The sequence below is a fragment of the Candidatus Zixiibacteriota bacterium genome, assembly GCA_036397555.1.
Lineage (GTDB): Bacteria > Zixibacteria > MSB-5A5 > WJJR01 > WJJR01 > DATKYL01.
In genome coordinates, this window is record DASWIS010000020.1 from 1 (window position 1) to 57,671 (window position 57,671).

The 57,671-nt window shown below is 60.9% G+C and carries 47 protein-coding genes and 1 tRNA gene (1 of these 48 running past the window's edge); 31 read left to right on the forward strand and 17 right to left on the reverse strand.

Annotated features, from left to right (window positions below; genetic code table 11):
• The first annotated feature begins 77 nt into the window (after nt 1-77).
• On the forward strand, nt 78-1,850 hold the full coding sequence (locus VGB22_06685) for a DUF885 domain-containing protein (GenBank protein ID HEX9750950.1): 1,773 nt from the start codon (nt 78-80) through the stop codon (nt 1,848-1,850).
• Nucleotides 1,850-2,845, forward strand: a complete 996-nt coding sequence (locus VGB22_06690) for a DMT family transporter (GenBank protein ID HEX9750951.1) — start codon at nt 1,850-1,852, stop codon at nt 2,843-2,845. Before VGB22_06685 ends, VGB22_06690 begins: the two co-directional genes overlap by 1 nt.
• A gap of 11 nt (nt 2,846-2,856) precedes the next feature.
• On the opposite strand, the gene VGB22_06695 is transcribed toward VGB22_06690, so the two are convergent.
• Complete coding sequence (locus VGB22_06695; protein ID HEX9750952.1) at nt 2,857-4,872, reverse strand: T9SS type A sorting domain-containing protein; 2,016 nt, start codon at nt 4,870-4,872, stop codon at nt 2,857-2,859.
• Nucleotides 4,873-4,911: 39 nt separating this feature from the next.
• A complete protein-coding gene (locus VGB22_06700; protein ID HEX9750953.1) occupies nt 4,912-6,654 on the reverse strand; it encodes a lysyl oxidase family protein in 1,743 nt (580 codons plus the stop codon).
• Between the two features lie 364 nt (nt 6,655-7,018).
• Here VGB22_06700 and VGB22_06705 point away from each other — a divergent pair, with 364 nt between their 5' ends.
• The 4 genes from VGB22_06705 (at nt 7,019) to VGB22_06720 (ending at nt 11,705) form a co-directional block, all read left to right on the forward strand.
• Nucleotides 7,019-9,400, forward strand: a complete 2,382-nt coding sequence (locus VGB22_06705; GenBank protein HEX9750954.1) for an MMPL family transporter — start codon at nt 7,019-7,021, stop codon at nt 9,398-9,400.
• Nucleotides 9,397-10,188 carry an outer membrane lipoprotein-sorting protein gene (locus VGB22_06710; GenBank protein HEX9750955.1) on the forward strand — a complete coding sequence of 264 codons (792 nt, stop codon included), beginning with the start codon at nt 9,397-9,399 and terminating at the stop codon, nt 10,186-10,188. The genes VGB22_06705 and VGB22_06710 overlap by 4 nt, the downstream gene beginning before the upstream one ends.
• 66 nt (nt 10,189-10,254) lie before the next feature.
• A complete protein-coding gene (locus VGB22_06715; GenBank protein HEX9750956.1) occupies nt 10,255-11,457 on the forward strand; it encodes a hypothetical protein in 1,203 nt (400 codons plus the stop codon).
• Nucleotides 11,458-11,492: 35 nt separating this feature from the next.
• Nucleotides 11,493-11,705, forward strand: coding sequence for a DUF2892 domain-containing protein (locus VGB22_06720; GenBank protein ID HEX9750957.1), 213 nt, complete (start codon nt 11,493-11,495; stop codon nt 11,703-11,705).
• A gap of 51 nt (nt 11,706-11,756) precedes the next feature.
• Here the strand turns inward: VGB22_06720 and VGB22_06725 are convergent, their stop codons facing one another.
• Entirely contained in the window at nt 11,757-15,587 is a 3,831-nt protein-coding gene (locus tag VGB22_06725; protein HEX9750958.1) for a PAS domain S-box protein, read from the reverse strand.
• Between the two features lie 625 nt (nt 15,588-16,212).
• Here VGB22_06725 and VGB22_06730 point away from each other — a divergent pair.
• The 5 genes from VGB22_06730 to VGB22_06750 all read left to right on the forward strand — a co-directional run bounded on the left by VGB22_06730 (nt 16,213) and on the right by VGB22_06750 (nt 20,505).
• Nucleotides 16,213-18,483 (forward strand): hypothetical protein, encoded by a 2,271-nt coding sequence (locus tag VGB22_06730; protein HEX9750959.1) that lies wholly within the window; start codon nt 16,213-16,215, stop codon nt 18,481-18,483.
• A gap of 122 nt (nt 18,484-18,605) precedes the next feature.
• Nucleotides 18,606-19,595 carry a formimidoylglutamase gene (locus VGB22_06735; protein ID HEX9750960.1) on the forward strand — a complete coding sequence of 330 codons (990 nt, stop codon included), beginning with the start codon at nt 18,606-18,608 and terminating at the stop codon, nt 19,593-19,595.
• Nucleotides 19,588-19,875, forward strand: coding sequence for a Smr/MutS family protein (locus VGB22_06740; protein ID HEX9750961.1), 288 nt, complete (start codon nt 19,588-19,590; stop codon nt 19,873-19,875). The genes VGB22_06735 and VGB22_06740 overlap by 8 nt, the downstream gene beginning before the upstream one ends.
• A 1-nt stretch (nt 19,876) precedes the next feature.
• Entirely contained in the window at nt 19,877-20,080 is a 204-nt protein-coding gene (locus VGB22_06745; GenBank protein ID HEX9750962.1) for a hypothetical protein, read from the forward strand.
• A 32-nt stretch (nt 20,081-20,112) separates the two neighbouring features.
• Nucleotides 20,113-20,505: an acyl-CoA thioesterase gene (locus VGB22_06750; protein HEX9750963.1), complete on the forward strand. Its 393-nt coding sequence runs from the start codon at nt 20,113-20,115 to the stop codon at nt 20,503-20,505.
• 76 nt (nt 20,506-20,581) lie between these two features.
• On the opposite strand, the gene VGB22_06755 is transcribed toward VGB22_06750, so the two are convergent.
• Nucleotides 20,582-21,700: a prolyl oligopeptidase family serine peptidase gene (locus VGB22_06755; GenBank protein HEX9750964.1), complete on the reverse strand. Its 1,119-nt coding sequence runs from the start codon at nt 21,698-21,700 to the stop codon at nt 20,582-20,584.
• 224 nt (nt 21,701-21,924) lie between these two features.
• Between VGB22_06755 and VGB22_06760 the strand changes: the two genes are divergently transcribed.
• From VGB22_06760 to VGB22_06770, 3 genes are all read left to right on the forward strand, one after another.
• A complete protein-coding gene (locus tag VGB22_06760) occupies nt 21,925-23,229 on the forward strand; it encodes a hypothetical protein (GenBank protein ID HEX9750965.1) in 1,305 nt (434 codons plus the stop codon).
• A gap of 1 nt (nt 23,230) precedes the next feature.
• The gene (locus VGB22_06765) at nt 23,231-24,355 is read left to right on the forward strand and encodes a cytochrome c3 family protein (protein HEX9750966.1); all 1,125 of its coding nucleotides are present in this window, start codon (nt 23,231-23,233) and stop codon (nt 24,353-24,355) included.
• A gap of 215 nt (nt 24,356-24,570) precedes the next feature.
• Entirely contained in the window at nt 24,571-25,608 is a 1,038-nt protein-coding gene (locus tag VGB22_06770; protein ID HEX9750967.1) for an ammonia-forming cytochrome c nitrite reductase subunit c552, read from the forward strand.
• A 96-nt stretch (nt 25,609-25,704) separates the two neighbouring features.
• On the opposite strand, the gene VGB22_06775 is transcribed toward VGB22_06770, so the two are convergent.
• Together VGB22_06775 and VGB22_06780 are read right to left on the reverse strand one after the other, a co-directional pair.
• A complete protein-coding gene (locus tag VGB22_06775; GenBank protein ID HEX9750968.1) occupies nt 25,705-25,929 on the reverse strand; it encodes a hypothetical protein in 225 nt (74 codons plus the stop codon).
• Between the two features lie 158 nt (nt 25,930-26,087).
• Nucleotides 26,088-26,423: a TSUP family transporter gene (locus VGB22_06780; GenBank protein ID HEX9750969.1), complete on the reverse strand. Its 336-nt coding sequence runs from the start codon at nt 26,421-26,423 to the stop codon at nt 26,088-26,090.
• Between the two features lie 141 nt (nt 26,424-26,564).
• Here VGB22_06780 and VGB22_06785 point away from each other — a divergent pair, with 141 nt between their 5' ends.
• Together VGB22_06785 and VGB22_06790 are read left to right on the forward strand one after the other, a co-directional pair.
• On the forward strand, nt 26,565-28,028 hold the full coding sequence (locus VGB22_06785; protein HEX9750970.1) for a NapC/NirT family cytochrome c: 1,464 nt from the start codon (nt 26,565-26,567) through the stop codon (nt 28,026-28,028).
• A gap of 9 nt (nt 28,029-28,037) precedes the next feature.
• Entirely contained in the window at nt 28,038-30,080 is a 2,043-nt protein-coding gene (locus VGB22_06790) for a cytochrome b/b6 domain-containing protein (protein ID HEX9750971.1), read from the forward strand.
• A 67-nt stretch (nt 30,081-30,147) separates the two neighbouring features.
• Here VGB22_06790 and VGB22_06795 read toward each other — a convergent pair whose 3' ends face one another.
• The 3 genes from VGB22_06795 to VGB22_06805 are packed head-to-tail and all read right to left on the reverse strand — an operon-like array spanning nt 30,148 to nt 33,459.
• The gene (locus tag VGB22_06795; GenBank protein ID HEX9750972.1) at nt 30,148-31,284 is read right to left on the reverse strand and encodes a cytochrome c3 family protein; all 1,137 of its coding nucleotides are present in this window, start codon (nt 31,282-31,284) and stop codon (nt 30,148-30,150) included.
• A complete protein-coding gene (gene hybB, locus VGB22_06800; protein ID HEX9750973.1) occupies nt 31,284-32,564 on the reverse strand; it encodes a Ni/Fe-hydrogenase cytochrome b subunit in 1,281 nt (426 codons plus the stop codon). Before hybB ends, VGB22_06795 begins: the two co-directional genes overlap by 1 nt.
• Nucleotides 32,548-33,459, reverse strand: coding sequence for a 4Fe-4S dicluster domain-containing protein (locus VGB22_06805; protein HEX9750974.1), 912 nt, complete (start codon nt 33,457-33,459; stop codon nt 32,548-32,550). The genes hybB and VGB22_06805 overlap by 17 nt, the downstream gene beginning before the upstream one ends.
• Before the next feature lie 314 nt (nt 33,460-33,773).
• Here VGB22_06805 and VGB22_06810 point away from each other — a divergent pair, with 314 nt between their 5' ends.
• The 4 genes from VGB22_06810 to VGB22_06825 all read left to right on the forward strand — a co-directional run bounded on the left by VGB22_06810 (nt 33,774) and on the right by VGB22_06825 (nt 37,411).
• Nucleotides 33,774-34,361, forward strand: coding sequence for a multiheme c-type cytochrome (locus tag VGB22_06810; GenBank protein ID HEX9750975.1), 588 nt, complete (start codon nt 33,774-33,776; stop codon nt 34,359-34,361).
• Between the two features lie 235 nt (nt 34,362-34,596).
• Entirely contained in the window at nt 34,597-35,058 is a 462-nt protein-coding gene (locus tag VGB22_06815) for a Rieske 2Fe-2S domain-containing protein (GenBank protein ID HEX9750976.1), read from the forward strand.
• The gene (locus VGB22_06820) at nt 35,055-36,131 is read left to right on the forward strand and encodes a cytochrome bc complex cytochrome b subunit (protein HEX9750977.1); all 1,077 of its coding nucleotides are present in this window, start codon (nt 35,055-35,057) and stop codon (nt 36,129-36,131) included. Before VGB22_06815 ends, VGB22_06820 begins: the two co-directional genes overlap by 4 nt.
• On the forward strand, nt 36,128-37,411 hold the full coding sequence (locus VGB22_06825) for a cytochrome c3 family protein (GenBank protein ID HEX9750978.1): 1,284 nt from the start codon (nt 36,128-36,130) through the stop codon (nt 37,409-37,411). Before VGB22_06820 ends, VGB22_06825 begins: the two co-directional genes overlap by 4 nt.
• 53 nt (nt 37,412-37,464) lie before the next feature.
• Here the strand turns inward: VGB22_06825 and VGB22_06830 are convergent, their stop codons facing one another.
• Together VGB22_06830 and VGB22_06835 are read right to left on the reverse strand one after the other, a co-directional pair.
• Entirely contained in the window at nt 37,465-37,941 is a 477-nt protein-coding gene (locus tag VGB22_06830; GenBank protein HEX9750979.1) for an SH3 domain-containing protein, read from the reverse strand.
• A 211-nt stretch (nt 37,942-38,152) separates the two neighbouring features.
• On the reverse strand, nt 38,153-38,290 hold the full coding sequence (locus tag VGB22_06835) for a hypothetical protein (protein HEX9750980.1): 138 nt from the start codon (nt 38,288-38,290) through the stop codon (nt 38,153-38,155).
• 248 nt (nt 38,291-38,538) lie between these two features.
• Between VGB22_06835 and VGB22_06840 the strand changes: the two genes are divergently transcribed.
• From VGB22_06840 to VGB22_06885, 10 genes are all read left to right on the forward strand, one after another.
• Nucleotides 38,539-38,715 (forward strand): hypothetical protein, encoded by a 177-nt coding sequence (locus tag VGB22_06840; GenBank protein ID HEX9750981.1) that lies wholly within the window; start codon nt 38,539-38,541, stop codon nt 38,713-38,715.
• A gap of 22 nt (nt 38,716-38,737) precedes the next feature.
• Nucleotides 38,738-38,986, forward strand: coding sequence for a 4Fe-4S dicluster domain-containing protein (locus VGB22_06845; protein HEX9750982.1), 249 nt, complete (start codon nt 38,738-38,740; stop codon nt 38,984-38,986).
• A gap of 20 nt (nt 38,987-39,006) precedes the next feature.
• Nucleotides 39,007-40,080: a 3-methyl-2-oxobutanoate dehydrogenase subunit VorB gene (locus tag VGB22_06850; GenBank protein HEX9750983.1), complete on the forward strand. Its 1,074-nt coding sequence runs from the start codon at nt 39,007-39,009 to the stop codon at nt 40,078-40,080.
• Nucleotides 40,077-41,501, forward strand: a complete 1,425-nt coding sequence (locus VGB22_06855; protein HEX9750984.1) for a 2-oxoacid:acceptor oxidoreductase family protein — start codon at nt 40,077-40,079, stop codon at nt 41,499-41,501. Before VGB22_06850 ends, VGB22_06855 begins: the two co-directional genes overlap by 4 nt.
• 8 nt (nt 41,502-41,509) lie before the next feature.
• Nucleotides 41,510-42,874, forward strand: a complete 1,365-nt coding sequence (locus VGB22_06860) for an acetyl-CoA hydrolase/transferase C-terminal domain-containing protein (protein ID HEX9750985.1) — start codon at nt 41,510-41,512, stop codon at nt 42,872-42,874.
• A gap of 58 nt (nt 42,875-42,932) precedes the next feature.
• Entirely contained in the window at nt 42,933-46,529 is a 3,597-nt protein-coding gene (gene nifJ, locus VGB22_06865) for a pyruvate:ferredoxin (flavodoxin) oxidoreductase (protein ID HEX9750986.1), read from the forward strand.
• 16 nt (nt 46,530-46,545) lie between these two features.
• Nucleotides 46,546-47,544 carry a dihydroorotate dehydrogenase-like protein gene (locus VGB22_06870; protein ID HEX9750987.1) on the forward strand — a complete coding sequence of 333 codons (999 nt, stop codon included), beginning with the start codon at nt 46,546-46,548 and terminating at the stop codon, nt 47,542-47,544.
• Between the two features lie 107 nt (nt 47,545-47,651).
• Nucleotides 47,652-49,022 carry an ATP-binding protein gene (locus tag VGB22_06875; protein HEX9750988.1) on the forward strand — a complete coding sequence of 457 codons (1,371 nt, stop codon included), beginning with the start codon at nt 47,652-47,654 and terminating at the stop codon, nt 49,020-49,022.
• On the forward strand, nt 49,000-50,439 hold the full coding sequence (locus VGB22_06880; protein ID HEX9750989.1) for a sigma-54 dependent transcriptional regulator: 1,440 nt from the start codon (nt 49,000-49,002) through the stop codon (nt 50,437-50,439). The genes VGB22_06875 and VGB22_06880 overlap by 23 nt, the downstream gene beginning before the upstream one ends.
• 36 nt (nt 50,440-50,475) lie before the next feature.
• The gene (locus tag VGB22_06885) at nt 50,476-52,425 is read left to right on the forward strand and encodes an aconitate hydratase (protein HEX9750990.1); all 1,950 of its coding nucleotides are present in this window, start codon (nt 50,476-50,478) and stop codon (nt 52,423-52,425) included.
• Nucleotides 52,426-52,438: 13 nt separating this feature from the next.
• On the opposite strand, the gene VGB22_06890 is transcribed toward VGB22_06885, so the two are convergent.
• The 6 genes from VGB22_06890 to VGB22_06915 form a co-directional block, all read right to left on the reverse strand.
• Nucleotides 52,439-53,020: a hypothetical protein gene (locus tag VGB22_06890; GenBank protein ID HEX9750991.1), complete on the reverse strand. Its 582-nt coding sequence runs from the start codon at nt 53,018-53,020 to the stop codon at nt 52,439-52,441.
• A 185-nt stretch (nt 53,021-53,205) separates the two neighbouring features.
• A tRNA-Glu gene (locus VGB22_06895) sits at nt 53,206-53,280 on the reverse strand.
• Nucleotides 53,281-53,401: 121 nt separating this feature from the next.
• A complete protein-coding gene (locus VGB22_06900; protein ID HEX9750992.1) occupies nt 53,402-53,860 on the reverse strand; it encodes a DinB family protein in 459 nt (152 codons plus the stop codon).
• 106 nt (nt 53,861-53,966) lie between these two features.
• Nucleotides 53,967-54,863 carry an ABC transporter permease gene (locus VGB22_06905; GenBank protein HEX9750993.1) on the reverse strand — a complete coding sequence of 299 codons (897 nt, stop codon included), beginning with the start codon at nt 54,861-54,863 and terminating at the stop codon, nt 53,967-53,969.
• A gap of 54 nt (nt 54,864-54,917) precedes the next feature.
• Nucleotides 54,918-55,736, reverse strand: coding sequence for an ABC transporter permease (locus VGB22_06910; protein ID HEX9750994.1), 819 nt, complete (start codon nt 55,734-55,736; stop codon nt 54,918-54,920).
• Nucleotides 55,733-56,779 (reverse strand): ABC transporter ATP-binding protein, encoded by a 1,047-nt coding sequence (locus VGB22_06915; protein HEX9750995.1) that lies wholly within the window; start codon nt 56,777-56,779, stop codon nt 55,733-55,735. Before VGB22_06915 ends, VGB22_06910 begins: the two co-directional genes overlap by 4 nt.
• Before the next feature lie 539 nt (nt 56,780-57,318).
• On the opposite strand from VGB22_06915, the gene VGB22_06920 reads away from it, so the two are divergent.
• Nucleotides 57,319-57,671 carry the 5' portion of a hypothetical protein gene (locus VGB22_06920; GenBank protein HEX9750996.1) on the forward strand. The gene runs 283 nt beyond the window's last position, so only the first 353 of its 636 coding nucleotides appear in the window; its start codon is at nt 57,319-57,321; the stop codon falls past the right edge of the window.

A 57,671-nucleotide genomic window follows, 5' to 3' on the forward strand; every position in this document is an offset into this window, starting at 1 on the left:
CCGGTGCGCCTGGCTCCATTCTCCGATCCCGACGGCAATGAACTGTACTTCTGCGAATACAAACCACAGGATGAATCATGACCACTCTGCGACGCATGAAATTGTGCGCGGCACTTCTGCTGGCGCCGCTTCTATCCGGCTGTGCAAAGACGGAGCCACCGATGGAGCAGCTTGACTTGCTCTACGCCGATTACTGGGAAGACCGCATGGCCCGTAATCCGACGTGGGCGACCTACGAAGGCGATCATCGTTTCGACAGTCTGCTCGAAGATGTGTCGCCTGCGGCAGTCGAGGACGAACGTCTGGCGCTGCAGGAATTCCGCAAACGCCTCGATGGCATTCGCACCAAGGGCGGGGTCGCCTCCGGCGACCTGAATGTCGAACTCTTCGAGCGCGAGATCGATCTCGCATTGGAGGACATGCGCTGGAAACGGCACCTGATGCCCGTGTCGCAGCAAAACGGTGTGCACATTTCCTTTCCGGAGCTGATCACCTTCCACCCATTCGAAACACCGGCCGACTGCGAAAACTTCATCCGTCGGCTGCGCGCGTTTCCGGCCCTCGTCGATCAGACGATCGCCAACATGCGGTCCGGCATGGCCGAAGGATTGGTGCCGGCGCGCGTGATCATGGAGAAAACCGTGCCGCAGATCGAAGCGCAGATCGTCGATGACCCCAACGACAGCCCGCTGGCCGGTGCACTCGCAGAGATCGATTCGTCGATTGTCGCCGATGACAGACAGGGTATCGCCGACGACATCCTGGCGGCCATCAACGATGACGTCGTCCCCGCGTATCGCAAGCTCGGCGCATTCGTGCGCGATGAGTACCTGCCTGCCTGCCGCGATTCGGTCGGCTGCCATGCATTGCCGGACGGTCGCGAACGGTATGCGTACTTCGCGCGCCGATACACAACGACGAATCTGACGCCCAATGAGATCTTCGAGATCGGACAGCGGGAAGTCGCCTCGATTCGTAGGCAGATGGAGGCGATCAAGGACTCGACCGGATTCCGTGGATCGCTTCCGGAGTTCATTGCCCATCTGAAATCCGACCCGACGATGTTTTTCGAGGACAAGGACTCGCTGGTCTCCGGATTCAAGTCGATCCTCGCAGAGATGGACGGCAAACTCCCCGAACTCTTCGGCCGACTGCCGAAAGCCCCCTACGACTTTCGCGAGATCGAAGAGTTCCGCGCGGCATCCGCGCCGGCCGCCTACTACTACAGCGCGCCGGAGGATCGTTCGCGCCCGGGGTACTTCTACATCAACACGTATCAGCCGCGCACACGCCCGAAGTACACGATGCAGGCGCTCGCCTTCCATGAGGCGGTGCCGGGCCACCATCTGCAAATCGCTATCCAACAGGAATTGGAAGACTTGCCGAAATTCCGCAAGCAGGGCGGATACACGGCGTTTGTCGAGGGATGGGGACTCTATTCGGAGCGATTGCCCAAGGAAGTCGGTTTCTATGGCGACTGGTACTCGGAGTTTGGACGTCTGACCTTCGAAGCATGGCGCGCGGTTCGTCTGGTGGTCGACGTCGGTATCCACGACAAGGGGTGGTCGCGCGAGCAGGCGATCGCGTTTTGTCGCGCCAATACCGCGCTGACGGATCATGACATCGAGTCGGAAATCGAACGCTACATCGCCTGGCCGGGACAGGCGCTGGCGTACAAGATCGGCCAGTTAAAGATTCTCGAGCTACGACAGAGGGCCAGGGACACGCTCGGTGCGCGATTCGACATTCGCACGTTCCACGATGAGTTGCTCAGCGATGGCGCATTGCCGTTGGATCTGCTGGAGGCAAAGATGAGTCGCTGGCTGCAGCGCCAGGTTGAAAGCACGTAGTGCCGCACCAGGCGTCCACGGAAGAGACGACCGGGGCGGCCGCGACGGCCGCCCTTTCTCATTCGCCCGCGCAGCCCGCCGGTGTCTCGACGCTGGTGGGCGTGATTTTTGTCCTGGCGGCGATCACATCCTGGGGCGCGAATTTCCCGTACACGAAAATCGTCCTGGCCAAGCTCTCATCGCCGGTCTTTCTGGTTTTGCGCTTTGGCATAGGGGCGATCACGCTGACGCTGTTATCGTTTGCGACACGACGCACCCAACGCCCTGCGCGCAAGGACTGGGGCATCATCCTCGGCGCGGCCCTTGTCGGAATCGTTCTGCATCAATGGACACAATTGACCGGGCTGCGCTTCACCTCGGCCACGAACACCGGTTGGATACTGACGCTCATTCCGCCCGTCACGGGTCTGATGGCATGGAGCTTTTTGCGCGAGCGCGTCACAAAGCGTCAACTGACCGGGCTGGCGATTGCGCTGATCGGCGTGACGCTCTTCATAGCGAGGGGACAATGGCAATCATTGTCGATGATCGGCAACCGGGGCGATCTGCTGGTGTTTCTCTCGGTGTTCACGTGGTCGGGATACACGGTCATGACGCGCGCGCGGCTGTCGCACTATGACCCGCTGCCGCTGACGGCGCTTCACATGACCCTGGGCTTTGTCGCGTTTTTGGCCGTGGGGGCCGGGAATCTGCCCGAACAAATCGGTCGGTTGACGATGCGCGAGTGGGTCATCGTCGCCGCCATTGGCCTCGTCCCCTCGGGGCTGGCGTATTACTGGTGGAATGCGGGATTGGCCCGATTGGGATCGTTGAACACGAGCATGTTCATCTTCATCGAAGCAGTGGTTGCCTCGGCGGCCGGATGGGTCCTCTTGGGCGAACAGTTCACGCGTTCGATGGCGATCTGGGCGATTGTGATTTTTGTCGGAGTGGCGATCGCGCAGACGCAACGGACAGGATTATCCCCGTCTGCCCGGAATGACCGTGCCGCGTGATGGGACGCGCGTCACTTCAGCAACAACACCTTTCGCACGACGTGATCGTCACCGACACTGATGCGAACGAAGTAAACACCCGACGGCGCCGGGGCGCCGTGAGAGTCCGCGCCCTGCCACGTCAGGTGCTGCGTGCCCGAACCCTGGTAGCCGTCGACCAGCGTTGCCACAAACCGTCCGAGCACATCATAGACTTCGGCCGAAACGGACCCCGGGGCGCTCAATTCGTATGGGACTGTCATCGCCGCGTTGAAGGGATTGGGTCTTCCCTCGCCAACGCGGATGCGGGCGCGCTTGTCTCTTGTTTCCTCATGGGGAGCGGCAATCGCAGGAACTGGGCCGCTGAAGAGAATTACGCAGTCGGAGCCCTCAACAGGCAGGCCCCCCTTGGTCGTTCCCGTCAACGGCAATGAGCGTTGCTCACCATCGTCAAAGTCGCCGATGGCCGCAAACAACGCGCTGCGTTCGAATCCTAAGATCAGGTCGGTGTCGCCGTCAGAGAGTGTGTCGCCACAGGGGCAGCGCCCGGCTTCAGCGGGGACCGGACCACCACGATCGTCGAGAACGACGGACTGCGCACCGACACCGGCCAGCAGCAGTGACGCAAAGTTCAGCTCTGTTACGTCGAAACCCGGCCTGCCCCACACCGCAGCGCGTACGAGGTCGGGCCCGTATGCAATCGACGTGGAACGCGGTGCTATGATCCCTGCATCGGGATGCTGATTGAGATGATTCGGACAGTCTCCAGGCAGCAGGTCCAAATCGGCCCGCGCAGGAACCGAGAACCCGAAGACATACAAAGCCCGTGCCAGACGCGCACTTTCCTTAAGGTCGGCGACGGATGCGATCCCGTCCGCCCCTTGGCCGACCAACACCGCATAGTCGATGCGCTGTTGATCTCCCGGCGCCATGTCGAATGGTCCGACCGTCACCATCATGCGCCGATCTGAGGGGTTGGTGTCGATCCAGCCGGTGCCCGCTACCGGATCGCCGCTGTAGATAAACGGCGTTTCCTCGCCGGCAAACGGATCGTACTGCGGCTCGCCGTTGCGGTTGTATCCCTGCATCAGGTCGACGGCGACAACATCGCTGTGCGGGTCCTGACCGTTGCGGTACGTGTTGAGAGCCGCCAACGGCGGACCATCGAGAATCTGGATGCCGACAGCAGGCGGCGACGCCCCATAGACAGCATCGTCGCCGTCGTTGTAAGTGTATCCCATCGCCAGTTCACTGTCGCAGCCGAACAAGTCATCGGCGCCGTTGCCGATATCGGCATCCGCCCAGAGTGTCGCATGCGTCCGGATCAACGTGCTGTCTCCCTTGTTGATCAGAATCAGTCGTCCAAAAATCATGCGCCCGATGCGTCCGGCGCGGCCAAACCCCCAGACCGTCGACTGTACCTCCAGGCCCAGCATTCGTGTCGGGCCGCTGCCGGTACCGCTGCTGCGGCGCGACGGATCGGTGTCATTGAACACCGACCAAAGAGTCTGATCGCCCAATATCAGCGGCGCTAGATGCCCGTCGCCGTCGAGCACCGGAAAACTGTCTGCGTCGACGAGCATCGGCGCGCCATCGTGAGACGGCCACTCGGCATAGTCGGGATTGTTCCCGTGCGTGTCGCCGCGATTGATCTTGTAGACGCGAAAGCTGTCGTTGTCCGTCAGAAACGTACCATTCTGCATCGGTCCCGGCGCGTAGTCGAATCCGTAATCGGCGGCCGAGACGACCACGCTTTTCCCGACCAACGCCTCGAGCCACAATCCGCCGGCAAACATGACCGGCATCGCGGTTCCACGCGGGAAGAACATCCCATACCCCCCGGCGCCGAACACGCCGGTCGGGTCGAATCCAAACGATCCGACATTCGAGACGGCCATCAGGAGTTCGTTCGCGTCGAAGGCGGTCGACAGATCGGCCGTCTTCGGATGCGGCGATCGTGTGTCCGAATCGGGCGCAGCGGCGCCGGCGATCACAGGCATTATGACCGCAGCCGCAAGGCCCAGACAGAACAATCGTGGAGGCGTCATGATTTCTCGCGTTCCCGCGCGAGGGAAATCGGACCGCAGTTATTCGCACCCGGTCGGGTACGGATTACAGTCGCAAGGATTGCAGAACGCCGCCGTGCCGTTACGGAAGGCGACATCGACGAGTTGCGTGACATCATGCACCGTGACCACGCCGTCACAGTTGACATCGGCACGCCCGCCCGGATCGTGCGGACACTCAGGATCGAGGATTGTCGTGCCGTTGCGGAAGGCGACATCGACCGCCAACGCCACATCAAAAACATCGGTCACACCGTTCGGGTAAGGATCGCCGTGACGCACGCAGCCGATCTGATCGGGATCGTAGAAGTAGGGACAGACGTCCTGAAAGTCGAACACCCCGTCCCCATCGGAATCGGTCGCCGCCGTAAACGTCACCGTACCGTCGGACCAATCGCCGACCGTGGTGCCGCCGTCGGTGCACGCGCCGTAGACATAATATGTCCCGGCAGGAAACTCCGCGGAATTGACGACATGGAACCCCTGTGCACCGGGAACGAAGATTCCGTTTTCCAGCATCACTTCATTGCCGTCGAGCGTGGCGGCGGCGTTGACATACACCGTCACCCAGGTCGAATCCGCTTCGCTGTCGATGACGGTCCAGGTCGCGGTATACGTTTCGAAGCCGTGAATCCGTTCGACGTCCCCGGTGGGCGGATCGATCATCGTGATTACCGGCGGCGTATTGGACGGCGGATCGACGGTCAGCGAATACAACGGGTTGGTGGCGCCGTTGAATCCGTAGGCACGGATGATGTACCACCCCTCGGCGCGGCCGTTCATCGAGATCGTCTCGCTGTTGGTCACCCCGGTGGATTGCGACAGGACCTGGCCGGCGGCATTCAGCAACTGCATGTCCAAATCACCCATCGCGTGCTGGAAGTTGATGCGCACGAAGTCGGATCCGGTCCCGGTGTGATTGGAATAGAACTGAAAGTAATCGTCGTTGCCCGGCTCGTGGATCGACAAGTCATAAACCGTGATCTGCGGATCGCACGGTCCGAGGTTGGGGCTGTTCGGCTGTCCCGGCGGCCGGGCCGCCAGCGATCCGACATTGTCATTGGGTTCATAGGAGTCGGGCAAGAGCCCATTCGTTCCAATGACCACTTTGATGCGCGCGATGTTGTTGGTCTCGTCGGACTCAACGACGCTGTTGTCGGGGTCGACCTCCGATTCGAGCCAATACACGCCTTCGGGGATGTCAGTGATGTCGATGTTTTGATTGGCGAGTGTTTTGGTGTAGACGTCAATCCAGCCGACGGAGATTCCCTGCACGAGATTGTCGCAGGTGAAGAACTCGCCGGCGGGATTGTAATTGGGCAGCGTGTTGTCGTAGACCGACAAATCCGCGAGGCAGAAGCTGGTCTTCTCGCTTTCGCCTAGCACGTCGCCGACACCATTGCCCGGAAGCACGACCCGCAGGCGATAGGCGCTCCATCCCTCGAAATGCGTGTGGCTGTGTCCCGGATGATAGACGAAGACTCCGGCCAGCGTGTCGTAGTAGCTGCCGTCGCTGCGGAAAATACGCTGATTGACCGTGATGCCCTCGACGGTCGGCGGCCAGACCCCGCGCAACATGAGCTTCCCCGCGCCGATGTTGGCGGTGCCGTTGTTGAGGCGCAGGTGCGTCCGACCAGGGATGATGTTGGTGGAGATGTCGTTGTTGTAGAGGTCCGATTCGCGCACGATGATATCGGGCAACAAATCGACGACCTGAGCTTCAGAATCGGAAGGGGTCAGCCCCACGGCCAAGGCCAGCGTCATGACCCGACGAACAATCCTTATGGCGTGCGACCGTCTGCGATGCATCTTAGGAACCCGACAATGCTGTCTCTGAATTGGAAAAGGAAACGTACGCCCCGATCTCTTCACACCATGCCAAGATAACAATTTTGCGTCCTTTGACAATGATCGGCATCGCGATGGGGCAGACGCGCCGAACCAATCCGATTCTTCCGATCCCAAAGCTGATGCCCCCAAACGGGTTACTCTGGAGGCGTCAACGGCCTACGGAGCGGATCGGGACTGTCAAAAGCTCACAGGCAACCACTGGCAGTGACCATCGCCATTGATCCGTTCGCGTATCTGTGATACTGTGCACGTGCCCGACCGCATCGGATCCAGACACATGGTGCACCCCAAACACCGACTTGTCCGGCTCGCCGTCAATCACCCTCGCATGGTGATCGGCGTTGCGGTCGTCATCACGATCCTGCTGGCCATCCCGATTCCCTTTGCCGTCATCGACACCGATCCGGAAAACATGCTGGCCGCCGATGAGCCGGTGCGCCTGGCACATCATCGGATCAAGGAGGAATTCGACCTCTCCGACTTTCTCGTGTTGGGCTTTGTCGACGACAAGGAGCTGCTGACACCGGTATTTAACGACAAACTGGCAGCTCTGGTGACGGTCATCGAGGAGATGGAGGGCGTCGTGGTCGGCGATGTCTGGGCGCCATCGACGCTGGACGACATTTACCGAACGCCCGACAGTATGCTGGTCGTCGGCCCTTTGATGCAGGATCGCCAGGGTTGGGGCTCCCACCAGCCGTCGCCGGCCGAGAAGATCCGGCAAAACCCGATCCTTCGGGGCAAAGTCGCCTCCGACGACGGTCTGGCGGCCGCGGTCTATATCCCGCTGGAGTCGAAATCGTACGCGCACGATGTCGCCGAACACATCCATGAATGGATCACGGCAGACAGCGGATTTCCCGCATTCCATCTCGCCGGTCTGCCGGTCGCCGAGGAAACGTTCGGCAAACAGATGTTTCGCCAAATGGGCATCGCCGCTCCGGCCGCCGGTCTGCTGATCTTCCTGCTGATGCTGGTTTTCTTCCGCCGCCTCTCGGTCGTGGCCGCCCCGATGATCGTCGCCATGATGACGGTCATCTGGACGATGGGGCTGTTGGTCGCCGCCGGATTCACCCTGCACATCATGAGTTCGATGATCCCGATTTTTCTGATGCCGATCGCGGTGCTCGATTCGATTCACCTCCTCTCGGAATTCCACGACCGCTACCAAAGATCCACGGGCGCCGGCGATGCCATTACCGGGACGATGAATGAATTGTATTCACCGATGTTGCTGACCTCTTTGACCACCTTTGTGGGATTTGTCTCGCTGGTCAGCGCGCCGATCCCGCCGGTGCGCGTCTTCGGCGTTTTCGTCGCGCTGGGTGTGGCGATTGCGTTCGTACTGACAGTCACATTCAACACGGCCTATGCAATTCTGCTGCCGTCGCGCACGCTGACCAACTTCGGCCGCCAGGACGAAGGCGGATCCCTCCTGGGACGAGTGCTCCCGCGCGTGGGGCGGCTGGCGATGCGCGCGCGCCATGCGGTGCTGATCGGTTCGGCCGCACTGATCGCGCTCGCCTTCATAGGCATCACCCGCATTGAAATTAACGACAACCCGACCAAGTGGTTTAAGCCGTCGCATCCGATCCGGATCGCCGACGATCAACTGGGCCGGCACCTGGCAGGACCGTATCTGGCGTACCTGGAATTCGACGCGACCGACACCCCCGCAGGGACCGTCAAGGATGCGGCCGTGCTGCGGCAGATGGAGGGACTGCAGCGGCGACTGGACCAGATGCCGCAGGTCGGCAGCACGACCGGGATCACCGATATCGTCAAGAAAGTCCGCTACGAATTGAAAAACGGCGATTCCGCTTATTACGCGATCCCCGACGGCTCCGATGAAATCGCGCAAGAGCTGTTTCTCTACGAAGCCGCCGGGGGCGATCCCGGCGATCTCTTCAAGTTCATCACCCCCGATGGCGCCAAGGCGGCGCTCTGGGTGCAGATGCGCGACGGCGACAATCGCTCGGTGCGGGCGGTGGTCGACGCGGCCGCTCAGTTCAACGCGCAATCCCCGCCTCCTGCCGGGCTCGATTTTGCCTGGGGCGGACTCAGCTATGTCAACGTGATCTGGCAGGAGAAGATGGTCTCCGGCATGCGCAACGCGCTGCTGGGCTCGTTCGCCGTTGTGCTGATCATGATGATCCTGTTGTTGCGCTCCGTATCGCTCGGTCTGATCTCGATGGTGCCGTTGTCGCTGACCATTACGGTTGTCTACGGTGCGATCGGCTGGATCGGCAAGCCGTACGACATGCCGATCGCGATCCTTTCGTCGCTGACATTGGGGCTCTCGATCGACTTTGCGATCCACTTTCTCAAACGCGGGCAGGATTTGTTTGCGCAAAACGGTTCTCTGCGCGCCACGCTCGAAGCCCTGTTCGAAGAACCGGCGCGCGCCATCGCGCGCAATATCTTCGTTATCGCTTTGGGATTTGTCCCGCTGCTGTTTTCCGACCTGGTGCCGTATGTCACTGTCGGTACGTTTTTTCTGCTGATCATGTTCCTGTCGGGTTTTGCCACGTTTCTGATTCTTCCGGCGTTGATGATGTTGCGCCGACGGCGCGGCTTCGCCTCCTGGGGACAATCCGTCGAATCGGCCGGCCGACCGGCAGCGGCCTCCGATCCGGTCATCGAGGAGGTCTCATCATGAGATACCGGATTCTCACTTTACTCGCGCTGCTTCTGCTGAATGCACCGGCATACGCTGTCGATGCCGACTCGCTGATGGCGCAGTCGCACCAGGCATATTATTACGCCGCCGATGGCGGTCAGGCGCGTGTCACCATGACGTTGACCGACAAGAAGGGGAACACGCGCATTCGCGAGTTTTGGATGCTGCGCCGCGATGTTGCCGATATGGGCGATCAGCGCTACTATACATACTTTCTCCAGCCCGCCGATGTCCGCCGCACCGCCTTTCTCGTGCACAAGAACGCCGCAGGCAATGACGACCGGTGGCTGTATGTCCCGGCGCTCGACCTGGTCAAACGCATCGCCGCCGATGACCGGCGCACGTCGTTTGTCGGATCGGAATTCACTTATGAGGACGTCTCCGGGCGATTGCCGACATTGGACGCTCACACGTTGATCGGCGCCGACACACTGATGGGACATCACGCGCGAAAGATCAAGGCCGTGCCGAAGGATCCCGGCACGGCGGACTACGCCTATCGAATTGTCTGGGTCGATGACTCGACGATGCTGCCATTGCAGGAGGAATACTTCGACGGCAGGGACGCGCTGACACGGCGCTTCACGGTCGGCAAGATCGAGACGATCGACGGCTTCCCCACTGCGACCGAACGCACGATGGAGGATCTCAAAAACGGACGCAAGACGATGATCTCGTTTGACAATATCAGCTATACGACGATCCTGAAAGCCGACGACTTCAGTGAGCGGCTGTTGAAGAACCCACCAGCCGAGTATACGCGATAGTAGATGCGACCGACCATCGGCATCATTGTATCCTCTGCTGTGATGTGCACAACAGCGCCGATTGTGATGGCGCAGCCTCAGTTGGGAGGATTCGTCGAGACGATTCAGGCGGTTCGAGTCGAATTCAATCGGGCACTGGACCCAAGCCGCGACTTTCTCGATTGGGATCATCCGCGCAGTGAAATTAGAAGCCAGCTTTCTATGCGCGATTCCCGCGAGCGCTCAGACATCTTCGTTCGCATTGACGTTATCGGCGACAATACCCAGAATTCTTCGTTTGTGACCAGCGTCGACTTGCGCGAAGCTTTCATTCTACTCCGTGCGGCTCGTTGGCTCGATATCAAAGCAGGGCAGCAGGTCGCGACTTGGGGTACCGGCGATCTCGTATTCGCCAACGACCTATTCCCCAAGGACTGGGTTGCGTTCTTCGTCGGCCTGGATGACTCCTACCTTAAGCGACCGCAGAGTCTGCTGAGAATAAGCATCTACAGCGGCCGCACGACCTTCGAGTGGGCCGTATCGCCACGCTTCACGCAGGACAGAATCGAAGACCCGGACCGAATCTCACTGTATGACCCTCTTGCGCAGACGACTGTGGAGAGTGGCGTCAGCCGCTTTGTCACAGGACATGCGGAAACAGCAGCCCGGTTCGCGGGCCGTATTGGTGATTCCGAATGGGCACTGTACGGTTACTGGGGCCACTGGCCGGTGCCGGTCGGGGTCCAGTTTGATCAGGACAGCGCCTGGCTATACCATCCCGAACTCGCTGCATGGGGTGCCAGTATTCGTCTTCCACTGGGTTCGTTTCTCAGCCATGCCGAGTTTGCGTATTACCACTCGCTCGATGATCCACACGGGAACCATCCCTGGATCGCCAATTCCGAGCTTCGTGCCTTTGCCGGTACTGAGAAGAGTTTAGGGCGCGAATGGACTGCGGGCACCCAGTACTTCGTCATCTGGACGACGCCGGATAACCTGGCCGAGACAGATTCTCCCGGTGACGCGCCACGATTCGACGAGTTGCGCTCGACCGCTACCGTGCGGATCACCAAGTGGGCGATGCACCAAACGTTGATGCTCTCCGTGTTCGCATTCTGGGGAATCACCGACCAGGATTATCATGCGCGCCCACTCGTGACCTATCTGTTCAGTGACGCGGTCAGCGTATCAGTCGGCGCATCGATTATCGGCGGTGACGAGATTTACACGACGTTCGGACAGTACCAGGGCAACTCGAATGCCTTTGCCCGATTGCGCTTCAGTTTTTAAGGCTTGCCCTATCGTGAGTCTGGGAGGAAACACAGATGTCATTGGAACGGGTCATCCGCGCCATCGCCGGCACGTTCGTGCTGGCCAGTCTCGCCCTCGGCTGGTTTGTCAGCCCCTACTTTTTCCTGTTCACGGCCTTCGTCGGCGCCAACCTGCTGCAATCGGCATTTACCAAATGGTGCCTGATGGAGGACATCCTCAGGAAGACCGTCTTTACCGAACGACAAGGCGGCAACATCCCGGCCTGATGGGCGATACGACCGGATGTGATCGGCGTGCGGCAGACTGAGCCGCCGGGTTTAGCCGCGTGACGTGGTGACGGATGCGGGCCGACCGCCGTTGTCGGAGTGCAGGGCCGCGTGGATGGCGTTGGCCAGAGCGGGCAGCCGGACCGGTTTGGGCAAAAACTGACGCACGCCGAGATTGATCGCATCTTCGACGCGATCCCCGGACGCGTAACCCGACAGAACAATCGCCTTTTGTTGCGGATGTGTCCGACAGATGCGTGCATAAGTCTCGGCCCCGTCGATCCCGTCCATGATCATGTCCAAAATCAACAGATCGAATGACTGCCGGGCGGCCAGATCGACGGCTTCTTCGCCGCAGGTCGCCAGGGTGACGGTATAGCCGAGGCGCTCCAGCGCCGTGTGTGCGAGCCGGCGCTGCAAAGGATCGTCATCGGCGACGAGAATGTGTTCATTATGTCCATGCGGGATTTCGTCGGGGTCGTCGGCCGCCACATCGAGCGTGCGCTCCACGGGAAGATAGAGACGGAAGGTCGTGCCGACATGCGGCGTAGATTCGACATCGATGTATCCATCGTGATCATGGACGACCGAATGGACGACTGCCAGTCCCAATCCGCTGCCCCGCCGCTTGTCGCTTGACTTGGTCGTAAAAAACGGATCGAAGATCTTGTTGGTGATCCCCGGATCGATTCCGCCGCCGGTGTCCCCGACCGACCAGAGGACATACTCACCGGCGGGAATCAACTCATACCGCTGGACATCAGTGTCGAGATAGACCAATTCGGTTTTGAGCGTGAGTGTGCCGTCGTTACCCATCGCTTCATGCGCGTTTTGAATCAGATTGGCGATGACACGGGCCAGTTGTGCACGCCCGCCGCGCGCCGGCAACAGATCGCTTCCGAGTCGACAGTCGACCGTGATCGATTCGGGTATCTCCAGTGTCCGCAACGTCCGCTCGGTCAGGGCGTTCATGTCAACCGCTTCGATGTTGTAATGTCCGCGCCGCGAGAGGGTCAACAACTGCTGGTTGATCTCCGCCATTTGCGTGGCGGCGTCTTCGATGTCGCCCAACATGCGCGCGACGGGGCTGTCCGGCTCGATCTGCATGCGGATCAATTCCGGATAGGCCAGGACCGGCCCTAACAAATTGTTGAAATCGTGCGCGATTTGCCCGGCCAGTTGGCCCGCCGCCTCCAGACGACGCGCCCGGGACAGTTGCATCTCGGCCTCTTTGCGTTCGGTGACATCTTCGGAAATACCGGCCAGACGGTAGACACGACCCGACTCATCGTGAATGGGAAATGCGCGATCGTGAATCCACCGCTCGGTGCCGTCGGGGAGCCGGAGTCGGTATTCGATGTCGTAGTTGCCCGATTCCGCATCACGGACAAACGCCCGATACGCGCGGTCACGGTCATCGGGGTGTATGCTGTCGGCCCAACTGCGCGAGTCATCGTAGAGACTTTGGCAGGTCCGCCCCCAGACACGCTCATACGCCGGGCTGACATAGACGACGCGATTGTTCGACCAATCCGTGAGCCAGAAAACCTCGTCGATCGTCTCCGACATCTGGCGAAAGCGCTCTTCGCTGTCGCGCAGCGCACGCTGCGCGCGCATCGTGTCGGTGACGTCGGTGGCGCTGACCGTCAGCGCCACGACCCGTTCGCCCTGCCGGATCGGTCCGACCCGGCATGCGAAGTAGCGGACTCCCTCGCCGCCCGGTGTGTATGAACATTCATAAAAGTCGGGCTGGCCCGAATTCAGCACGCGCTGGTAACAGGCACGGGCGATCTCCGCATTGCGGTCATCGAGAAAGTCGGTAATCCTGCTCCCGATGACCTCCGACACCAACAGATCGGACACGGTACGATTGATGAAGACGATGCGAAACTCCGGATCAATGATGATCACGTAGTCTGCGGAGTTCTCGGCAATGCTGCGCCACTTCTGTTCGGAGTCGCTGAGCGCCTCGCGCGCGTGCTGGTGACGAATGGCGATCCCGGCCAGATGGCGGGCTGTCTCCAGCAGGCGTCGCTGAAACGCCGTTGGCTTTGCCGTGTGCGTGAACGTGATTCCGAACGTGGCGACGACCGATTGCGACTCGGAGAGAATCGGAATCGACCAGCACGCACGGATACCCAGTGCCTCGGCCTCCGCGCGCAGATCGTGCCAACGATCGTCGGTGCGGATGTCCTCGACAAAGACAGCCGTGCCGGTGTAAGCGGCCGCGCCGCACGAGCCGGACGCGGGTCCGGGGGTCAATGAGGCGAGCGCTGCGGTCATGGGCGGCGGCAGACTCGGACCGGCGTAGAGCTTAAGGTTTCGATCCTCCGGGTCCAACAACATGACCGAGCACAACGCACCCGGCATGACCCGCTCCACGTGGCGACACAGCGCGTTCAGGACATCAGCAAGCGATCCACTCATGGCAATGCGTTCAAGGATGCGCTGCTGCAGCTCGGAGAGCTGCTCGCTCTGTTTGCGCTCGGTGGCATCGACGGCGATCCCGACGGTACCGGTGATGCGGCCCTGATCGTTGCGCAACGGCTCGACGTGGGACTGGAAGATTCGCTCGTGCCAACCGATTTCCGCCGAGACGGATTCGCCGGTGAGCGCACGTCGGTGTGTTTCCAGCGCCTGTGAGACGGCTTCCGGCGCGCTGAACATACCGGCCACGCTCTGTCCGACAATCGACGTTGGGTCCAGCTTCAGTGTCCGCAGGGCCGCCCCGGTCACCGTCATCAGGTTTAACTGCCGATCGGTCGTCCAGAGGACGGCAGGAATTTGTTCGGTCGAAAGCCGAAGGCGGACCTCCCGTTCGCGCAACTCATCCTCGCTGCGCTTGCGTTCGAGCGCGTTGGCGATGATTTCGCCGACGATCCGTAGTAAGGCAATGTCATCCTCACCCCAATGTTTCTCGGTGCGCACCGAGTCGAATCCGACGAAGCCCACCAGCGTGTGGCGGCAGACCATCGGCACGCAGATCAGCGATTGGATGCCCCCCGATTCGAAAATAGCGCGCTCCGAGGAAGCGGCGGCGGGCAGATCGCGGACGCGCGGCACGTGCATCACGTCAAACGCGCGCATCCGTTCCATGCCCCACGGCAGGCTGGTCGCCGGCAGCCGCTGCAGTTCGTGCATCTGCGGCGGAATGCCGGGCGCGCACCATTCGTGCGTGTTGGTCATCGTCGACGCATCGCCCGAGAAGGAAAATACATAGGCGCGATCGACACCCGCGATCTCGCCGACCGCGCGCAGCGCATTGTTGATCCCCTCGTCCATCTGGCCAATCGGCATGTTGATGAATCGCGCCGAAATCATGGCGATCAGATTCAGCAGGCCGCGGTGGTGCCGCGATGCGGCCTCGTGCAGTTGCCGCTCCAACTCAGCCGACGCACGTTCGGCGAACAGCGTCAGCAGGGATCGTGCGGCTTCGCCGTCGCGGATGGGACGATGATCCGCTGCCGCCAGCAGCCCGATCGTGCGTCCGTCGGTCCCGATCAGCGGCACTGCCAGTAAGCTGTCCGCCTCCAGTTCCTGCATGAGCCGGCCGGAAGCCTGGCGTGACTTCAGTGACTGTGGATAGAATGCGACGGTGCGCCGCAGGATCGGTTCCAGCAATGTCCCACGCAGTTCGAAATCGAAGTTGTCACGAGACTGACCGTCGTGATAGACCGCCAGTGTCTGGGCGTACGAGAGTGAATCGTCCCGCATCCGCGCGACGACGACCGATGACACGCCCAGTGCGGATGCCAGCGAACGGACCAGCAAGCTGAAAAACTCTTCGCTGCTGGCTGCATTCGACGTACCGGCGATGACCCCCAGAACCCGTTCGTTCTGGTGCAAGACATTCCCGCTGGTTGCCGAATTGCTATCAGGCAAATGCGAATGATCGCACGCGCCGGACGCAGCTCCCTCACCCGTCGTAGCGCGTCGATCGGTCTCCTGATTTTCGAACATTAACCGAGGCATGGACGCTGTTCCGCACGCAGAGACGAACACGCGACGGCGAATACCCCGCCGTCGTTGATGCTCCCTTCAAGGATCGAATGAGCCCCTTTGTCCGCCCACACACTGCGAGGCTCCTTCATAGTTTTCGGCACCAACTTGGTGTGGTATTAACGGTTGGCGTCCGGTTGGGCCGCGCCCGTAACGCGTGCGGACGAATGACCTCTCGCAACCTACTTCATCCCGCAGGAATCCCGATTCCGATGGTCCCCTGACGATTTGCGAGCGACCGCCGCCAAGGCCCAGGCACTTATCGCTCGATGTAACCCGTTGTGCGGCATTCAGGTCGACTGATTCTGCAAGCGCCCAAGTCGCGGACGGACAGATTGTGGGGAATAATCCCAAGCTTCGTATGTTATTGCATTGAAGGTCGACCCTCCCCGACCGGCGGCAAGCTACGTTCGATTCCAGCGTGCACAGAGTTGACGTGAGGTCCAAGAGGCATCCGACGAAATGCGGGTTAGCGCTCAGGCGACTGCCGGCGGCAGCGAGTGCTCTGTTGGCGCTGGTAGCCCTCTTCTTGTTCCAGACCTGCGGGGGTGATGGAGCAATCGGGCCGGGACAGGGGACTGAACCCGCAAGCAATCTCTATATCCTCGACATTGCGTCGGGGTTTTCCCTGGCGGACGTCAGCGACTCAACCTGCCTGATCACAAGAACTGCGGAAGCGTCGGTCTTGTCCGCCGGCGACATCATTGCCAGCGGATCGGGATTGGGATTTCTCCGACGGATCACCGCGATCTCCGATACCGGGGGCGCGTGGTTTTGCGCGACGGAGCCGGCGTCGCTGACCGATGCGATCCGCAACGGCTCGTATCACGCGGCGCTCGCACTTCCCGTGTTTTCGGGCACCGATGAACTGCCGACAGAAATCGTTTCCGCCCGGCTTCTTGATCTTCATCCGGACATTCTGATGACGTCAGCAGGGCTGGATTTGACCGGTCTGAGCCCGCTGGGCGACGACAAGAGCACGCAGAGTGACCTGCGTCTGGTCGCGGGCGGCATACGCTTCGACCCGTCGCTCGACATTGCGGCGACGATCGACGACGGAACACTCAATGAGCTTTTGGCGTTGGCCGGAGGCAAAATCACCTTCTGGGCCGATGTCGTATGGGCGGCTGCAGGAGCGCACGAGCAAAGCGGAGAAATCCCATTAGCGGCGTTCGAGCATGTGTTGTCGCACCGTGTCGGGCCATTGCCCGTGGTATCGGTCGCAACGACGCGTCTGTTCCTGGAATACTCGGTGGCCGCCGTAAAACCCGACTCCGTGCGTTTTGGCCTGAGCACCAGCGCGACGCCGCTGGTCGGTGCCCGCACACGAAACGACAACTGGATCGAGGTGTGGAACCCGGTCCGGACGGTCGACGCGCACCCATTTATCTGGTACGAACGCGGCGGCCTCTCATGCCGTCTGGCGGTGCGGGCGGAGATGCAGGTCGCCTACTATGACCAGCCGCCCAGTCTGATCATGGACCTGACACCAACGACGTCGTTCAGCGGCACGATCGATGAGGGCGTACGATGGCGCTGGCGCTACGAAGGCGGCGTGCACGGCGGTGTCAATCTGGACGCGACCGCGCTGTCGCCGTCGATACCGGCGTTTGCAGCGGACTTTCAAGATGCGGAGGCGCAGATCGCCGCAGATTCCGGGCGTGTGATCGATACATGGCAGCGCTCGTTCGGCGGATCGGGACAGGATTGGGCCGAACAAGTCGTGCCGACTCCCGACGGCGGATACGTGATCGTCGGATCGACCGACTCGAAGGGTAACGGCAAGACCGATATCTACCTGATGAAGCTGAGCGCCGACGGCCAGATGGAGTGGGATCGCACAATCGGGGGCGCCGACGACGATTACGGATACTCGGTGGCGTCGGCCTCCGACGGCGGCTACATGGTCACCGGCGAAACACAGTCGTACGGAGGCGCCACGCAACTGGTCTACGTCGAACGCGTCGATGCGTTCGGGCAGAGGGTGTGGTACGGCTGGTGGGGCTGGCATGGGTCAGGACGCCGCGTCATTGCCACGCAGGACGGCGGCTGGATGATCACCGGCCTGGGGCGTCTGAAACTTCCGCAGACGCTGGGCTTGTACCTGTTAAAGCTCGACGACACCGGCTATCGCCAATGGGACACGTCGTACACGGACGTAACGATGGGCCACTCGGTCGTGCAGCTGTCCAACGGCGATTATGCCGTCACCGGATACGTCGATGCGCCCTATACCTACTCCGACCTGATGTTGCAGCGATTCGACTCACGCGGCCATCGGCTCTGGAGCCGGCGCTTCGGGGGAAACCGTCTTGAGGTCGGGGAGGATATCGTGACCACAAACGACGGTGATCTCGTGTTCGCCGGACACAGTCAGGTGCTGTATCAAAACAATACGATCGATTTTCTCTATCGCACGACCGGCGATGGCATCCTGCGTTGGTCGGGGTTTTCCGGAAACAGCGGAACATACTCCCACAAAACGGCACAGGCGGTTGCCATCGTTCCCGGCGAAGAATTTGTCATGGCGGGCTGGCAGAAGCTGGAAAGCAGTCTGGATCGCGATATTCACCTGGTGAAAGTCGACTACTTCGGCAAGCGGCTATGGGATGTTGCCCTCGGGGGACCCAACGACGACGAAGCCGCATCCGTGGCCGCGACGCTTGACGGCGGGTTGATAGTCGCCGGCAAGACCAAAACATCGTTGGGCGATCAGGACATTTATATCATCAAAGCCGACGACCGCGGCCAGGTCGGCGGCCCGATCACCGGTCCATAATCTCCCTGCCATCTCAAGCTCGCTCATCAACCAACGATCCTCAGACGCACGCGGTTGTTGCCGGAGGGAATGCCGCTTGTGTGCTTGCGCCCGAAAACGCATCGTGGCCGTGCGGGATGCTGATGACCAAGGCGAAACTCGACCAACTGCTCGAATCGAGCGATTCGGTTTACGCCGCCGGTTATTCCTCGCGCGGTCCCGATGATGCGCGCCTGGGTGACGTGATCGTCCTCGATACGCCGGATGCGGCTGCGTTGCGCGCGGACGAAGTTGTCGTGATCGGCTTTCCGCAGGATGAAGGGGTACGTCGCAACTTCGGACGTCCCGGCGCCGCCGCCGGACCCGATGCGATCCGTTCGCACTTTGCGCGCTTGGTCGCACCCCACGAAATCGGCACGATACGGGACTGGGGGAATGTCCGTTGCAACGATGACCTCGAAGCAACGCAGGCGGCCCTTGGCGCGGTTGTATCAGCCGTGCTCCGGGCCGAGGCATTTCCGCTGATCATCGGCGGCGGGCACGAAACCGCCTTCGGGCATTTCTTAGGTTACGCGGAGCTCAAGCGGCGCTGCGGTGTCGTCAATCTCGATGCGCATCTCGATGTCCGTCCGTTGCGCAACGGCAAGGCACACAGCGGCTCACCATTTCGCCAGATGGCCGAGAGTAAAGATTTTGCCCTGACACCCGGCGGCTACTTGTGCATCGGGGTTCAAGAACAGTCCAACAATGCGGCGGCGTTCGAGTTTATCAGGACCAGGCAGTTTCAATGGTTGAGTACAGGCGATGCGATGACCCGTGACATCGGCAGCGCCATTGATGCCTTCGCAGGCGCTCTCAGGCGGGCCGGCGCTTCGTTGATGATGTCGGTCGATCTGGATTGTGTCCGTCAGTCCGATTCGCCCGGTGTCTCGGCGCCCTCTCCGGTTGGCTTCACATCAGAGCGAATCATCGAATTGGCGCATCGGGTCATGCAGCATCCGGTTGCCAGTGTCGATATCTCCGAATGCAACCCAGCACTCGACCGCGACGGACAGACTGCGCGCCTGGCCGCACTGATCGCATACGAAATCATCCGATCCCGAAGTGAGAGCGGCAGGAGCAGACGTGGGTAGGCCGAACGATGCTCCGGTCGACTATCCGCTCGACGGCACGCTCGATCTGCACCAGTTTGCACGCGCAGAAATCGACTCAGTCGTACGCGAGTATATCGACGCGTGCCGTGCAAATGGTGTGTATCAACTGCGGATTGTTCACGGAAAAGGCAAGGGTGCCATTCGGAGTGTCGTACACGCGATCCTGGAGAAGCACCCGGCGGTCAGCAGATACCGTCATGAACACGCCAGCGGCGGCTCATGGGGCGCAACCATAGTCGACCTGAGACGTATGGAATGATATGCTGACCTTCATCATCTGGCTCTTCCTGCTGTTTCTGTGCTGGCCGATCGCGATTCTGGCCATCGTGCTGTACCCGATCGTCTGGCTGCTCATGCTGCCCTTTCGATTGATCGGCATCACGGTCGATGCGGTCTTTCAGTTGCTTCACACGCTGATCACCCTGCCGGCGCGGGTGCTGAGCCGTATCGGACACGGCCGGTAACGAACCATCATCGCTTTTGGGGAGAATCGTCAATGCCGAAGGACAATTCGACATCCCTGGACAACTCCGAATTCACTCTGACCGAAGTCGTGTTCCCGTATCAGGTCAATCACCTCGGCAGTCTATTTGGCGGGCACGCGCTGCAGTGGATGGATCAGGCCGCGTGGATTTGCGCGACACGATTCTCGCGCAAGACGGTCGTGACCATCGCTTCCGACCGGGTCGAGTTCAAAAAGCCGGTCCGCGAAGGGACGATCGTGCAGTTGAAGTCGCGTGTTCTGAAGGTCGGCAACACCTCCGTGACGGTCGGTGTCGAGATGCACGCCGAACATCCCCTTTCCGGCGAACGCTTTCTGGCGACCAGGGGCCAGTTTATCATGGTCGCCGTCGACGCCGACGGCCGTCCCACTGCGATTCGATCGTAAGCGTCCGCTGTTCGTGAGGTGCGACGGGCCTTGAGGCCCATGCAGTATCCGAGATGCGCGCAACTGCGATCCACGCTCAGAATACGGCGACAGACGGAGTCGTGAGGAATTCCAGGAACGCGCGCGACTCCGGCAGACTCGAGAGCATCCCCAGCGGGCTGTGCCCCGCGCCCTGATGAATGTGGAACACAAACTCCGGTGAGTTGCGTCCCAGCTTGACCATTGCCTGAATCAGCCGCTCCGTCTCGTCAACCGGGACGACGTCGTCGGCTGTGCCGTGATGCAGCATCAATCGCGGCAAGTCGGCCGCAAAGTGCAATGGCGAGCGTCTCAGCAGCCCCAGCCGTACATCCGCGACCGACAAGACCCCATCCGCCAATGGCGCAATCAACTGTTCGTTGAGCGACTGCACCCCCGGCAAGTCGCGCGGCTGCCCTTCCAGCGCCTCGATCACCAGGTCCTCGACGAATGGTCCCAGAAAATCGGTCGGACCGTAGTAGGAAACCACGGCGTCGATCTGCGGATTGCGAATCGCCATCAGCATGCCGACTGTGGCGCCACGGCTGAAACCCAGGACCCCGACACGCATTGGATCGGCCGCGTCGAACAACTCGGTCGCAGCGTGCACGAGCGCGAGTGCGTCGTCGACATCGCGATCCCACGGGCTGGCCTCGCCCTCCGATTGGTAATCGACATCGTCATAGCGGAGTCGTTCGCCGCGAAACGACGGCACCACAAACACGAATTGCTCCTGCAGATCATCGAGTGTCAGCGGCAGGTACTGCAGCAGGAAATCCAGATCGATCCCATTGTCGCCCTCGTGGGCATAGACGAGCATCGGCAGCGAATGCGGCGCGGCGCCCTCCGGCACGATCACCGCACCGTAGTGGAGAACATCGTCGACGCGGTGCGATACGATGTGAATCTGGAGCGTCCCTTGCCCGGCTGCCAGCGTGTTCCCCGCCACGATGGCGGCATCGACAGCCGACACATCGCGTTTGGCCCACTCCGCTTTGACCGCCTTCTTCTCGGACACGGTCGGGGCCGCGAAGAGCTCATCCAGATCGACGCCGGCAATGATGCGACCCGGACCACTGGGGGCATCCGACCCGCCGCACCCCAGCAGCATGGACATAAGCCATGCCGCCGCCGTGATGCGGATTCCCGAAAATCGCCTGTCACCCAATCCAGCCATGCTGTCCTGATAGATAAGATACGCGGTTTGCCCCCTCCTGTCACAAAGGACTGATTGATGTCAATAGTTTGAGCATGCGGCTCCTGAGCGGGGTGCGACTCCATCCCGACCGCCTGTCAAAATCTCGCGGACGGCATGATGTTTCCGTTGCGTTTCAACCGACGAGAGGTCATGGTATCGACGCTGATCAGCCAGCCACCGATGATAACTGCCCGAGGTTTCGCATGAACCCCAGCGCCCATTCAGACCGCCGACGAACCACAGCGTTAGCCGTCGTGCTGGTCGGCGTGCTGTGCGCCGCCACCGCGCAGGCGACCATCTTCTCCGGTCGGGTCGGGATCTCCAGCTACCTGTGGGAACGCAGCGAGACGGACACGACCGACACACGCCACCTCCAAAACACCGGCACACTCAGTCTCCAGTTGGCCCGTATCGGCGGGCGCGATCTGATGGTGACCACGTCGGTGCGCGGCCGCTATGACGCGCGCAATCGCGGCGACAATGTCGATGATTACCGGCTGTACAATCTGAACTTCCGCTGGCGTGACATCGGGGACGCCGTCGATCTGTCCGGTGGCCGCCACCGCATCAACTGGCCGACCGGAACAGTTCTCTTAGATGGCGGTTCAGCCGCAATCCATCCGTTCCGGCAGTTGACGCTCGAGGGATTCGTGGGAACCCACGCCCCCGAAGACGGGGTCGTCGACCAGACGGCCTGGGACGAGGGCCGCACGTACGGCGGGCAACTTCGGTATACGACAGGGGCGCTCGGCATCATCGCGGTGGCGTTTTCCGAATTGCACCGCGCCCGAGTTTACGAAGACATCGAGGTCGACGATCTGGCGGCGCGGCGGGTCGGGATCGATTGGCGGCGCACGATCCAACGATTTGGATCGCTGTATGGAAATCTCGTCTACGACGAACCGACGCGTCGCATCGGACGCGGCCATCTGTCGCTGCGTTGGCGCACCTCGCCGACGGTGTCGGTCCACGGACAGTTCCGGTATCGCCGCCCCAACATCGCCTATAACTCGATTATGTGGGTATTCAGCGATGCGGACTACTACGAGGGACGCATCCGATTCAATGTCCGTCTCAATAGCCACTGGACAGCCAACGCCGGTGGGGCGCTGGTCGATCTGGGGGACGATGACGCCCGCCGGTTCGATCTGGGTTTATCCCATCGTTACGGTTCGGCGATGCTGCATATTAAGGCCGGCGCATCGGGAAACACCCTCGGTCTCAGCGGGGAAACTCTGATTCCGCTCTCACCGAAATGGCTGTTGCGGGCGGGGACGAATTACGCAAGCTACGAACTCTACGAGGACCAGAATGAATCCAACTGGGCGGTGGCAACATGGGCCGGGGTCCGCTGGAGTGTCGCGCCCACGGCCAATGTCGATCTGGAAGCCCAACTCCTGTCCGAAAATATTACGACGCAGTCGGACTTTGCCGGTGATGAGTCGGATTTCCGCGTGATCGCGCGAGTGAGTTGGTGGTTCTTCAATCGTCTGGGGAATGGATCATAAGATGCCTGCGACACGCCACGAAAGCCGTCTGCGCCGTCTCGTCGTGACCGTCTCGCTGATCGTGTTTGTCGGCGCGGTTGCCCATGTGCTGATCGGTTCGCGGCCCAGCGAGGCGGCGATCCCCTTCCCTCATCGCGTTCATGTGGTCGACGCGGAGATCGCCTGCGCCGATTGCCATGAAGCCGCCACTGGCTCGACAACCTCGGCGGACAACCTGCTGCCATCGCGTGAACTCTGTCTGGGCTGCCACGAGGAACCCGACATCGACCGCTATGGCTACACCGAACGGGCGATCGAGCGTGAACTGATCTTCTCCCATGCGCTCCACAGCTCAACTGTCGGCCTGGACTGCAGTCACTGTCACGAGGGCATCGACGAGGCGACGACATCGCCGTTCCGGCTGCCGGCGATGGACGGCTGTGTCGCGTGCCACGCGGAACGGCAGATGAACGATGACTGCAGTGTCTGCCACTCACAAGTCGAATGGCGTCGTCCCGAGGACCACGTCGCCGACTGGGTATTGGATCATGTCGATGTGGCGCGGTCCGACGCCCGGTCGTGCGAACAATGCCACACCCAGACCTATTGCCAGGAGTGCCATGACGGCGCCGCACTGGGTTTCGCAGTCGTCGGTGATGAAGATGCCCCCAGAGACCGCATCGGGCCATTGGCCGGTGCGGCGGGAGGTCTCGATCCCCTGATTCTCCAGCGCGCACACGGGTTGAATTACCGCTTTACTCACGGCAGCGATGTCCGCGCGAAGACCTCCGACTGTGCCATCTGCCATGAGACCGAATCGTTTTGTGTCGCCTGCCATGATCCCGCCCATGACGGCGGACGGTTCCGTCCGGTCTGGCACGAAGTCGCCGACTTCCGCTTTGCGGCGCATGCCGATATCGCCCGCAACGACATCGAGTTGTGTGCGGGATGCCATGACCAAAGCGGCGCCGAATCAACCTGCCTGACCTGCCATCGCAATGCTGTTTCCCCGCACCCTGACGGCTTCATGCAGGACGTCAAGGGTTCGTGGCATGACGATGACAACGCGGTCTGTTTTGTCTGCCACGACCCGTCCAGCCGTGAGACCGGAATCGGCTTTTGTACGCGCTGCCATGGCCCACGTTAGTTCAGCACAGTTGAAGTAGTCACAACTGTATTAAGACTGTTCCGGTCATATTAAGCTTGCCGGCGGCAACTCTCACATCCGCGGCATATGTGTCGTCTCATTGTGACAAAACGTGTTCTAATTCCCTTGACCATGTCGCATCGCCGTCGATACATAAGCGGCACACTTCGCGAAGAGAAAGCTTCGCCAAGTCGACCATATCGGAGGCGCTTGCTATGAAGAGACTGCTGAACTGGACACTGCCCTTGGCGTTTATGGCGACAATTGCTGTGCTCGTCGGATGCGAAGGCGATGAGGGACCGGCCGGTCCACCGGGAACCGCCTCGTGCATGAACTGTCACACCGATGACTACAACATGGCCAATTACATATTGGCGGTCCAAACCGAATACTCGGCATCGCAGCACAGAAACGCGGCATCCTTCGTCCGTCGCGGCTCCGAATCAAGCCCCACGTGCGGACATTGCCACACGACCGAGGGATATCAACATTTCGTCGCCACCGGCGAGGAGATCGATGTCGAGACATCCTCGCCCATCGGCTGTTTCGCCTGCCACGCGCCGCACACCAACGAAGACTTCAGTCTGCGTAAACAGGGCCCGACCGATATGTGGGTCGGTGGCCAGTACGACAAGCAGGAGAGCAACACCTGCGCGATGTGCCACCAGGCGCGGCCCGCCGTGCCGGCGATCACGGATGTGGCCACGGCGATCACATCGTCGCGCTGGGGACCACACCACGGTCCGCAATCGAACATCTTGGCCGGCATCGGGGCGTATGAATTCGACGGTCCGTATTCGAAAAACCACGGCCATAACAACATTGCCAATGGCTGTGTCAACTGCCACATGGCCGAGGTCGCCCAGGATGCGCTGGCCGGAGGACACACCTTCGCGATCAACTACGAAGCCAGCGGCGGTATTCGGGTCAATGGCAAAGGATGCGTGGCCTGCCACGGCGACCAGACCGATGCGTCGCTGACCGGGTTTGTCGATGACGCCCAGGAAGAGTTTGAAGAAGGACTGCACGCATTGCGCGATGCGCTGATCGCCCTGGGATGGGTTCAGGCCAATGGCGAACTGGTCAATCCCGGAAACATTCCGGCGACAGAGGAGGCGCGGGGCGCGGTCTGGAATTTCCTGCTGTTGGACCACGACTTGAGCGTGAGCGTCCACAATCCCGCCTTTGCCAATGCGGTATTGGAAGCCACGATGGATTGGGTGGATACCCAGCGACGGATCGCCGGGCTGTAGTTTCCGGCTTGAGTGAGTCGTCCAACGGGCCGTCCCGCGTCGTGCAGGACGGCCCGTTTCGCTGTGAGAACGTTGACAGAGCGCTTGAGATGGCGGCTAAGGAAACAGGGCGAGTTTGGTGCCAACAAGCAGCAGGAACACGGCCACGACATACCGAAATGCCCACGGAGATACGTGCTCGACGAACGCCTTGGCCAATCGCGCTCCGACCAGTGAGGTTGGAACCATCATGATGAGAGCCGCGACCAGATCTGAGGGCAGCGACGCGCCACCTTGCAGATATCCCGTCAATCGAATGGTATCGATGGCCAGCGCGATCACCGCGCGGTGGCCAGGTAGACGGCCCCAGGCAGTTCAAAGGCCAGCAGAAACGCGCCGCGAACCGCACCGCCGACGCCAAAGAGTCCGGCGGTGAAACCGGAGAGGGCCCCGCCAACGAGCGCCGCTGCGTTGCCCGCATGAATCCGCAGCGCCCCCCGTCACAGCAAGAAGGCCGCGTAGAGAGCCAGCGCGATGCCCAGGATACGAAGCACATTTCCCGAAGGAATGCTCAATGCGGCGCGAGCGCCTATATAGCTGGTGACGATCCCGGGGATGCCGAAGAGAACGATCAACCGCCATTGCAGACCGGCGCGAAAGAGAACGACCCGCCAGATGTCGCCGAACCAGTGGACGACCCCGACCATCAGCAGGGTCTCCGGCAACGGCAGGAAGAGCACCATTGCCGGAACCATGATGGTGGAAGTGCCGAAACCGGTCAGCGTGCCAACGACCGATGCGATCAGAGTCAGCACAGCGAGTGCGGCGATTTCCATGTTCTCTCCAAAATCAATGCGGCTTGCAACGCCGTCAAGATGTACGAATCGAAATGGTGAACGGGCATCCGGGCATCGACCCCCAAACCGGAGCATCACTCGAAGCAAGTGCCCTTGACCATAAGACAATCGGTCGGCTGATTGTCGGACAGCGCGAGCCACAGCAGCCGGAGGAGCATCATCAAGCCGAAATCCCTCATCAGCAATCCGATCAGCTTTGCCGGGGTGTTGGTTGCGGCATGCTGCCTTCTCATCATCGCATTCATCCTCGTCGCCGACTGGATGGGCTTCGAGTGGAATCCCTATGTCGGCGTGGTGGCTCTGCTGGTGCTCCCCGCCATCGCCACGTTCGGATTTCTGCTCATTCCGGCCGGCAAGGCGTGGGAACGGCGCCGCCGCGCGAAGTCCGGCGCCGCCGCATCGAATCTGATTCGGGTGGAAATCGATTTAGACTCGGTACGCACCCGACGCCGACTGCTGGTCTATGCCGCGACTGCGACTCTGGTAATCAGCTTCATGATGGCTACCGCCTACAAGAGTCTGGTGTTCATGGACACGACGACCTTCTGCGGTGAAGTCTGTCACACGGTAATGCAGCCGGAGTTGACGTCGTATCGCCACGGCCCCCACGCGCGCGTGGCCTGCGTCGAGTGCCACATCGGCGAGGGCGCCGACTGGTTCGTCAAATCCAAGCTCTCCGGCGTGCGCCAGGTCTTTGCCGTGGCGCTCAAGACCTACAGCACGCCGATCCCCGTGCCCGTCCACAACCTGCGTCCGGCGCGTGAAACCTGCGAACATTGCCACTGGCCGGAGAAGTTCCACGGTTCCAAACTGGTGGTCAAAACGCGCTATCAGGAGGATGAGGCCAACACGTCGGTGAAAAACGTTCTTCTGATGAAAATCGGCGGCGGCAACATCGCCACCGGCGAAGTCGAGGGAATCCACTGGCACACCAGCTTCCAGCATTCGATCGAGTATGTCGCGCTCGATGAGCAACGCGATACGATTCCCTATGTGCGGATGATCGGCCCGGATGGAACAGCCACCGAGTATGTCTCGGACGATTCCCGCCTGACCGCCGACGAATTGCGCGCCATGCCCCGTCGCGTTATGGACTGCATGGACTGCCACAACCGTCCGTCGCATGTGTTCGACGATCCGGCCTTCGCGGTCGATGAGGCGATGGTGTCTTTGGAGATCGACCCCGCCTTGCCATACATCAAGAGGCAGGCGGTTGAACTGCTGACAACGGAATACGCGACGCGCGACGAGGCCGCGCGGCAAATACCGTCGCGCCTGCAAACGTTTTACCGTGAACAGTACCCCGACATTGAGCAGGAAAAGAGCGAGGCCGTCAACCGCGCCGGAACGGCGATCGCCGACATTTACCTGCGCAATGTCTTCCCGGCCATGAAGGTCACGTGGGGCACTTATACGACCCACATCGGACACACCCGCTCGGACGGCTGTTTCCGTTGTCACGATGAAGCACACAGCGCCCCGGATGGACGGACTATTTCGGGCGATTGCTCAACATGTCACGATTTGCTCGCCTACGAAGAAGAGAATCCGATACCGACTCTGGAGGAACTGCCGCGCCGTTAGGAGTCTCGCATGCCGGATGATCTCGCCACCAGGTATCGGCTGACGAACGGAACCGGGCATCGCGGTTGCAGTGCCGCAGCGCGCATCCTCCTGTCGCTGTTTTGCCTCGTGGTTTTCGCGGCGCGACATGTCAGTGCCGACAACAGCAGTTGCTTGGAGTGCCATTCCGTACAAGACATGTTCGAAGATTTTGGGACCCGTGCCGAGTCGCTCGTTGTCACCGAAGAAACCCTCAGTCAATCGACCCATCGCGGATTCGATTGTGTGTCCTGCCACAGCGATCTTGAGGGGGTCGACGATTTCCCCCATGCCGACCAGCTAAAGCCGGTCGACTGCGGCCAGTGCCATTCGACGGAGTCCGAGCTGTACAAGTGGCACGGTCGGCTCGCGGTCGGCATCGGCGAGGATATTCCGATGTGCGCCGACTGCCACGGCACGCATGACATCCGTCATTCCTCGGAACGCGAGTCCGGAGTCAATCCCCTCAATCTTCCGGCGACCTGCGGGCGCTGTCACGAAGATATCGACCTGGTGCGCAAGCACGAGATCCTGCTGGCGCATCCGGTGGAATTGTTCGAAAACAGCGTCCACGGCCGCGCGTCGCTGGGCGGGGTCCATCTCGCCGCCACCTGCAACGACTGCCATTCGACCAACGGCACCGCGCACATCATCCTGTCGCCGGGAAATCCGCAATCGTCCGTCAACCACTTCAATATCCCGGGCACCTGCGGCCGTTGCCACAGCAACATCGCGCAGGACTACCTGGAAGGAATTCACGGGCAACTGGCGATGCGCGGGCAAACCGCCTCGCCGGTGTGCACCAACTGCCACGGCGAACACGGTATCCTGCGCGCCACCGACCCGCGCTCACCGGTCAGCCCGACCCGTGTCGCCGAAGCCACCTGTTCACCCTGCCACGAGTCGGCGCGGCTCAATGAAAAATACGGCATCCCGACCGGACGGCTGAAGACCTGGGTCGACAGCTATCACGGTCTCAAAAGCCGCGCGGGCGATCTGACGGTCGCCAACTGCGCCTCCTGCCATGGGGCGCACCGCATCCTGCCGTCGTCGGACTCGACCTCGTCGGTCCACGCCGCCAACCTGCAACATACGTGCGGCACGTGCCATCCCGGGATTACGACGGCGGTGGCGCAGCGGCCGATCCACGGCCCTCCCGGGGTCAGCGGCACGCCGGCCGCGCTCATCGTGCGGCAGATCTACATCTACGCCATCGTGATCATCATCGGCGCCATGGTGACACACTGGCTGATCGATCTGCGCAAACAGATCGTGCTCACGATGCGCCGCCGTCCGCGCGTCCGGCGCATGACTCTGGGCGAGGTCTGGCAGCACACCTTCCTCATGGTGACATTCATCGTGCTGGTGATCTCCGGTTTCGCCTTGCGGTTCTCCGAATCGTGGTGGGTCAAATTCCTGTTCGGCTGGGAAGGCGGTTTTCCGCTGCGCGGCATCATTCACCGCGTGTCGGCGGTGTTGTTCATTATCTCGGCCATCTGGCATATCTTCTACCTGGGAACACACCGCGGCCGCCGGTTCCTGGCCGACATCTTCCCGCGCCGCCACGATTTGAATCAGTTCGGCGGGATGATCGCTTACAACCTCGACTTGCGCCCCGAGCGCCCGCGCTTCGGCCGCTTCAGCTACGTCGAAAAGGCCGAGTACTGGGCGCTGGTGTGGGGGACTGTCGTGATGATCATCAGCGGCTTCTTTATGTGGGCCGAAAACCTGGCCGTCCGCTGGTTTCCCAAGGGATTTCTCGATGTCATGCTCGTGGTCCACTACTACGAAGCGTGGCTGGCGACGCTGGCGGTGTTCATCTGGCACTTGTACTCCACCGTCTTCAGCCCCGGCGTCTATCCGATGAACCCCTCCTGGCTGACCGGTCACATCCCGCTGGAGATGTACCGGCACGAACATCCCGATGACCCGGCGCTGCACACCGTGACCGGGACACCCATTACGGACTCGGATTCGGGGGACCCGGCACACCCTGATCAGCCAAAAGAAGGCGGACCGCCGGGCACGGCTTGAACGGCGGCACGGCCAGACAACTCCGCCGCACTCCTGTCGATTCACGGGAATCTGTTGATTGGTCGGTTCACTGAAGTCCGGGGATCCGTTCCCCCGGCGGGACATCGTACGCGTTGCGCTCGTCGTCGTGGCAACTGCTGCAGGTCGGCACTACATCGAATCGTCGTTCCGAGTGGCAGCCCTCGCAGTCGAATTCGCCGTGGAGCTCATCGAGCCGCAGGCCGGTGACTGCGTGCGCAAACGACTCCTGCGTCCAGTCACCGTGACAGCCGGTACACGCGCGATCCAACTGTGTGATGCGCTGCCCGGATGCGTGACAAGAGCTGCACTCCAGTGATGCATGGAAACGGTTCAGCGGCCAGCCGGTGGACGCGTGCGTAAACGGCGGGCGCTGCGCGTTGTCATGGCACTTGGCGCAGGCATCCTGACGGTGGCAATCGTTGCAGACCGCGTGAACCTGTTCGGGCGTCTTTGCGACCACCTGAGCCGGTTTGAGAACATCGTGACAATTGCTGCAGCTTTCTTTCTGATGGCAGTCGACGCAGCGCAGCCCGAACAAGTCGATGTGTTCCTGATGGAAAAACGTAACGACCGGTGCGGGCTGGTACGGAGTCTCGTAAACTTTGATGTCGGGTGCTGCGATACGCGGATGCGCGGATCCCAGCATCCCGGATAGACCGTTGTCTGTCGGCGCGATCGCACCCGAGCGCGGTGCATGGCAGGCCGTGCACTTGGTATCGTGCGTCCACTCACGGTGGCAGGCGATGCACTGGCGGTGGTACGCGCCCTTCAATGACGGCATCCGCAAATTGTCTTCGGTACGCGACGCCTCGTGGCATTCGCTGCACGGCGGAATCCGTCCCGGGGGGCTGTAGTGATGGCAGGTGGCGCAATCGCCGCCCATCCCCGACATGTTCGCATGGGCTAGGTGGTTGAATTGCACCGGTTCGTACAGATCGACCAACTTATCGAGCAGAATCGATGCCGGCCCTTCGGCGGCATCGTGCGGGGCGGTGCTCTGCACCGCCTCTATGCGCGGGCAAGAGATCAGACACGGCGAATCGGACGTCGGGTAGTCGCACGTGTGACACTGGCGGCAATCCAATTTGGAGAGCGGCTGACGGTGCGCGACGCTGGTCTGTGCCGCAGACCATGCCGCCATCAATAACACGGCAAACACAACAATCGGAACAAATCGCCTCATCACCCATCCTGCGAAATGGCCGCTTCAGAGACGGTCTCAACCGGCTGCTTCGCCTCCACTGGTTCCGCCACGCCGGCAGGATACGCGGCGATCACCGGGAACGTCATCACGAACCAGCGATACACCAGGATCAGGCCGCTGGCCAGCCCAATCGTGACACCGATCTCCATCCAGGATGGGAAGTACGTGCGCGTCGGATACAACGGCTCGTACGCCACCAGAAACACATTGATGCGGTTGATGACCACGCCCCCCACGACCATGAGCGCCGCGGAAAACAACGCCGGCAGTGATTGTCGCCAACGCTCCTGCACAAGGATGGCCATCGGGAAGAGCACGCCCACGGTCATTTCGATGAGGAAGGCGACGCTGTGAGTGGAGAGATCGGTCACGTATCCCCAGACGCCACGGATGGTCAGGTCGACAATTCGCACCACAAGATAAACACCCAGCAGCACCGGGACATATCCCGCAATCGACGACAGGATTCTGCGCTCGGGTTTCAGGCGGAATGATCGAGCCGCCGCGATCGATTCGACGATGACCATCGGAAACCCGACCGCGATCGCCGACAGCAGAAAAAGCAGTGGCGAGATCGGCGTGTGCCAGATCGGGTGCATCTTGGTCTCGGCGATGACCATTAAGGTGCCCAGTGACGACTGATGCAGGCACGACAGGACGACGCCAGCAATGATGAAAACCGAGATGAAGCGCCGCAGATTGGCCCCGGCCACCTCCATCACCGCTTCGAAGAATCGGTTTAGAAACTGCAATGGACGGGGCAGACGGACACGGCCGCTGAAGCGCTCCACCACGGTGGGCAAAAACTCGATGTAGAGCACGGCGAGATAAATCATCACACAAATGCCGACTTCAAAGAGCACGGAATTGCCCTGCCACATGCCCGGGAGCATCGGATGCCAGACGTTATAGTAACGCCCCAAGTCGGCCAGCAGGCCGACGACGACGAATGTGTAGCCGAGCATCGCCGTCAGCAGCGCGGGGCGAACGATGTCGTGATACTCCTCTTTGTGAAAAATGTCGGCCAATGCGGCGGTCGTAAAGCCGCCAGCGGCCAGTGCCACTCCGGAGGCGACATCGACGGCAATCCAGATTCCCCAAGGGTACTGATTGTCGAGATTTGTTGCCGCTCCTAATCCAAAGAGAAGGCGGTAGAGGTACAGCAATGCGCCGACCCCTGTCAGGATGCCGAGAATCGTCGTGCCCCATGTCCAGAATCGGACGGTGACGCGGCGCGCATGATTATTCGGGGCCAACATCGTCCTCTGCGGTGGGCTCAGACTTTCCGTTGCGACGCGTCGAGTACATGACCAGCCCCAGCAACGCGTACAGCGCCAACGGCGGTACAAACGACCGGAAGATTCCGTGCTGGATCGATTCGGTCAGCGGCGGAATCGGTTTGCTTCCCAGTTCGGGAAGCCCGGTCGAGGCGACGTCCGACGCGAGCAGGTAGAGCCAAGCGGTACCGCCGACCTCGTGCTCACCATAGATGTGATCGATGTACTTTCCGGGATTGTGACGAATCCGTGCCCTTGCAACTTCGATCAAATCCTCGCGACGACCGAAGGTCAGCGCTTCATTGGGGCAGATGGCCACGCACGCCGGCTGTTCGCCGCGCGCCAGGCGTTCGTGACAGAAGGTGCACTTGCGCACCTCCGGCGTCAGCGCGTTGTGGTATTCGTAGGCCGGAATCTGAAACGGGCACGCCACCATGCAGTAGCGGCAACCGATGCACTTCCAGGCGTCGTACACGACCGGCCCCTGCGGGTCTTTGGTCAGCGCGCCGACGATGCACGAGGAGACACAGGCCGGCTGGTTGCAGTGCATACACTGCATCTTGATCGTGTGCGGGCGCTGATCGGAGCCACGGTATTCATTGACGACCGTGTAGCGTTTGTCGTCGGGGCGTCGATCCTCAGCGAATACGCTCTTGTCGTCGTAGTTGGCGAGGAGGTCATTGAGCAGCTTGTGTTCCTGTTCGCAGGCCCACTCGCACTTGCGGCACCCGATGCAGACCACGGTATCGACCAGCACGCCCCAAGCGACGTCGCAATCGGCAGCGGCATGTCGTTCGGCATTGGCGTCGCGACCGACCGCAACAGCCGCGGCCGTGGCACCCAGCGTGGTCAGAAATCGGCGTCTGTCAAGTCCCATGGCAACTCTCCGTCGGCATCTGTACCCCGGTTGCCTGCGTCTGATCTCAATGTCGGCAACCCGGCATCCATACTACGACGGCGGCGATTGGGCGGATGTCAAAACAGACGCTTTTTGTCCGAGACCTTATGAGCATGCGCGGCGTTTGATAGCGGAATCGCTGCAATGAAGTGGGGTTGCGCAGTGATCCCCAATCCCTTATAGGACCAAAACAGGGGCAATTTAGCAATCCTGGCTTTCTCGCGGAGTTCTCTACGTGTATTATTGGTAGACAACGCTCGCCGCGGGCGATCGTTGCACTCTGGGAGGAGTTAATGAAACGTACAACGGAAGGGCTGCGCTCGGGACGGGGAATGGTCGTGCTGTCGGTGGTGGCGTTTTTGGCGGCGGCGGCATTCACAGCCGATTGGGGCAGCGGTCTCAATGCGCAGGAAGGCGAAAAGAAACCCGCCGCTGAAATGAAGGTTCCGGGAAAGTCCGACACACTGTTGTGGGCCGAGAAAAATTTCCATTACGTCGGCGACAAAAGTTGCAAGCTGTGCCACAAGGCGGAGTACGATTCCTGGGGGCTGACAGTTCACGCCAAGGCGTGGGACGTCCTCAAACCGGAAGAACAGAAGAATGCTGAATGTGTCGAATGCCACTCGATCGGCAAATCGAAATCCGATTCGCTCCTCGTGGGAGTAGGATGTGAATCGTGCCACGGCCCGGGATCGGAATATAAAGCAATGAAAGTCATGAAGGACCCAAAACTCGCGGCCGCCGCCGGACTCTTGCCGATCACGGAGGCCACCTGCGTGCGCTGTCACAATCAGCGCAGCCCCTTCTACAAGAAATTCGTCTTTGCGGAAGCGTTGAAGACCGGCGTGCACGAGCATCCCAAGAAGCCCGAAACGAAGTAGGGTTCCGACTTGTATGGAAACGGAATCCGGGTCGGTATCGAAAGACGCCGACCTCGTTTCGTTAAGCACATCGCAGACGGATCCGATGATTGTGCGCTGCAGCTGCCTGATGCGCAGCCGTGCCGCGTATTCTGCTTGACGCCGGGTGCATCGTGATTGAATGCTCCATGGTCAGGCGCGCCGAAGCCGGCTTCCGGATTCACGCGGCGCGATCGGGTCGCAAGGCGGGCCGGGGATGAGCATCGGGGACCAGTTGCACGAGACCAGACAATCGTTTTCCCGTCGCGGGTTTCTCAACACGCTCCTGGGATCGAGCATCGCGGGATTGCTGGGCGCCGTCGTGTATCCGCTGGCACGGTTCATCGTACCGCCGCAGCAGCCGGAGGCCGCCACATCCCAGGTCGTGGCCGCCCGTGTCGGTGATTTGCTGCCCAACAGCGGCAAGATCTTCCTCTTCGGCAAGGACCCGGCGCTCCTGGTCTTGACGAACGCCGGAGAGTACCGCGCGTTTTCGGCAACCTGTACCCATCTGGACTGCACGGTGCAGTATCGTGACGACCTCAAGCATATCTGGTGTGCGTGTCACAACGGGCACTATGACCTGAACGGAAACAACATTGCCGGCCCGCCGCCGCGACCGTTGGCCCTCTACGATGTCGCCGTCCGCGACGATCACATCATCGTGACCCGGACATGAACGCGAACGTTTCCAAACAGGGAGTTTGGAATTGGCTGGACGAGCGGCTGGGGTTGCACGTCGTTTCTGATCTTCTCGCACATAAGCGTGTCCCGGTTCACAGACACACCGTCTGGTATTACCTCGGCGGGATGACGCTGTTTTGCTTTTTAATTCAGGTCGGCACCGGAATCCTCCTGTTGCTCTACTACCGACCGACTGCAGAGGCCGCCTTCGAGTCGGTGGAATTCATTATGACCGAGGTCCCCTTCGGGTGGCTGGTGCGTTCGATCCATTCCTGGGCCGCCAACCTGATGATCTTCTTCGCATTTGTGCATCTGTTCTCGGTCTTTTTGTTGCGCGCCTATCGCCGTCCACGCGAACTGACATGGATCAGCGGAGCCCTGCTGTTGTTCCTTTCCCTGGCCTTCGGATTCTCCGGATATCTGCTCCCCTGGAATCAACTCGCGTACTTTGCCACCAAGGTCGGCACGGACATTCTCGGCGAGATCCCGTTAGTGGGAGACTGGTTGCTCCAGATTGCCCGTGGCGGAGACGATGTCACCGGGGCGACGTTGACGCGGTTCTTTGGGGTCCATGTCGCAGTGTTGCCCATGCTGGCCACGTTTTTTCTGATCGTGCATCTCGTACTGGTGCAGAAGCACGGCATGAGTGTTCCGATCTCCCAGAAACGAAAAGACTGCCCACAAATGCCGTTTGTGCCCAGCTTTGCCTTACGCGATCTGGTCGGTTGGACGCTGGCGTTGGGATTACTGGTGACGCTGGCATCGGTGTTCCCTTGGGAACTGGGAGTCAAGGCTGACCCGCTCGCTCCGGCACCGGCGGGAATCCGCCCCGAGTGGTTCTTCATGTTCATGTTTCAAACGCTCAAGTACATTCCGGGAAAGGTGTTCTTCATCGACGGAGAGCTGCTGGGCATCCTGATCTTTGCGGTGGGCGGCGCGGCGATGGTTTTGGTGCCGTTCCTCGACCGCAAGGCGCGCCACGAGCAACGCAACCTATTGTTCACCGTGATCGGCTGGGGTGTCATCGTGTATATCGTTGCTTTCACGATTCTTGGGTATCTTTCATGAACATTATGCAGGGGTTTGGCAGCCGGGTTTATTTCATCGCGCTGATCGGCGTGATGGTGGTCCTGTGGGGTCGGACAGTGACGGCGCAAACGGGAAACTCCTGCGTTGATTGCCATGCGGGCCTGACGATCGAACGGCTGCGCACGCCGGCTGCATCGTTTACAGAGGACATCCATTACCAGAAGGAGTTCTCGTGCCAGGATTGTCACGGCGGCGACCCGTCCACCGGACACGATGCCGAACGCGCCCACGATCGTGCGAAGGGATTTCGCGGCGCGCCACGGCCAAGCGAGATTCCGGCTTTGTGCGCGGGCTGTCATTCCGACGTCGAGCTGATGAAACGATTCAACCCAAAGCTGCGCGTCGATCAAATGCTGGAATATCGCTCGAGCCACCATGGAAAGGCGCTGGCCGAGGGGGACGACCACGTGGCGACCTGCACGTCGTGCCACGGCATCCATGGCATCCGGCCCATCGGCGATTCCCGCTCACCGGTCTACAGAACAAACGTGTCCACAACGTGCGGTGAATGCCACGGAAACGATGCCCACATGCGTCCGTATGGAATCCCGACCGATCAGGCGCAGCAGTATCGCTCCTCCGTTCACGGTGTGAAGCTTCTGGACGAGGGCGACCTGGCGGCGCCGACCTGCAACAACTGTCATGGGAATCATGGCGCAACGCCCCCGGGATTGTCTTCGATCTCTCAGGTCTGCGGCGAGTGCCATGCCAACAACCGTGACTTCTTCAACGCGAGTCCGCATAAGGCGGCATTCGCCGAATTGGGACTCGCCGACTGCATCATCTGTCATGGACATCATGACATTCAGTTTTCCACCGATGCAATGCTGGGGGTCGGCGAGGATGCCCTGTGCATCACCTGCCATGCCGAGGGTGATAACGGGTATATAGCGGCGGCCACGATGGCTTCGGCACTGGACACGCTGAAACTCACTCTGGCCGAAGCGCACACCAAAATTCAGCGGGCCCAACGAGGCGGCGTGAAAGTCGCAGGCGGAAGGTTCGACCTCCACGATGCCGATGCCGCCCTCATCAAGGCGCGCACCGCTGTGCATCACTTCAACGTCGAAAAGTTTCGCGCCATCATCGACGAGGGGCTTGCTTCGGCCCGGATCGTCATCGACCAGGGCGATCGTGCATTAAACGACCTGCGCATGCGGCGCGTCGGTCTCGCATTCACGATCCCTCTGATCTTGCTGGTCGCGGTACTCCTCACGCTGAAGATCCGTCAAATCGAGCGCTCCCGGATTCACCGGTAACATCCGCACGGATCAAGTACAGCAAACCCCACTTCGCAGTCCGGTCCCCGATGTCACAGATGGTGATGCAACAGATGTTGATCGCCACGCCCGGCCGTCAGCGCGATGGTCAGAATCAGTACCAGCACCAAAACCGTCACGATGACCGGGAGAACCCAGTCACGCGATGATGTGCTGACCACGGTACCCGGTGTCTCGGGTTGGGCGTTGTCCTCCTCCACGACGGGATTGGGAGCAACGACCGGCGGCGTACGGATCGTCACCAGGGGCAGATAGATCCACCCGTCCCCGTACGTCGGGTGGTGAATCTTGACCCAATTCCGGGTCTTGGCGATGACCGGAAACTCCTGACCCTGGACGGCCTGGCCCAACAAATCCGAGTCGGTCCTCGGTCCCAGACGGACGTTGACCGTCGGCCGTTCGACGACTGCGGTTTCCCGGGCCACGGTGACCTGCGCGATGGCGGATGTCCCGCCGATGATTGCGCCGGATATGACGATCAGGGCAACGATGAGCGCGTAACGCTTCATAGCTCATCACCTCCTTATGGATGCTGATGTCTGACGAAGCAACGCGAGTGCCCCGCGTGTCTCGGCGCTGTCAAAACAACTCGGTGCCGCACAAGCACATCAAACCGCTCAAAGACGCATGGCGGCAAAATCACGAGCTCCGGCGTGTCCGTTGGCCAGATTTAGACAGCCGGCTGTGTGATTTTAGACATCAGCGGCCAATCACATCTGATTACTGAACGAATGGAGAAAACACCGCCTGCGTATCGCGTTCCCCGGCAATGTCATAATTGACCCATTCCGAAATCGTTTCGATCGGCAACGTCTTTGCTCTGAACCCGCGCGTGCGAGCAAACACGGAGGCTGCCATGATCGAATGTCCCACTTGCCGATATCGACTGACTGATACCGAACGGCTGCTGTGCTCCATTCCCGGCGGCCACTACTGTCCGCGCTGCTGGACCAAAATCTCAGACGCAGTCCACGGCGAACATCACGTGACCGCGGGCAAAGATCCGCCGCAAACGACGGAAGATAGACCCGATGAGGATTCAAATCCGATGAGGGGATTCCCGTGGATATAGATCGAGAACCGAAAACTGACGCAAGGAGATATCAATGAAACGCAAAGATCGCATTCGCATCGTCCGCGACCTCTGGCAAACCAGGCGCGACATGAGACTTGAAGAAATCGCCCGCGTCTGCCAGGTCTCATTGCGGACGACGTACCGCGATGTCCATACGCTGATCGAACAAGGCGGCCAACATCATCACACAACCGCCATCGCTCAGTGACGTCGCGTCCGGGGAGACGACCGTGAACCAAAACACCAACAGTATCCCGCGCGTCGAGATCGAATCGGAACTGTGCAAGGGGTGCGATTTCTGCGTCACTTCATGCCCCGAAGAATGCCTGTTCATGTCGGAGTTGATTAATGCGCGCGGGTACCGTTTCGCCGGGTACACCGGACGCGACTGCACGGGCTGCGGGATCTGTTTTTACAATTGCCCGGAACCGGGGGCCATCACGGTCTACAAGAAACACGCGTCTGCGGCGGCATCATAAACCGTGGCTCGGAGGTCCGTGTGGGGAGAGTACTCGTTAAAGGAAACGAAGCGGTGATGAAGGGCGCCATCCTGGCCGGTTGCCGTTCGTTCTTCGGATATCCGATCACGCCCGCCTCCGAGATCGCCGAGACCGCGGCGCTCTTCATGCCGCAGGTCGGCGGCACATTCCTTCAGGCCGAAAGCGAGATCGCGGCGATCAACATGTGCTACGGGGCATCCGGCGCGGGCGAACGCACGATGACGGCTTCCTCTTCGCCGGGGATCAGTCTCAAGCAGGAGGGGATCAGCTACGCGGCCGGCGCCGAGCTGCCGATCGTGATCATCGACGTCATGCGCGGCGGGCCGGGGCTGGGCAACATCGCCCCCGAGCAGGGCGATTACAATCAGATGGTCAAAGGTGGCGGCCACGGCAATTATCGCCTGATCGTGCTCGCCCCCAATTGCGCTCAGGAGATGTGTGATCTGACCATGCTCGCCTTCGAGCTGGCCGACCGTTATCGCGATCCCGCGTGCATCCTCGTCGACGGATTCGTCGGTCAAATGATGGAGCCCGTCGAGTTTCCACCTCCGGTGACGGAGATTCCGGAGCGCGCATGGGCGGTCGACGGCACGGCAGCGACGCAGAACAACCTGATCAATTCGATCTATCTCAGCCCCGACGAACTGGAAGCGCATGTGCGCAAACTCGAGGGGAAGTACGAACGCCTCCGTCGCGACGAAGTCCGATACGAGGAATACCGTGTCGCCGACGCCGAGTATGTCGCGGTCGCCTATGGAATCGTATCACGCCTGCTGGAATCCGCCGTCGACCTCGCCCGTGCGGAAGGGATCAAAGTCGGCCTGCTGCGCCCAATCACGCTGTATCCGTTTCCGACCGATCGCCTCAATGCCCTGGCCGATCAGGTCGAGGGCATGCTGGTCGCGGAATTGTCGACGGGGCAGATGATCGACGACGTCCGGCTGGCGGTCAACGGCAAAGTCCCGGTCGCCTTCCATGGCCGTTGTGGCGGCAATGTTCCCGCCGCCGAGGAACTGCTGGCAGCGATCAGGAAGATGGCGCGCGCGCGCTGCACCGTAGAGGTGGAAAGATGAAAGATGTCCTCGCCAAGCCGGCATCATTCTATGAGCGCTTCGAGCGCAAGCCCGGTGTCGAGTCGGAGGCGACACACTACTGCCCCGGCTGCGGACATGGCAATTTGCACAAGTTTATCGCCGAGGCGCTCGACGACCTCGGCGTGCGTGAGCGCACGATCTTCATCTCGCCGGTCGGCTGCGCCGTGTTCGGCTATTACTATTTCCGCTGCGGCAACATCCAGGCGGCGCACGGGCGGGCCCCGGCGGTCGCCACCGCGGTCAAACGCGCGCATCCCGATTCCATCGTCATCTGCTATCAGGGGGACGGCGATCTGGCTTCGATCGGCGGCAACAATATCCTGCAGGCAGCCAATCGCGGCGAGAACTTCACCGTGATCTTCGTCAACAACGCCATCTACGGCATGACCGGCGGCCAGATGGCGCCGACCACGCTCATCGGCCAGAAGACGACGACCAGCCCGACCGGGCGCGATTCCGCCACAACCGGCTATCCGCTGCGCATGGCCGAACTGCTCGCGATGCTGGATGCACCGGTTTACATCGAGCGCTGCCATTTGGACGAGAGCAAGCATGTGCTGAAAACGCGCGCCGCCATCCGCCGCGCCCTGCAGACGCAGATCGACAACAAGGGATTCTCGATGGTCGAGGCGGTCTCGCCCTGCCCGACCGGCTGGGGCATGGATCCGGTAGAATCGCGTCAGTGGATCACCGACGCCATGGCCAAGGTGTTTCCCGCGCAGGTCTTCTGTGACCGGCGTAAGGAGACGCCTTCACGTACCCACCAACGCATCACCGTTCCGCTGCATGATTATCGTTCCATTCTTGGCGTCGACGGCGACGGCATCGCATCGAACGGTGACGGCATCCGCGCCGAGACGCATCGTATGATCCTCGCCGGGTTTGGCGGACAAGGCGTGCTGTCGTTGGGCATGATCCTGGCCAAGACCGGCATGCTGCGCGGACATCGGGTGTCGTGGCTGCCATCGTACGGTCCGGAGATGCGCGGCGGCACGGCCAATTGCCATGTCGTGTTGTCCAACGAACGCATCGGTTCGCCATTGGTATCGACGCCGACCATGGTCGTGGCGTTCAACGAGCCGTCGCTGCAGAAGTTCGGTCCGATGGTGGCGCCCGGAGGAACGGTCGTATACGACGATTCGTTCGTCACCAAACGCTGGGAGCACAAGGGAATCGAGATTCATCGCATTCCCTTCGCCCGCATGGCCAACAATCTGGGATCGTCCAAATCGATGAACATGGTCGCCTTCGGCGCGATCAACGCGATATTGCGGCTGTTTCCCGAGGAGTTGGTGGCCTCACAGATCGAGCGGTTGGGCAGGGCGGAATGGCGCGAGATCAATCGCAAGGCCTATGGTGCCGGTGCGGCGGCGGTGTCGACCCTGCCGCATTGCGGATAGAGTTGCCGATGGAGACAACGGTGATCAGCGAGCAACCAGCACGATCCGCGCACGAGCCCGGAAATGCACCGGCGCATCAGCCGGCATGGCGCGCCGTCTACAACCGCAAGTGTGTGTCGGCCGATCACGCCCTGACGTTGCTGGAGTCGGGGATGCGCGTCTACATCCATCCCGGCTGCGCTGAACCCGAACCATTGGTCGAAGCAATGATGCGCCGCGGCGCGCACGTGCGCGACATTGAAGTCGTCCATCTGCTGACGCTCGGCACCGCACCCTACATGGAGCCGGAATGGGCCGCCCATTTCCGCCATCGCTCGCTGTTTACCGGCAAGAATGCCCGCGCGGCCGTCAATGAAGGCCGCGCCGATTATGTCCCGGTATTCCTTTCGGAGATTCCCGCGCTGATTCGCAGCGGCGATCTGCCGATCGATATCGCGCTCATCCAGGTCTCACCGCCCGACGAGCACGGATACTGCAGTCTGGGAGTGGGTGTGGAATGCACGCTGTCCGCCGCGCAGAGCGCCCGGTATGTGATCGCGCAGATCAACGACTGCATGCCGCGCGTGCACGGCGACAATTTCATCCATGTCAGCCGCCTGACGTATTGCGTCGAGGAATCACGGCCGTTGATCGAGCTGCCGCGCGTCCGAATGAGCGATCTGCACGATCGCATCGGCGGCCACGTGGCCGCGCTAATCCGGGACGGCGATACGTTGCAATTGGGCATCGGCGGCATTCCCGACGCGGTGCTCCAACATCTGGGCGACCGTCGTGATCTGGGTGTCCACACGGAAATGTTTTCCGACGGCATCGTCGAATTGGTCGAGGCAGGCGTGATCACCGGCACCCGCAAGTCGCTGCATCCCGGAAAGATGGTCGCCAGCTTCGTGCTCGGGTCGCAACAGCTCTTCGAATTCATCGACGACAACCCCGTCGTCGAGTTCCATCCCTCCGATTACGTCAACGACCCGTTTATCATCGCGCAACACGAAAACATGGTGTCGATTAACTCGGCCATTCAGGTCGATTTGACCGGGCAGGTCTGCTCCGACAGCATGGGATACAATATCTACTCCGGCATCGGCGGGCAGGTCGACTTCATTCGCGGCGCCGCGCGCTCGCAAGGGGGGCGTCCGGTGCTGGCCCTGCCGTCGACGGCGCGCAGGGACACGATCTCGCGCATCGTGCCGGTGTTGGATGAAGGAGCGGGAGTCGTCACTTCGCGCGGCGACGTACATTGGGTCGTCACCGAATTCGGCGCGGCGCAGTTGCACGGTCAGTCGATCCGTGAACGGGCGCAGGCGCTCATCGGGATTGCGCATCCGAAGTTCCGTGACCAACTCAGCCGGCAGGCGCGCCAACGCCATCTATAAAGTCGCCCGGCGCCGTGACGACGTCCTCTCCGTCACGCGGGCGCAGACTCGGGACGCCATGATGCGACATTTCAAAACGATCGATGGAAACGAGGCCGCCGCGCACGTCGCCTACCGCCTCAACGAAGTCGTCTGCATCTACCCGATCACCCCCTCGTCACCCATGGGTGAATTGTCGGATGCCTGGTCGGCCGCCGATACGCCCAACCTCTGGGGACTGCCGCCCACGATCATGGAGATGCAAAGCGAGGCAGGCGCGGCCGGGGCGGTCCACGGCGCGCTGCAAACCGGGGCGCTGACGACGACGTTCACCTCGTCGCAGGGTCTGCTGCTGATGATTCCCAACATGTTCAAAATCGCCGGCGAACTGACGGCGGCGGTCTTTCATGTTGCGGCGCGCTCGGTGGCGACGCACGCCCTGTCGATCTTCGGCGATCACTCTGATGTGATGGCCGCGCGCACCACCGGGTTTGCCTTTATGCCCTCGGCGTCGGTGCAGGAGGCGCACGACTTCGCGCTCATCGCGCAGGCCGCAACATTGGCCACACGCGTCCCGTTTGTGCACTTCTTCGACGGTTTCCGCACCTCGCACGAAATCCAGAAGATCGAGGTTCTGGACGATGAGACGCTGCGTACAATGATCGACGAAGAGCTCGTGCTGGCCCATCGTGCCCGCGGGCTCTCCCCCGATCATCCGGTCGTGCGGGGCACGGCACAGAACCCCGATGTCTTCTTCCAGGCCCGCGAGTCGGTCAATCGCTTCTACGACGCCTGTCCACAGATCGTGCAACGCACGATGGATCGGTTTGCGACGCTGACCGGGCGCTGCTACAAGTTGTTCGACTACTTTGGCGATCCCGACGCCGAACGGGTGATCGTGATCATGGGATCGGGGGCGGAAACCGTGCGTGAGACCGTCGCCTGGCTGACGGCCAATGGCGAATCGGTCGGACTGCTCGTGCCGCGACTGTATCGTCCCTTTGACGCCAAAGCGTTTATTGAAGCGCTGCCAACGACCGTGCAGGCGATCGCGGTCCTGGACCGCACCAAGGAACCCGGCGCGCTCGGCGAACCACTCTACCTCGATGCCGTCACCGCGTTGCGCGAACAGGAAACCCGCAACGGCTCGCGCTTCATCGAACCGCCTGTCGTCATCGGTGGACGCTACGGTCTCTCGTCGAAAGAATTCACACCGGCGATGGTCAAGGGCGTTTACGACGAACTGGCCAAAGACGAGCCGAAGAACCATTTCACTGTCGGGATCACCGATGATGTCACGCATCTGAGTCTGGAATACGATCCGGCATTCGCGACCGAACCCGCTGACCGGTTCCGGAGTGTCTTTTTCGGGCTGGGTTCCGACGGCACCGTCGGCGCGAACAAGAACTCGATCAAGATCATCGGCGAGGGAACTGACTATTACGCCCAGGGATATTTTGTCTACGATTCCAAGAAAGCCGGCTCGGTCACGGTTTCGCACTTGCGCTTCGGCACCGAACCGATTCGTTCGGCCTATCTCGTCGAGCAGGCGCAATTCGTCGGCTGCCATCAGTTCGGCCTGCTAAACAAGTTCGATGTTGTGCGCTATGCCGCACCCAATGGTACGCTTCTGCTGAATAGCCCGTATGGGCCCGATGAAATCTGGCACTGTCTGTCACGGCCGACGCAGGAGGCGATTATAGACAGGACGTTGCGACTGTTCACGATCGATGCCTACGCGGTTGCGCGTGATGCCGGGATGGGCGGGCGCATCAATGCGGTCATGCAGACTTGTTTCTTCGCGATTTCCGGCATCTTCCCGCGCGATGAGGCGATTGCCCGCATCAAGGATGCCATCGCCGACACCTACGGAGGCAAGGGCGATGAAATCGTCCGGATGAACTACGCTGCCGTCGACGCAACACTGGATCGTCTGCACGAAGTGAAGGTTCCCAGCGAGGCCACCAGTACCGGGGAGCCCGCGGCGGTTGTCCCCGACCACGCGCCCGATTTCATCCGTAACATCACGGCGCCGATGATCGCCGGACGCGGTGATTCGCTGCCGGTCAGCGCGCTCCCATGCGACGGGACCTTTCCCATGGGCACGACGCAATGGGAAAAGCGCAATATCGCGCAGGAGATTCCGGTTTGGGAGCCCGACATCTGCATCGCCTGTGGCAAATGCGCCATGGTTTGCCCCCACGCGGTGATCCGCATCAAAGTTTATGAGCCATCGCACCTCGATCTTGCGCCGCCGACGTTCAAGTCGTTCGACGCCAAGGATCGAGAATGGCAGGGGTTCAAGTACACGATCCAGGTTGCGCCCGAAGATTGCACCGGCTGCGCGCTCTGCGTCGATGTTTGTCCCGCCAAGGACAAAACCCAGACACGCCGTAGGGCGCTCAACATGGAGCCGGTGGCGCTGCTGCGCGATGCCGAAAAAGCCAATTGGGATTTCTTCCTGACACTGCCGGAGTTGGACCGCTCACGGGTCAAGCACGGAAACATACGGCAGTCGCAGGTGTTAGAGCCGCTCTTTGAGTTCTCTGGCGCGTGTGCCGGGTGCGGCGAGACTCCGTACATCAAGCTGGTCACGCAGTTGTTCGGCGACCGCGCCCTGATCGCCAACGCCACGGGATGCTCGTCGATCTACGGCGGCAATCTGCCCACGACACCGTACACGACCAACACCGACGGTCGCGGCCCGGCATGGTCGAACTCGCTGTTTGAAGACAATGCCGAATTCGGGCTGGGGTTCCGTCTGACGATCGACCGCCAACGCCAATGGGCGCGTCTGCTGCTGAAGCAACTCGCCGCCGATGTCGGTACGCAGCTTGCCGACGAAATCCTCAACGCCGTGCAGACCGACGAAGCGGGGATCTTCGAGCAGCGCGCGCGTGTCGAAACGCTCAAGAACATATTGGCCCAACGCGATACCGATTCTGCGCGCCGCCTGACGAGCGTCGCCGACATGCTCGTGAAGAAATCGGTCTGGATTATCGGCGGCGACGGCTGGGCATACGACATCGGATTCGGCGGGCTCGATCATGTGCTCGCCGGCGGCCGCGACGTCAATATCCTCGTGCTGGATACCGAGGTGTACTCCAACACCGGCGGCCAGATGTCGAAGGCGACACCGCGTGCTGCGGTCGCCAAATTCGCGGCCGCGGGCAAACCGGCCCGCAAGAAAGACCTCGCGCTGATGGCCGCCGGCTACGGCAGTGTCTATGTCGCGCGCGTGGCGATGGGCGCCAAAGACGAGCACACGCTGCGCGCCTTCCTCGAAGCCGAATCGTACCCGGGCCCGTCGCTGATCATCGCCTACAGCCATTGCATCGCGCACGGCATCAATATGACCAGGGGATTGCACAGCCAGAAGGCGGCGGTCGATTGCGGGCTCTGGCCGCTGTTCCGTTACGATCCCCGACGCGCGGAATCCGGAGAAAATCCATTCCAACTGGATTCACGTGCGCCGAGCATTCGCGTCAAAGATTACATGCTGATGGAAAACCGCTTCAAAATGCTGACCAAGAGCCATCCCGCATTGTCGGCCGAGCTGTGGAAAGCCGCGCAGCACGACGCCGACACGCTGCGACAGACATACGAGCGCCTGGCGGCCAATGGAGCGGGGGATACGGTGACCAAAAAAACCGATCCGGCCGTCGCAACAACGTAACCCCGGGGAGCGCCCGATGGACCTGTCGACCACCTACATGGGATTGAAGCTGTCCAGTCCACTGGTTGTCTCTGCTTCGCCGCTGTCGGAATCGGTCGACAACATCCGCCACATGGAAGATGCGGGCGCGGCGGCCGTCGTGTTGTTTTCGCTGTTCGAAGAGCAGCTCTCGCATGAGCGGCTCGAACTGTTCCATCATCTGACATTCGGGTCGGAGAGCTACGCCGAGGCGACAAGCTATTTTCCGGAAGTGCCCGAGTACACGCTCGGCCCGGAGGAATACTTAAAGCACATCACCCGCGCCAAGCGGGCGGTCGACATTCCGATCATCGCCAGTCTGAATGGTTTCTCGTTGGGCGGCTGGACCGACTTCGCGCGCCGCATGCAGGAGGCGGGCGCCGATGCGGTCGAGCTGAACATCTATCACATCCCGACCGATCCCACGGTGGCCGCCGAACTGGTCGAAAGCGGCGTGATCGAGATCCTCGAAGCGGTCAAATCGCAGGTCGCCATTCCGGTGGCAGTCAAGCTCAGCCCCTACTATACCGCAATGGCGCATCTGGCGGCACGACTCGATCGCGCCGGAGCCAACGGCTTGGTGCTGTTTAATCGCTTCTACCAGCCGGACATCGATCTGGACCGGCTCGAAGTGACCCCCAATGTCCTGTTGTCTCAGCCCCAGGCGCTGCGTCTGCCGTTGCGCTGGATCGCCATACTCTACGGTCGCATATCGGCGTCGCTGGCGGCAACCAGCGGCATCCATGATGCACCCGATGTCTTGAAAATGCTCATGGCGGGCGCCGATGTGACAATGATGTGCGCGACCTTGATCCGCAATGGCATCGGGCACCTCACGACGGTCAGAAACGACCTCCTTCGCTGGATGGAAGACAACGAGTACGCCTCCGTCGAACAGATGAAGGGCAGCATGAGTCAGCAGCACGTGCACGATCCGGCCACCTTCGAACGAGCCCAGTACATGCGCGCCCTGCAGACCATCCCGGTGTGGCAATAGGATTCTCCACATGTGAGTCTGTCGCCATCGTCCGACACTCCTATATTATCCCGGTTCAGCGCGATCCCGAATCCAGGAAAAATGACGGGATCGATCGCTTCCCTGCGATGAATGTCCTGCGCCTACTGTGGAGTCGTTTCGTCCTCTTTGAACGGGGCCTGACACCCCTTCAGATCTGCATCGTTTATGTCGTACTCGGAAGTGCCTGGATACTGTTCTCCGATCGGGCACTGTTGGCCCTGGTCCCCGAGCCGTCTCTCTGGGCGCGCCTCTCCACTTACAAAGGATTCTTTTTCATCCTGATTTCTGCGGGCTTGCTTTATGGGCTGATCGGCCGCCTGACCTATCAGCTCAGGCAATCAGAAGTCTCACTGGCGGAACGAGTACGTCAACTCAGCTGCCTCTATGAAATCTCCAATGCCGCGCAGGTGCCAAACCGGTCGCTCGACGAGACTCTCACGCAAATCGCCGACCACCTGCCCACGGCGTTTCCCAAACCGAAGCAGGTGTGCGCGCGCATTACCGTCGATGGTCGTGAATATGGCAATACCGCCTCAGCGGACTGTCACTGGAGACAGTCGGCGGGTGTCACGGTGAGAACGCAGGCGCGCGGCACGGTCGAAATCGGCGGCGCCGATGAGCCCACGTCTCTTCACCCGCAGGCGCGCCAGCATGTGGATCGCGGATTGATCGAAGCCGTGGCGCGGGAGATTGCCTCGGTGGTCGAACGCCACGATGTGCGTCTGTCCGAACGGCGATTGCACGAGCAACTGGCACACGCCGACCGTTTAGCGTCCATCGGAATGATGGCGGCGTCGATCGCCCATGAGGTCAACAACCCATTGACGACGATGAAAGCGCTGATTCACGCACTGCGCGACGAACGCCCCACGGATGATCCGCGACGCAATGACTACACGATCGTATTGGATGAAATCGACAAGCTCAAGACGCTGATCCTGCGCTTCATGCAGTTTGCGCGTCCCGGCCAACTCCGGCTGGCACCAATGAACTTGGCCGACACCCTCGGACGCATCGCCGATCTGATCGGTCCCCAGGCGCAAACGAAGAATCTGACCATCGAACGCCACTTTGATCCGGGCTGCGGACAAGTGCGGGCCGATGGCACTCAGATCGGGCAGGTGATACTCAATATCCTGCTGAACGCCATCGACGAAACCCCCGACGATGGAACGATCCGATTGACCGCCGACGCACCGGGCCGCGACACCGTGCGCGTCTCCATCTGGAACTCGGGAGTCGCATTGCCGGCGGATTTGCGCGAGCAGATATTCGAGCCGTTCTTTACGACAAAGGCCGCGGGTACGGGCTTGGGGCTCTCCATTGCCCGTATTATCGTGGAGAAGCACGGCGGCAGTATTCGGGCCGAGGGGCACACGAGCGGGGGTACGAGTTTTTATATCACGTTGCCGAAGTCTCCCGGGGAATCGATCGATGCCGACAATTCTGGTCGTTGACGACGACGCCAATCTGCGCTTCGCATTCGGTCGGATACTCGACCCCAGGAAGTATCGTATTGACGAAGCCGAATCCGGCGAAGAGGCGCTCAGAAAACTCAAGGAGCGCTCGTACTCGGCGGTCTTTCTTGATCTGCGGATGCCGGGACGCTCCGGGCTCGATGTCCTCCCCGCCATTCGCACGCTCAATCCCAAAGTGCCGGTCATCATGATGACCGCCTACGGCGGCACCGAGGACGCCATCGAGGCGGTCAAACGCGGTGCGTACGATTTCATCCTCAAACCCTTCGATGTTGAGGAGATTCGCCGTTTGGCCGAGCAGGCCGACACCGCCTATCGGCTGATGACCCGCGCAGTTCGGATGGAAGTCCAGGATGCTGAACTGCCCGAGGAAGCCGACACGCTGGTCGGCCGCTCGCGACCGATGCAGGAAGTCTACAAGCAGATCGGTCGCGTCGCGTCATCCGACGCGAGCGTCCTGATTATCGGCGCGTCCGGCACGGGTAAGGAACTTGTGGCGCGGGCGATCTACCACCATTCCAAACGCGCCGACAAACTCTTCCTGGCGGTCAACTGCGCCGCCATCCCGGAGGGGCTGTTGGAAAGCGAGCTGTTCGGCCATGAACGGGGCGCGTTCACGTCGGCCGAACAACGACGCCTCGGCAAGTTCGAACGAGCGCACGGCGGCACTTTGTTTCTCGATGAGATCGGCGACATGAGCCCGGTGACACAATCGAAGATTCTGCGCGTGCTGCAGGATGGTGTCATCGAGCGCGTCGGCGGCAGCGAACCGATCACCGTCGATGTGCGGATTGTCGCGGCCACACACCGCGACCTGCCCGACATGGTCGCCAAGGGGACGTTCCGCGCAGACCTCTACTTCCGACTCAATGTCTTTACGATCAATCTGCCGTCGCTCAACGACCGGCGCGATGACATTCCGCAGTTGGTGCGCTATTGCGTGCGCCGCAGCAGCGCCCGGCAGAACAAGTCGATCGAACATGTCCCGCAGGAAACGGTCGCCCGGTTGATGGCGCACGATTGGCGCGGCAATGTGCGTGAGCTGGAAAACGTCATCGATCGCGCGGTCATCGTCACAGCCGGCACGACATTACTGCCCGAATCGATCTCGTTTCAGGAGACAGCACCCCACCCGGTCGATAGCGCCGCAAACGAATTGACAAACGAACATCTGTTGGATCTCGTCTTTGAACGTCTGGTGGCGGCGTACGACGACGGCCATGGCCCGTCCATTCTGACGACTGTGGAGCATGAAATGCTGATCCGCGCACTAAAGTACCTTGATGGAAATCAGGCGCAGGCCGCATCTGTGCTGGGCATGTCGCGTCAGACTCTCCGTAACCGTCTCTCATCGCGCGACGCAGGCAGCGGTAGGAACAATGCGGATACGGAGTGACGACTCCGATTCGACGCAAAGAGACAGAGGGTGACCATGAGTAAGAATGTCGTTCAGAAGATCATCAGTTCGCACCTGGTCGACGGTACGATCGCCGCCGGTGCGCCGATCGCCATCCGTATCGATCAGACCCTGACACAGGACGCGACCGGCACGATGGCCTACCTGCAGTTTGAGGCGCTGGGGTTGGAGCGCGTTCGAACCAAAAAGTCGGTGTCGTATGTCGATCACAACATGCTGCAGACCGGTTTTGAAAACGCCGACGACCATCGGTATCTGCAGTCGGTTGCCGCAAAGTTCGGGATCGACTTCTCGCGACCCGGCAACGGCATCTGCCACCAGGTGCATCTGGAGCGCTACGGCGTTCCCGGCATGACGCTATTGGGGTCCGACTCGCACACGCCGACCAACGGCGGGCTGGGGATGCTCGCCATCGGCGCTGGCGGGCTCGATGTCGCGGTCGCCATGGCGGGCGGCGCATTCCATTTCACGATGCCGCAGGTGGTGCGCGTCAACCTGCTCGGAAAACTCAATCCGTGGGTGGCCGCCAAGGACATCATTTTGGAGATCCTGCGGCAGCGGACGGTCAAGGGCGGTATCGGGAAAATTTTCGAATACACCGGCGAGGGCGTGGCGACGCTCTCTGTGCCGGAACGCGCCACCATCACCAACATGGGGGCGGAGCTGGGGGCAACGACGTCGATCTTTCCATCGGACGAACAGACAAAACGATACCTCGCGTTTCAAGAGCGGCCGTCCGACTGGTTTGCGCTGGCGGCCGATCCCGACGCGGAATATGACGAGGTGCTGACCATCGACCTGTCGGCGCTGGCACCGATGATCGCCCAGCCGCACTCGCCCGACAAGGTCGTCGCCGTGCGCGATGTCGCCGGACTGAAGGTCGATCAGGTCTGCGTCGGTTCCTGTACCAATTCATCGCTGTACGATTTGTTGGTCACGGCATCCATACTGAAGGGCCGTCATGTGCACCCGAACGTCAGCATGACCGTAACCCCGGGATCGCGACAGGTGTTCACCGCCATCGCTCAGACCGGCGGATTAACCGATATGATCGCCGCCGGGGCGCGCATCCTCGAATCGGCCTGCGGACCTTGTATCGGCATGGGCCAGGCGCCGCCGTCGGGAGGCGTCTCGATCCGCAGTTTCAATCGCAACTTTGAGGGACGCGCCGGGACCAAAGACGCCAATGTCTATCTCGCTTCGCCGCAAGTCTGCGCCGTCTGTGCGCTGACCGGCGAGATCACCGATCCGCGCGAGTGGGGAGTGGAGCCGACCGTCGCCCTTCCCGGATCGATTCCCATCGATGATGCGCTGATCGAGAAACCGCCGGCCAACGGCGATCATGTGCAAATCGTCCGCGGGCCGAACATCAAGCCGTTGCCGCAGATGAAACCGCTGCCGGAGTCGATTGCGGCCGAGGTCTTGCTGAAAGTCGGCGACAACATCACGACCGATCACATCATGCCGGCGGGCGCAAAAGTGCTGCCGCTGCGATCCAACATTCCCGCGATATCCGAATTTGTATTCGTGCGTATCGATCCGGAGTTTCCGAAACGGGCCCAGGAAAAAGGCGGCGGAATTATCATCGGCGGCGACAATTACGGGCAGGGTTCCTCGCGCGAACACGCCGCATTGGCGCCGGCCTATCTCGGAGTGCGGGCGGTCATCGCCCGTTCGTTCGCACGAATCCATCACGCCAATCTGATCAATTTCGGTATCCCGCCGCTGGTGTTCGCCGATCCGGCCGACTACGACGGAATGCAGCAGGGCGACATGCTCGAGCTGCGCGACCTGCGCAAATCGCTCCGCACAGGACAGCCGGTCGATGCCGTCAATCGGACACGCGCCGGACAGTTTAAGCTCCGGTACCAACTGACAGGATTCAATATCGAAGTCTTGATGGCCGGTGGATTGTTGAATTACACACGGCAAGGTGCGTCGCGCACTGCAACGACTACGACGTGACGCCGTTTGCAAGTCAATCCACGGCCGGAAACGATGGCGAATTTCGATCCGCCGACGCTACCGTCTCGGGCAACGTTGTCGTACGGAACTCAATGCGAGGGATAAAATAGGTGCTGTCGACGCTCGAAGACGCACTACGATTGATGAAGGAACGAATCAGCGTGTCGTGTTCGCGCCCGGGGCCGGGATCGCTCTCGTAGACCCAGACGGTGACCGCCGTGTCGGGTGTCTCATCCCAGTCCCAGATTCCGAAATTCAGATACGCCATGCACTGGTCGTCTGTCCATTCGAAGCGCGGCAATGTGCGCGCCGGTCCGGGAAGGTTTCTCAGATGACGCAACTCTCTGCCGTCATCGCCGCATATGCGAACGTGCAGATTGCCAACCGGCCCATACTTCCACGGGATCGGTCCCATCCAGCCCCAGTTCGATCCGGAACCATCGGGGTTCTTTCCCTCGCCGTTGTCGTATACGTGCACGAAGTCGATCACGAGAATGTTGTCGCCCTCAGTGATGACATTGTGAAAGCGACGCGTGCCCGCATCGCACATGCCGGCCGCCTCCGCATGCGGCGGTCGATTGTCCGGAGGAACCATGCAGTCGCATCCGTGGCCATACCACGGTGCTGATCTCCCGGCGCACCCTGCGAGCGCAAGCAGGAGTGAATTTACAAGCAGCCGGGAAGGTCTCATACCGATACGGCCTTATACCATCCGCACCGCAAATTGGATCACCCGGTCGATCCGTGCAACCGAAGCTATGCGGGATTATCAGCGACGATTGGTAGCGCTACGGGGATTCGAACCCCGGTTTGATGGCTGAGAACCACCCGTCCTAACCCCTAGACGATAGCGCCACCGCAGCAAGACTCAGCCGCTTCGACGCCCAGAATGGCAAATCGAGGTTGGACGGTCAAGCGGTTTGCCCGGACCACCCGCTCCGTTGAAAAGCGGGTTTCTTGTTATAAAATCGGATTGTCAGAACGCCTTGCGCAGAATCGCGATCTGACCGGCATGGTAGAGATTGTGCTGGATCGCCCCGTGCAATTGCACATAGATCGTCGACTTGCTGCCTGCGGGAATCTGGTCAAGCTGCATGTCAGTCATACTCATGACATGATCCAGCAGCGCGCGGTGCGCTATGCTCAGTTCCTCCTGTGCGCGTGTCCAGGACGAGGCGTTTACCGCCGACACCGCCGGCCAGTCTCGATCGTCGGGGACATCGACCGTGGCGCCGGCGATCCGCTCATGGACGACATCAATCCAGGTCCGCATGTGCAAGACAATCTCCCAGACAGAGTGTCCGTTCGTGATCGGCGCAGCCGCCGCTTGCTTGGGAGCGATCCCCTCCAGTACCTGTGTCACCGACGGCCCGTGCCAGGCACCGCCCTCGAATGCGCGTCTCATCTGATCGGCGATTCGTTCGATCTCAGTCATGGCACTCTCCTCCGGGCATGCGCACGTCACTACGCCCACGGTCGGGACAGGGGACAGGACATTCGGTGCAGGCAGCACGACGTGCCCACCCGCGCGGCATGTTGGTTTAATGATCGGTTTTCATGTCCAATCCGCCACTGGAAATGGCCGCGTGTGTGCAGATGCGCAATGTTGCCCATGCCGCGGCCACGGCGCCGACCGTCCCATACACCAGCATGAGCATCACATCCGTATCCGACAGACCCTGCAGCGAGGCGATAAACGGCCGATCGACGATGATCCGGCGAATCCCTTCCAACCAATAGGTCCAGGGCAGCACGCGGCTGATCGAGTTGACCCAGCCCGGCAGGATATCGAACGAGAACACCGCACCACTCACAAGAAACAGCACGCCGCCCACACCGTCGGGAATGGAGAGACCATGAAACGCGGTCGTCAAGGTAATCGACGCCAACAGCACACCCAGCGCCAATGTCGCGATGCCGCCCAGAAACAAAAGCAGCAGCAGATGAGGTACTTCGGCGGGAGTGATCGACAAGGGCATGCCCATGATCAGAATGCCGAACGTGAGCGTTACGACGACCGCGGTCATTAATGCGATCACCTGGGATAATCCACGCGCTGCCATGTACCAACCGAAACCGATCGGCGCCAGATAGACATAGCGTATCATTTGAAACCGTTCGCGGTCGAAGAACACGATCGTGCCCGTATTCTCCAACGACAGCAGCACCATGAAGAAAAACGCCTGCCCGATGAACAGTTGCGCCATCGACGGGTCATTGGCGGGCTTTCCGGTGACGACCGTGAACATCACGATCAATATCCCCGCGCCGAACAACGGGCGCACCACCTGATAGATCATGAAGACAAACGGGTCGGTCCAGTTTGCCTCAATGGCCCAGCCCAGTTTGACCGCCGCCCAGATCGCCGCCCGGCGCGCCCGCAGTCTGGTCATGCGCTCGGGCAGCGCGACAGCGGTCGTTTGGCTTGACGCGATCATCTCGCTACGCTCCTTCCCTTCCACACGCGACCAATCACATGAATCCCGATGTCGTTACTGCCCCTTCAACGTCAGCCGCCCGGTGCGCTTGCCCAACTCCTCCATGTATCGCAGACCCCTGAGCGCGGCCCAGTTCAGCGCAAACGCCAAGACCACCAACAGCGCCAGTTCCGCGTTTACTGAGAGCAGCGGATTGACCGGCGACCCCGAGAAGATCAACTGACGGATCGCGTCGAGACCCAGCGTCAATGGAATGACCGACGCCGCCGTTGCCACGGCGCCGCCCAGCGACCGCACCGGAAAGTAGAATCCGGTGACAAAGTAGATCGGCTCCTGAAACAGATTCACCGTGTGCCAGACTTGCCGTCCGAAGAGCATAAACAACGACGACGCCAGCATTCCCAAACCGTAGACGGCCGCCATGGTGACCATGAATACGGCAATCAGGAGAAACCAATTGCTCACGGAAAACTGCACGCCAAACACCAGCGTTCCGATGGTCAGCACGGCAGCGGCGCGGGTAGCGGTCAACAGCAGCCCGCCGATGGCCATACCCAACAGGATGGACATGCGCGCCACCGGTGCGATCAGGTACAACTCGAGGTTGCCCATCTCCTTTTCCCAGTGAAACTGCGCCGCCATCGCCCACAAAATGTTCTGCCAGAAGGCCAGCATCGCACCGGAGACAACCACGAATCCGATGTAGGTTTCCGGTGCGCCCATTCCGCGATAGACCAGAGCAAAGCCGAACGCAGCCAACAGCGGAAACAGCACGTCGAATATCAGCCACGACGGTTCGCGGTTGGCGCCGACCACTCGCACGTAGGCGCGTCCCCAGATCGCGCGCAAATTGGTTTGAAGTCGTCCGCTCATGAGGGCAGACCCTCCGACTCCTCGCTGCCGTTGGACAGTCCATGTCCGACGAGATTCAGGAACGCGTCCTCCAGCGTCGGCTCCAGTCGTGACACCACCAGCGATTGCACGCCGCGTTCGCGCAGGCGGTCCGTGACCGTCGTGATGCCGTGCTCGTCCTGCAGAATCACACGGATATGGGTGCGCCCGCGGTCGCCCCGATGTTCCAGCGCCACCGATCTGATCACCGGCAACCCGTCGAGCGGATTGTGGCCGTCGGAAAGCAGCGGTGTCTCGATGCGATACAGGCAATCGGGTGCGAAATCGCGCTTGAGATTGTCCGGTGTGTCGCAGGCCAGCACCCGGCCATGATCGATGATGGCGATACGGTCGCAGAGCGCATCGGCTTCCGCCATGTAGTGCGTCGTCAGGATGATCGTGCGTTCGGCGTGATCGGCCATCCAGCCCTTCACGAATGTGCGCACCTCGCGCGCCACGCCGACATCCAGCCCCAGCGTCGGTTCATCCAAAAACAGGATCTTGGGGTCGGTCACAAACCCCCGGATGATGTTCATCTTTTGGCGCATCCCGGTCGACAGTTTGGAGATCTTCGTGTTGGCGTCGTCGCGCAAACCCAATGTGTCCATCATTCGGTCGGCGCGTTCGCGGACGACGCGTCCCGGGACACCGTAGAATTGCGCGAACATCCAGATTGTCTCGCGCACGGTGAGGATCCCGAATCCGGAATGCTCGCCGCCGGAGACCATGTTAATCACGCGGCGCACCCGTTCCGGGTCCTGACCGACGTCGACGCCGTCGACACAGGCGCGCCCCGAACTCGGCAAAAGCAGCGTGGAGAGAATCTTCAACAGCGTCGTCTTCCCCGCGCCGTTGGGGCCCAGAAGGCCGAACAGCTCGCCCCGATTGACGGTCAGGCTGACCCCATCGAGCGCGACCTTGTCGGCGGCGCCATTGCGTTCCGTGTTGCGGCGACGCCACAGTCGCTTGACGCGCGACCCCTTGAAAACGCGCCGCAAGTCCTCAGTCTCGATGGCCCAGCTCATCTCGATTCCTCAATTCGGATAGAAGTCCAAAAGAAAACCGCCGCCCGTCTGTTGATGGGCGGCGGTGGAAGTTTCCACGAATATGGAAATACCTACACTACGGCCCAACCTTCCCGACAGCGCCCGCGCCGGCGGTCGCTTGTCCGCCCGCATTCAAGGACGCGAGCGTCGGGAGCATGTTTTCGCGGTTATTGATCATTCGACTGTTGGGCCTCCCATCGGACTCATGGGACGATTGGCCATGTATAAATCGTGGCGCCCGCGCTGTCAAGCCGGAAAATCGCCCCGGACGGGACGATCCGGCAACAGCCCCATCGCGGCGAAACCCGGACCGAAGCGGTCGCTGTGCAATCCCTTGCAGTCTCAGAATTGAACATCTGGCGGCAATCGTCCGCAACCCGCTAAAGCCGTTTGCTCACCCGGACGATAAACCTGGTGGGCGCAGGCCCGCAACGTCACTTCACCGACGACGTTTCGATCGCTCTCGGCGATGAGAACACTCCGGCACTATGCACATTCGCCGCATTCAGTACGCTCGCGTGCCCAAGATACGCATGCTCAACCACAACTTCCGCGACGACCGCAATCATCTGGTCGTGACGATGGACGTGGAGGGGTACGATCCGCCGCAGACCAACGGCTTTCTCACGATCTATCGGGCGCTGGCGCGCCTGTTTCCGACGCTGTCGGATCACTCCTGTTGCGAAGAATGGGAGAACACGCCGTTGTATCTGCAGGAAACCCAGGGCGTCTCGATGAAATGGGTCGGCGAAGTGGCCGATGTCGCCCATCTGGTGGAGCATGTGATCGTCGATCTGCAGTGCGCGGTCACGTCGATGTCGCGCTGCTCGGGCGTCACCTGCGGACACCGCGATCCCGAGAATCGCTTCGA

Excerpts from the sequence above, each read along its gene's own strand:
- VGB22_06910 (HEX9750994.1), bottom strand. The coding sequence starts at position 55,736 with ATGAGCGGACGACTTCAAACCAATTTGCGCGCGATCTGGGGACGCGCC.
- VGB22_06760 (HEX9750965.1), top strand. The coding sequence starts at position 21,925 with ATGAACCCCAGCGCCCATTCAGACCGCCGACGAACCACAGCGTTAGCC.
- VGB22_06750 (HEX9750963.1), top strand. The coding sequence starts at position 20,113 with ATGCCGAAGGACAATTCGACATCCCTGGACAACTCCGAATTCACTCTG.
- VGB22_06755 (HEX9750964.1), bottom strand. The coding sequence starts at position 21,700 with ATGGCTGGATTGGGTGACAGGCGATTTTCGGGAATCCGCATCACGGCG.
- VGB22_06870 (HEX9750987.1), top strand. The coding sequence starts at position 46,546 with ATGGACCTGTCGACCACCTACATGGGATTGAAGCTGTCCAGTCCACTG.
- VGB22_06900 (HEX9750992.1), bottom strand. The coding sequence starts at position 53,860 with ATGACTGAGATCGAACGAATCGCCGATCAGATGAGACGCGCATTCGAG.
- VGB22_06860 (HEX9750985.1), top strand. The coding sequence starts at position 41,510 with ATGGAGACAACGGTGATCAGCGAGCAACCAGCACGATCCGCGCACGAG.
- VGB22_06695 (HEX9750952.1), bottom strand. The coding sequence starts at position 4,872 with ATGACGCCTCCACGATTGTTCTGTCTGGGCCTTGCGGCTGCGGTCATA.
- VGB22_06685 (HEX9750950.1), top strand. The coding sequence starts at position 78 with ATGACCACTCTGCGACGCATGAAATTGTGCGCGGCACTTCTGCTGGCG.
- VGB22_06765 (HEX9750966.1), top strand. The coding sequence starts at position 23,231 with ATGCCTGCGACACGCCACGAAAGCCGTCTGCGCCGTCTCGTCGTGACC.
- VGB22_06915 (HEX9750995.1), bottom strand. The coding sequence starts at position 56,779 with ATGAGCTGGGCCATCGAGACTGAGGACTTGCGGCGCGTTTTCAAGGGG.
- VGB22_06810 (HEX9750975.1), top strand. The coding sequence starts at position 33,774 with ATGAAACGTACAACGGAAGGGCTGCGCTCGGGACGGGGAATGGTCGTG.
- VGB22_06720 (HEX9750957.1), top strand. The coding sequence starts at position 11,493 with ATGTCATTGGAACGGGTCATCCGCGCCATCGCCGGCACGTTCGTGCTG.
- VGB22_06805 (HEX9750974.1), bottom strand. The coding sequence starts at position 33,459 with ATGGGACTTGACAGACGCCGATTTCTGACCACGCTGGGTGCCACGGCC.
- VGB22_06705 (HEX9750954.1), top strand. The coding sequence starts at position 7,019 with ATGGTGCACCCCAAACACCGACTTGTCCGGCTCGCCGTCAATCACCCT.
- VGB22_06815 (HEX9750976.1), top strand. The coding sequence starts at position 34,597 with ATGAGCATCGGGGACCAGTTGCACGAGACCAGACAATCGTTTTCCCGT.
- VGB22_06855 (HEX9750984.1), top strand. The coding sequence starts at position 40,077 with ATGAAAGATGTCCTCGCCAAGCCGGCATCATTCTATGAGCGCTTCGAG.
- hybB (HEX9750973.1), bottom strand. The coding sequence starts at position 32,564 with ATGTTGGCCCCGAATAATCATGCGCGCCGCGTCACCGTCCGATTCTGG.
- VGB22_06770 (HEX9750967.1), top strand. The coding sequence starts at position 24,571 with ATGAAGAGACTGCTGAACTGGACACTGCCCTTGGCGTTTATGGCGACA.
- VGB22_06880 (HEX9750989.1), top strand. The coding sequence starts at position 49,000 with ATGCCGACAATTCTGGTCGTTGACGACGACGCCAATCTGCGCTTCGCA.
- VGB22_06735 (HEX9750960.1), top strand. The coding sequence starts at position 18,606 with ATGACCAAGGCGAAACTCGACCAACTGCTCGAATCGAGCGATTCGGTT.
- VGB22_06905 (HEX9750993.1), bottom strand. The coding sequence starts at position 54,863 with ATGATCGCGTCAAGCCAAACGACCGCTGTCGCGCTGCCCGAGCGCATG.
- VGB22_06840 (HEX9750981.1), top strand. The coding sequence starts at position 38,539 with ATGAAACGCAAAGATCGCATTCGCATCGTCCGCGACCTCTGGCAAACC.
- VGB22_06780 (HEX9750969.1), bottom strand. The coding sequence starts at position 26,423 with ATGGAAATCGCCGCACTCGCTGTGCTGACTCTGATCGCATCGGTCGTT.
- VGB22_06835 (HEX9750980.1), bottom strand. The coding sequence starts at position 38,290 with ATGGCAGCCTCCGTGTTTGCTCGCACGCGCGGGTTCAGAGCAAAGACG.
- VGB22_06830 (HEX9750979.1), bottom strand. The coding sequence starts at position 37,941 with ATGAAGCGTTACGCGCTCATCGTTGCCCTGATCGTCATATCCGGCGCA.
- VGB22_06825 (HEX9750978.1), top strand. The coding sequence starts at position 36,128 with ATGAACATTATGCAGGGGTTTGGCAGCCGGGTTTATTTCATCGCGCTG.
- VGB22_06875 (HEX9750988.1), top strand. The coding sequence starts at position 47,652 with ATGAATGTCCTGCGCCTACTGTGGAGTCGTTTCGTCCTCTTTGAACGG.
- VGB22_06795 (HEX9750972.1), bottom strand. The coding sequence starts at position 31,284 with ATGAGGCGATTTGTTCCGATTGTTGTGTTTGCCGTGTTATTGATGGCG.
- VGB22_06715 (HEX9750956.1), top strand. The coding sequence starts at position 10,255 with ATGGCGCAGCCTCAGTTGGGAGGATTCGTCGAGACGATTCAGGCGGTT.
- VGB22_06710 (HEX9750955.1), top strand. The coding sequence starts at position 9,397 with ATGAGATACCGGATTCTCACTTTACTCGCGCTGCTTCTGCTGAATGCA.
- VGB22_06700 (HEX9750953.1), bottom strand. The coding sequence starts at position 6,654 with ATGACGCTGGCCTTGGCCGTGGGGCTGACCCCTTCCGATTCTGAAGCT.
- VGB22_06820 (HEX9750977.1), top strand. The coding sequence starts at position 35,055 with ATGAACGCGAACGTTTCCAAACAGGGAGTTTGGAATTGGCTGGACGAG.
- VGB22_06885 (HEX9750990.1), top strand. The coding sequence starts at position 50,476 with ATGAGTAAGAATGTCGTTCAGAAGATCATCAGTTCGCACCTGGTCGAC.
- nifJ (HEX9750986.1), top strand. The coding sequence starts at position 42,933 with ATGATGCGACATTTCAAAACGATCGATGGAAACGAGGCCGCCGCGCAC.
- VGB22_06890 (HEX9750991.1), bottom strand. The coding sequence starts at position 53,020 with ATGGTTCCTCCGGACAATCGACCGCCGCATGCGGAGGCGGCCGGCATG.
- VGB22_06745 (HEX9750962.1), top strand. The coding sequence starts at position 19,877 with ATGCTGACCTTCATCATCTGGCTCTTCCTGCTGTTTCTGTGCTGGCCG.
- VGB22_06790 (HEX9750971.1), top strand. The coding sequence starts at position 28,038 with ATGCCGGATGATCTCGCCACCAGGTATCGGCTGACGAACGGAACCGGG.